The 57,527-nt window shown below is 68.1% G+C and carries 49 protein-coding genes and 1 tRNA gene (2 of these 50 only partly in view); 26 read left to right on the forward strand and 24 right to left on the reverse strand.

Features of this window, described 5'->3' with window-relative positions; genetic code table 11:
* The 9 genes in view from ilvD to leuB are tightly spaced (at most 31 nt apart) and all read left to right on the forward strand, a layout consistent with a single transcriptional unit that may run on beyond the window.
* Nucleotides 1-670 carry the 3' portion of a dihydroxy-acid dehydratase gene (gene ilvD / locus H556_RS0109575; protein WP_029673474.1) on the forward strand. It extends 1,073 nt beyond the left edge of the window, so only the last 670 of its 1,743 coding nucleotides appear in the window; its start codon lies beyond the left edge, outside the window; its stop codon occupies nt 668-670.
* 12 nt (nt 671-682) lie between these two features.
* Nucleotides 683-1,696, forward strand: a complete 1,014-nt coding sequence (gene ilvC / locus H556_RS0109580) for a ketol-acid reductoisomerase (protein WP_029673475.1) — start codon at nt 683-685, stop codon at nt 1,694-1,696.
* A gap of 31 nt (nt 1,697-1,727) precedes the next feature.
* A complete protein-coding gene (gene ilvG / locus H556_RS0109585; RefSeq protein WP_024354208.1) occupies nt 1,728-3,434 on the forward strand; it encodes an acetolactate synthase 2 catalytic subunit in 1,707 nt (568 codons plus the stop codon).
* Nucleotides 3,435-3,436: 2 nt separating this feature from the next.
* Nucleotides 3,437-3,700 (forward strand): ACT domain-containing protein, encoded by a 264-nt coding sequence (locus H556_RS0109590; RefSeq protein WP_024354209.1) that lies wholly within the window; start codon nt 3,437-3,439, stop codon nt 3,698-3,700.
* Nucleotides 3,700-4,938 carry a 2-isopropylmalate synthase gene (locus H556_RS0109595; RefSeq protein WP_024354210.1) on the forward strand — a complete coding sequence of 413 codons (1,239 nt, stop codon included), beginning with the start codon at nt 3,700-3,702 and terminating at the stop codon, nt 4,936-4,938. Before H556_RS0109590 ends, H556_RS0109595 begins: the two co-directional genes overlap by 1 nt.
* A complete protein-coding gene (locus tag H556_RS0109600) occupies nt 4,922-5,896 on the forward strand; it encodes a branched-chain amino acid transaminase (RefSeq protein WP_024354211.1) in 975 nt (324 codons plus the stop codon). The genes H556_RS0109595 and H556_RS0109600 overlap by 17 nt, the downstream gene beginning before the upstream one ends.
* Nucleotides 5,883-7,331: a 3-isopropylmalate dehydratase large subunit gene (leuC, locus tag H556_RS0109605; RefSeq protein ID WP_024354212.1), complete on the forward strand. Its 1,449-nt coding sequence runs from the start codon at nt 5,883-5,885 to the stop codon at nt 7,329-7,331. Before H556_RS0109600 ends, leuC begins: the two co-directional genes overlap by 14 nt.
* Complete coding sequence (leuD, locus tag H556_RS0109610) at nt 7,331-7,933, forward strand: 3-isopropylmalate dehydratase small subunit (protein WP_024354213.1); 603 nt, start codon at nt 7,331-7,333, stop codon at nt 7,931-7,933. Before leuC ends, leuD begins: the two co-directional genes overlap by 1 nt.
* Nucleotides 7,933-9,051: a 3-isopropylmalate dehydrogenase gene (gene leuB, locus H556_RS0109615; RefSeq protein WP_024354214.1), complete on the forward strand. Its 1,119-nt coding sequence runs from the start codon at nt 7,933-7,935 to the stop codon at nt 9,049-9,051. Before leuD ends, leuB begins: the two co-directional genes overlap by 1 nt.
* A gap of 56 nt (nt 9,052-9,107) precedes the next feature.
* Here leuB and H556_RS0109620 read toward each other — a convergent pair whose 3' ends face one another.
* Nucleotides 9,108-9,701 carry a TetR/AcrR family transcriptional regulator gene (locus H556_RS0109620; protein ID WP_024354215.1) on the reverse strand — a complete coding sequence of 198 codons (594 nt, stop codon included), beginning with the start codon at nt 9,699-9,701 and terminating at the stop codon, nt 9,108-9,110.
* A gap of 162 nt (nt 9,702-9,863) precedes the next feature.
* Between H556_RS0109620 and H556_RS0109625 the strand changes: the two genes are divergently transcribed.
* From H556_RS0109625 to H556_RS0109645, 5 genes are all read left to right on the forward strand, one after another.
* Nucleotides 9,864-11,051: an efflux RND transporter periplasmic adaptor subunit gene (locus H556_RS0109625; protein ID WP_024354216.1), complete on the forward strand. Its 1,188-nt coding sequence runs from the start codon at nt 9,864-9,866 to the stop codon at nt 11,049-11,051.
* Between the two features lie 30 nt (nt 11,052-11,081).
* Entirely contained in the window at nt 11,082-14,351 is a 3,270-nt protein-coding gene (locus H556_RS0109630) for an efflux RND transporter permease subunit (protein ID WP_024354217.1), read from the forward strand.
* A complete protein-coding gene (locus H556_RS0109635; RefSeq protein ID WP_024354218.1) occupies nt 14,352-15,791 on the forward strand; it encodes an efflux transporter outer membrane subunit in 1,440 nt (479 codons plus the stop codon). It abuts the gene before it with no gap.
* 188 nt (nt 15,792-15,979) lie between these two features.
* Nucleotides 15,980-17,149 (forward strand): glutamate 5-kinase, encoded by a 1,170-nt coding sequence (proB, locus tag H556_RS0109640; protein ID WP_024354219.1) that lies wholly within the window; start codon nt 15,980-15,982, stop codon nt 17,147-17,149.
* Nucleotides 17,146-18,408: a glutamate-5-semialdehyde dehydrogenase gene (locus H556_RS0109645; protein WP_024354220.1), complete on the forward strand. Its 1,263-nt coding sequence runs from the start codon at nt 17,146-17,148 to the stop codon at nt 18,406-18,408. The genes proB and H556_RS0109645 overlap by 4 nt, the downstream gene beginning before the upstream one ends.
* Nucleotides 18,409-18,580: 172 nt before the next feature.
* Here H556_RS0109645 and H556_RS0109650 read toward each other — a convergent pair whose 3' ends face one another.
* Nucleotides 18,581-21,025: a membrane-bound PQQ-dependent dehydrogenase, glucose/quinate/shikimate family gene (locus tag H556_RS0109650; RefSeq protein WP_024354221.1), complete on the reverse strand. Its 2,445-nt coding sequence runs from the start codon at nt 21,023-21,025 to the stop codon at nt 18,581-18,583.
* 192 nt (nt 21,026-21,217) lie between these two features.
* A complete protein-coding gene (locus tag H556_RS0109655; protein WP_051130257.1) occupies nt 21,218-21,823 on the reverse strand; it encodes a TetR/AcrR family transcriptional regulator in 606 nt (201 codons plus the stop codon).
* A gap of 484 nt (nt 21,824-22,307) precedes the next feature.
* On the opposite strand from H556_RS0109655, the gene H556_RS0109660 reads away from it, so the two are divergent.
* A complete protein-coding gene (locus H556_RS0109660; protein WP_024354223.1) occupies nt 22,308-24,434 on the forward strand; it encodes a M13 family metallopeptidase in 2,127 nt (708 codons plus the stop codon).
* A gap of 353 nt (nt 24,435-24,787) precedes the next feature.
* Here the strand turns inward: H556_RS0109660 and hisS are convergent, their stop codons facing one another.
* The 5 genes from hisS to H556_RS0109685 form a co-directional block, all read right to left on the reverse strand.
* Nucleotides 24,788-26,260, reverse strand: coding sequence for a histidine--tRNA ligase (gene hisS, locus H556_RS0109665; RefSeq protein ID WP_024354224.1), 1,473 nt, complete (start codon nt 26,258-26,260; stop codon nt 24,788-24,790).
* A 57-nt stretch (nt 26,261-26,317) separates the two neighbouring features.
* Entirely contained in the window at nt 26,318-27,538 is a 1,221-nt protein-coding gene (locus H556_RS0109670) for a DUF418 domain-containing protein (protein ID WP_024354225.1), read from the reverse strand.
* Nucleotides 27,539-27,600: 62 nt separating this feature from the next.
* Nucleotides 27,601-28,167, reverse strand: a complete 567-nt coding sequence (locus H556_RS0109675; RefSeq protein WP_024354226.1) for a hypothetical protein — start codon at nt 28,165-28,167, stop codon at nt 27,601-27,603.
* Nucleotides 28,167-29,045: a 3-hydroxybutyryl-CoA dehydrogenase gene (locus H556_RS0109680; protein ID WP_024354227.1), complete on the reverse strand. Its 879-nt coding sequence runs from the start codon at nt 29,043-29,045 to the stop codon at nt 28,167-28,169. The genes H556_RS0109675 and H556_RS0109680 overlap by 1 nt, the downstream gene beginning before the upstream one ends.
* A 149-nt stretch (nt 29,046-29,194) precedes the next feature.
* Nucleotides 29,195-29,500: a YggT family protein gene (locus H556_RS0109685; RefSeq protein ID WP_003168329.1), complete on the reverse strand. Its 306-nt coding sequence runs from the start codon at nt 29,498-29,500 to the stop codon at nt 29,195-29,197.
* Between the two features lie 122 nt (nt 29,501-29,622).
* On the opposite strand from H556_RS0109685, the gene H556_RS0109690 reads away from it, so the two are divergent.
* Nucleotides 29,623-29,698, forward strand: a tRNA-Ala gene (locus tag H556_RS0109690).
* A 104-nt stretch (nt 29,699-29,802) separates the two neighbouring features.
* Nucleotides 29,803-30,045 (forward strand): hypothetical protein, encoded by a 243-nt coding sequence (locus H556_RS0109695; RefSeq protein WP_024354228.1) that lies wholly within the window; start codon nt 29,803-29,805, stop codon nt 30,043-30,045.
* On the opposite strand, the gene H556_RS0109700 is transcribed toward H556_RS0109695, so the two are convergent.
* The 3 genes from H556_RS0109700 to H556_RS0109710 all read right to left on the reverse strand — a co-directional run bounded on the left by H556_RS0109700 (nt 30,042) and on the right by H556_RS0109710 (nt 35,367).
* Nucleotides 30,042-31,061 carry an NAD-dependent epimerase gene (locus H556_RS0109700; RefSeq protein WP_024354229.1) on the reverse strand — a complete coding sequence of 340 codons (1,020 nt, stop codon included), beginning with the start codon at nt 31,059-31,061 and terminating at the stop codon, nt 30,042-30,044. The two genes, H556_RS0109695 and H556_RS0109700, sit on opposite strands and share 4 nt — an antisense overlap.
* A 48-nt stretch (nt 31,062-31,109) precedes the next feature.
* Entirely contained in the window at nt 31,110-33,008 is a 1,899-nt protein-coding gene (locus H556_RS0109705) for a M20/M25/M40 family metallo-hydrolase (protein ID WP_024354230.1), read from the reverse strand.
* A 112-nt stretch (nt 33,009-33,120) separates the two neighbouring features.
* Complete coding sequence (locus H556_RS0109710; RefSeq protein ID WP_024354231.1) at nt 33,121-35,367, reverse strand: TonB-dependent receptor; 2,247 nt, start codon at nt 35,365-35,367, stop codon at nt 33,121-33,123.
* Between the two features lie 241 nt (nt 35,368-35,608).
* Here H556_RS0109710 and H556_RS0109715 point away from each other — a divergent pair, with 241 nt between their 5' ends.
* Nucleotides 35,609-37,012: a metallophosphoesterase gene (locus H556_RS0109715; protein WP_024354232.1), complete on the forward strand. Its 1,404-nt coding sequence runs from the start codon at nt 35,609-35,611 to the stop codon at nt 37,010-37,012.
* Between the two features lie 16 nt (nt 37,013-37,028).
* On the opposite strand, the gene H556_RS0109720 is transcribed toward H556_RS0109715, so the two are convergent.
* From H556_RS0109720 to chpT, 3 genes are all read right to left on the reverse strand, one after another.
* Entirely contained in the window at nt 37,029-37,841 is an 813-nt protein-coding gene (locus H556_RS0109720) for a CheR family methyltransferase (RefSeq protein ID WP_024354233.1), read from the reverse strand.
* Nucleotides 37,838-38,230 carry a response regulator gene (locus H556_RS0109725; RefSeq protein ID WP_029673484.1) on the reverse strand — a complete coding sequence of 131 codons (393 nt, stop codon included), beginning with the start codon at nt 38,228-38,230 and terminating at the stop codon, nt 37,838-37,840. The genes H556_RS0109720 and H556_RS0109725 overlap by 4 nt, the downstream gene beginning before the upstream one ends.
* Nucleotides 38,231-38,299: 69 nt before the next feature.
* On the reverse strand, nt 38,300-39,004 hold the full coding sequence (chpT, locus tag H556_RS0109730) for a histidine phosphotransferase ChpT (protein ID WP_024354235.1): 705 nt from the start codon (nt 39,002-39,004) through the stop codon (nt 38,300-38,302).
* 77 nt (nt 39,005-39,081) lie between these two features.
* Between chpT and cysQ the strand changes: the two genes are divergently transcribed.
* Nucleotides 39,082-39,891: a 3'(2'),5'-bisphosphate nucleotidase CysQ gene (gene cysQ / locus H556_RS0109735; RefSeq protein WP_024354236.1), complete on the forward strand. Its 810-nt coding sequence runs from the start codon at nt 39,082-39,084 to the stop codon at nt 39,889-39,891.
* Between the two features lie 6 nt (nt 39,892-39,897).
* Here cysQ and H556_RS0109740 read toward each other — a convergent pair whose 3' ends face one another.
* From H556_RS0109740 to map, 5 genes are read right to left on the reverse strand one after another with little or no spacing between them, the layout of a single operon-like run.
* Entirely contained in the window at nt 39,898-40,785 is an 888-nt protein-coding gene (locus tag H556_RS0109740) for an aldo/keto reductase (protein WP_024354237.1), read from the reverse strand.
* 3 nt (nt 40,786-40,788) lie between these two features.
* The gene (locus H556_RS0109745) at nt 40,789-41,031 is read right to left on the reverse strand and encodes a BolA family protein (protein WP_024354238.1); all 243 of its coding nucleotides are present in this window, start codon (nt 41,029-41,031) and stop codon (nt 40,789-40,791) included.
* Nucleotides 41,032-41,086: 55 nt separating this feature from the next.
* Complete coding sequence (locus H556_RS0109750) at nt 41,087-41,653, reverse strand: GNAT family N-acetyltransferase (RefSeq protein ID WP_024354239.1); 567 nt, start codon at nt 41,651-41,653, stop codon at nt 41,087-41,089.
* Nucleotides 41,650-42,393 (reverse strand): RadC family protein, encoded by a 744-nt coding sequence (gene radC / locus H556_RS0109755; RefSeq protein ID WP_024354240.1) that lies wholly within the window; start codon nt 42,391-42,393, stop codon nt 41,650-41,652. Before radC ends, H556_RS0109750 begins: the two co-directional genes overlap by 4 nt.
* 25 nt (nt 42,394-42,418) lie before the next feature.
* Entirely contained in the window at nt 42,419-43,240 is an 822-nt protein-coding gene (gene map / locus H556_RS0109760) for a type I methionyl aminopeptidase (RefSeq protein ID WP_024354241.1), read from the reverse strand.
* Nucleotides 43,241-43,391: 151 nt separating this feature from the next.
* Here map and H556_RS0109765 point away from each other — a divergent pair, with 151 nt between their 5' ends.
* Complete coding sequence (locus H556_RS0109765; RefSeq protein ID WP_024354242.1) at nt 43,392-44,162, forward strand: competence/damage-inducible protein A; 771 nt, start codon at nt 43,392-43,394, stop codon at nt 44,160-44,162.
* 184 nt (nt 44,163-44,346) lie between these two features.
* Nucleotides 44,347-45,648 (forward strand): OmpP1/FadL family transporter, encoded by a 1,302-nt coding sequence (locus H556_RS0109770; protein ID WP_024354243.1) that lies wholly within the window; start codon nt 44,347-44,349, stop codon nt 45,646-45,648.
* A gap of 80 nt (nt 45,649-45,728) precedes the next feature.
* Here the strand turns inward: H556_RS0109770 and H556_RS0109775 are convergent, their stop codons facing one another.
* From H556_RS0109775 to H556_RS0109785, 3 genes are all read right to left on the reverse strand, one after another.
* Nucleotides 45,729-47,207 carry a DEAD/DEAH box helicase gene (locus H556_RS0109775; RefSeq protein ID WP_024354244.1) on the reverse strand — a complete coding sequence of 493 codons (1,479 nt, stop codon included), beginning with the start codon at nt 47,205-47,207 and terminating at the stop codon, nt 45,729-45,731.
* Between the two features lie 295 nt (nt 47,208-47,502).
* Complete coding sequence (locus tag H556_RS0109780) at nt 47,503-48,153, reverse strand: DUF1345 domain-containing protein (protein WP_024354245.1); 651 nt, start codon at nt 48,151-48,153, stop codon at nt 47,503-47,505.
* 61 nt (nt 48,154-48,214) lie between these two features.
* Complete coding sequence (locus H556_RS0109785; RefSeq protein WP_024354246.1) at nt 48,215-49,330, reverse strand: aromatic ring-hydroxylating oxygenase subunit alpha; 1,116 nt, start codon at nt 49,328-49,330, stop codon at nt 48,215-48,217.
* Between the two features lie 99 nt (nt 49,331-49,429).
* Between H556_RS0109785 and H556_RS0109790 the strand changes: the two genes are divergently transcribed.
* Nucleotides 49,430-50,374, forward strand: a complete 945-nt coding sequence (locus tag H556_RS0109790; RefSeq protein ID WP_024354247.1) for an alpha/beta fold hydrolase — start codon at nt 49,430-49,432, stop codon at nt 50,372-50,374.
* 218 nt (nt 50,375-50,592) lie between these two features.
* On the forward strand, nt 50,593-52,665 hold the full coding sequence (locus H556_RS0109795; RefSeq protein ID WP_155802467.1) for a transglycosylase domain-containing protein: 2,073 nt from the start codon (nt 50,593-50,595) through the stop codon (nt 52,663-52,665).
* Nucleotides 52,666-52,763: 98 nt separating this feature from the next.
* Here the strand turns inward: H556_RS0109795 and H556_RS0109800 are convergent, their stop codons facing one another.
* The gene (locus H556_RS0109800; protein WP_024354249.1) at nt 52,764-53,318 is read right to left on the reverse strand and encodes an ActR/PrrA/RegA family redox response regulator transcription factor; all 555 of its coding nucleotides are present in this window, start codon (nt 53,316-53,318) and stop codon (nt 52,764-52,766) included.
* A 70-nt stretch (nt 53,319-53,388) separates the two neighbouring features.
* The gene (locus H556_RS0109805) at nt 53,389-54,888 is read right to left on the reverse strand and encodes an ActS/PrrB/RegB family redox-sensitive histidine kinase (RefSeq protein WP_024354250.1); all 1,500 of its coding nucleotides are present in this window, start codon (nt 54,886-54,888) and stop codon (nt 53,389-53,391) included.
* Nucleotides 54,889-54,991: 103 nt separating this feature from the next.
* Here H556_RS0109805 and H556_RS0109810 point away from each other — a divergent pair, with 103 nt between their 5' ends.
* From H556_RS0109810 to H556_RS0109820, 3 genes are all read left to right on the forward strand, one after another.
* Nucleotides 54,992-55,612 (forward strand): SCO family protein, encoded by a 621-nt coding sequence (locus H556_RS0109810; RefSeq protein ID WP_024354251.1) that lies wholly within the window; start codon nt 54,992-54,994, stop codon nt 55,610-55,612.
* A 97-nt stretch (nt 55,613-55,709) separates the two neighbouring features.
* Nucleotides 55,710-56,990 (forward strand): polyhydroxyalkanoate depolymerase, encoded by a 1,281-nt coding sequence (locus H556_RS0109815; protein WP_024354252.1) that lies wholly within the window; start codon nt 55,710-55,712, stop codon nt 56,988-56,990.
* On the forward strand, nt 56,956-57,527 hold the 5' portion of the coding sequence (locus H556_RS0109820; protein ID WP_024354253.1) for a M48 family metallopeptidase. Its footprint extends 142 nt past the window's final position; the window shows 572 of its 714 coding nt (coding positions 1-572); it begins with the start codon at nt 56,956-56,958; its stop codon lies off the right edge, out of view. Before H556_RS0109815 ends, H556_RS0109820 begins: the two co-directional genes overlap by 35 nt.

Raw genomic sequence — 57,527 nt, forward strand, 5'->3', positions numbered from 1 at the left:
CGAAGCGGGCGACGCCGAGGAGCAGCCCGGCCAGCAGGTCGTGACCAGCTTCGAGGCCCCGGTCATGGCGCGCGGCTCCTACGCCGTCATCTATGGCGATGTCGCGCCAGAGGGCGCCGTCATCAAGTTGACCGGCCATAAGGTCGATCGCTTTGAAGGCCCGGCCGCCGTATTCGACTGCGAGGAAGACGCCTTCCACGCGGTGCAGGACGGATCTGTCGGCGAAGGCGACGTCATCATCATCCGCTACGAAGGCCCCAAGGGCGGGCCCGGCATGCGCGAGATGCTGCAGGTCACCGCCGCCCTGAAGGGCCGCAAGGTCGAGAACGTCGCCCTGCTGACCGACGGCCGCTTCTCGGGCGCCTCCTACGGCTTCGTCGCCGGCCACGTCTCGCCCGAGGCGGCGGCGGGAGGCCCCATTGCTCTCATTCGCGATGGCGATCCGATCGTCATCGACGTCACCAACCGAAGGATCGATGTGCTCGTCGATCTGGAGGCGCGCCGGGCGGATTTCGCCCCCAACCGTATCCGCCCGGCGCAAGGCGTTTTCGCAAAGTACCGCGCCGCCGTCGCCTCCGCCTCGCAAGGGGCCGTGACCATTCCCAATCCGCCGCCGGCCCAGATCCCCGCCGATCTGGCCGCCCGCTCCACCGAAAACGCCGCTTCTTAAGGACCGCCTCTCATGGCCATCACCATCTACACCAATGAAGACATCAAGCCGGGCGCCATCACCGGCCAGCGCATCGCCGTCATCGGCTATGGCTCGCAGGGTCGCGCCCACGCCCAGAACCTGAAGGATTCGGGCCACGACGTGATCGTCGGCGTCCGTCACGGCGGCACGGGCTGGAAGCACGCGACCGAAGACGGCCTAGCCACGGCCGAGCCCGCCGAAGCGGTCAAGGGCGCCGACATCATCGCCATCCTGACGCCCGACATGATCCAGAACGAGATCTATCGCGACGTCATCGAGCCGAACGCCAAGCCGGGCTCGGCACTGCTGTTCGCCCACGGCTTCTCGATCATCTACGACCGCATCACGCCGCGCGACGACATGGACGTCATTCTGGTCGCGCCCAAGGGTCCGGGCGATCTGGTCCGTCGCGAGTTCGCCCGCGGCCGGGGCGTCCCCTCCCTGTTCGCCATCGAGAAGGACGCGACCGGCAAGGCGCGCGACCGCGCCATGGGCTACGCCAAGGGAATCGGCGGGGCGACCGGCGGCCTGCTTGAGACCTCGTTCCGCGAAGAGACGGAGACCGACCTGTTCGGCGAACAGGCCGTCCTGTGCGGCGGGGCCAAGGAGTTGGTGATCCAGGGCTTCAACACCCTGGTCGAGGCCGGCTACCAGCCCGAGATCGCCTATTTCGAATGCCTGCACGAGCTGAAGCTGATCGTGGACCTGTTCTACGAGGGCGGCATCTCCAAGATGCACCACTTCATCTCGGAAACGGCCAAATGGGGCGCCGTCGCCTCGGGTCCGCGCGTCATCACCGACGAGACCCGCGCCCGCATGAAGACCGTGCTGGACGAGATCCAGAGCGGCCAGTTCGCGCGTGAATGGATCGCCGAGAACGAGGCGGGCAAGCCGAAATACGAGGCCCTGCTGACTGAGGACCGCTCCAGCCAGATCGAACAGGTCGGCGCCCGTCTGCGCGACCGCATGGCCTGGCTGCAGACGGCCAAACAGGCCGCCGCCTGACCCTCTGTATATATAAAGAGAGACTGACCCGATGAGCGCCGCCGCGCCCGCCCTGAAAACACCCCCCGCCCCGGCCGTCATGACCGGCGCGCGCCTGCTTGTCTCCAGCCTGGAGCGGATGGGCGTAGAGGTGGTGTTCGGCTACCCCGGCGGCGCCATCATGCCGATCTACGACGCCTTGACCGGCTCGTCGCTGAAGCACATCCTGGTCCGTCACGAACAGGCCGCCGCCTTCGCCGCCGACGCCTATGCGCGCCTGAGCGGCCGGGTCGGGGTCTGCATGGCGACCTCGGGCCCCGGCGCCACCAATCTGATCACCGGCATCGCCAACGCCATGATGGATTCGGCGCCGATGGTCTGCATCACCGGCAATGTCCCCCAAGGGGTCATGGGCACCGACGCCTTCCAGGAGATCGACATCCTGGGCGTCACCCTGCCGATCGTGAAACACTCCATCCTGGTCCGTGACGCCGCCGAGATCCCGGCCGCCATCGAACAGGCTTTCCACATCGCCGCCTCGGGCCGCCCCGGCCCGGTGCTGGTCGACCTGCCCAAGGACGTGCAGTTCGCCGAAACGGTCGCCCCCTTCGGCTTCAACATTCCCAATGAAACGATTGAGGCCGACGCCGACGCCATCGCCGAGGCCGAGCGCTTCATCCGCGCCGCTGAACGCCCGCTGATCTACATCGGCGGCGGGGTGAAGATCGGCCGCGCGACCGAGGCCCTGCGCGCCTTCGCCGAGACCACCGGCATTCCCGCCGTCGCCACCCTGAACGCCCTGGGCACGGTGCCGACCGACGCGCCCGGCTTCCTGGGCATGCTGGGGATGCACGGAACGCGCGCGGCCAATGAGGCGGTTCAGGCGTCCGACCTGCTGATCGTCATGGGCGCCCGCTTCGACGACCGCGCCACCGGCAAGCTGGCCGAGTTCGCCCCCCACGCCCGCGTCGTCCACTTCGACGCCGACGCCTCGGAGATCGGCAAGCTGCGCGAGACCCACGTCGCCGTCGGCGGCGAGATTCGCCCGGCCATCGAGGCCCTGACGACGCGCATGGCGGCGGCTCCGCTGACCATCGACCCCTGGGTCATCCGCTGCGCCTCGGCGGCCGCGCGTCACGCCGCCCGCTATGACGCGCCGGGCGAAGGCGTCTACGCCCCGGCCCTGCTGAAGCAGCTGTCCGAAATGGCGGGCGACCGCTTCGTCGCCGCCTGCGATGTCGGCCAGCATCAGATGTGGGCCGCCCAGCACTGCCGCTTCGCCCGGCCGGAAGCCCACATCACCTCGGGCGGTCTGGGCGCGATGGGCTTCGGCCTGCCTGCCGGTCTGGGCGCCCAGATGGCCGACCCGGACGCCATCGTCGTCACCATCGCCGGCGACGGCGGCTTCATGATGAACGTTCAGGAGCTGGCCACCCTGCGCCGCTACGGCGTGCCGCTGAAGATCGTCCTGCTGGACAACTCATCGCTGGGTCTGGTGCGCCAGTGGCAGGAGCTGTTCTTCGCCGAGAACTATTCCGAGATCGACCTGTCCGACAATCCGGACTTCGTGAAGGTGGCCGAAGCCTTCGGCGTCGAGGCCTTCCGCATCGACCGCCGCGATCAGGTCGAGGCCGGTCTGGCCCGCCTGCTGGCCGCCAAGGGCGCCTGTCTGGCCCACGTCGTCATCGACCCCAAGGAAAACGTCTGGCCGCTGGTGCCGCCGGGCAAGAGCAACGCTGAAATGATGGAAGGCGCATGAGCATGAGCGACACCATTCACATCCAAATCGACCGGGCCGACGGCTCGCTTCAGCGTCTCATCGGCCTTGTGGAGCGCCGCGGTTTCCACATCGACGGCATGAGCATGGCCCCCGATTCTGAAGTGGAGGGCGCGATGCGCCGCATCGCCCTGACCGTTCGCGGGCGCGACGCCGCCCGCTCCATCGACACCCTGGGCCGCCAGATCGACCGCCTGATCGGCGTCGCGCGCATCCAGGCCCAAACCTTCCAGTCCGAGGCCGCGTAATGTCCCGAGTAGACCGAGTATCCAGAACCGCCGAGATTGCGGCCGATCCCAACCGGGTCATCATCTTCGACACCACCCTGCGCGACGGCGAACAGGCCCCCGGCTTCTCCATGTCGGCCGAAGCCAAGCTGAAGATGGCTCATGTCCTGCGCGACCTGGGCGTGGACGTGATCGAGGCCGGTTTCGCCGCCGCCTCGCCGGGCGACGAGGAGTGCATCCGTCGCGTCTGCGGCGAGATCGAGGGGCCGGTCTTCGCCTCGCTGTCGCGCGCCAACGAAAAGGACATCGACGCCTCCTTCCGCGCCCTGGCCCCAGCGCCGAAATCGCACCGTCGCTGCCACGTCTTTCTGGCCACCAGCCCGATTCACCGCTCGGCCAAGCTGCGCATGAGCACCAATGAGGTGCTGGCCACCATCTCGCGCACGGTGGAATACGCCGCCTCCCTGTTCGACGACGTGGAGTTCTCCGCCGAGGACGCCTTCCGCACCGAGCCGGAGTTCCTGGCCGAGGCCCTGATGGCCGCCGCCGACGCCGGCGCCCAGACGCTGAACGTGCCCGACACCGTCGGCTACGCCACGCCCGAGGAATCGCGCCAGCGCTTCGCCTATCTGGACGGGATCATCCGCCCGCGTCACGCCGACATCATTTTCTCGTCCCATGCCCACAACGACCTGGGCCTGGCGGTCGCCAACTCCCTGGCCGCCGTCGAAGGCGGCGCCCGTCAGATCGAAGGCGCCATCAACGGCATCGGGGAACGGGCGGGCAACGCCTCGGTCGAGGAAGTCATCATGGCCCTGCGCACCCGCGCGGACCGCTATGGCGTGACCATCGGCTCCGAGAGCCGCCACCTGGTGCGCGCCTCCGAGACCCTGCGCGAAGTGACCGAGACGGTCATCGCCCGCAACAAGGCCATCGTCGGCCTGAACGCCTTCGCCCACGAAGCGGGCATCCACCAGCACGGCATGATGGCCGACAGCCGCACCTACGAGATCATGCGCCCCGAGGACGTCGGGTTCGAGGGCAGCTATTTCGTGCTGGGCAAACACTCGGGCCGCCATGCCGTCGGCAAGCGCGCCGAGGCTCTGGGCCACGCTCTGGAAGGCCAGCGTCTGGCCGAAGTCTTCGCCGGCTTCAAGCGCCGCGCCGACGAGATCGGCGAGATCAACGACGCCGAACTGACCGCCATCATCGCCGCCACCGCCCCCCAACAGGACAAGACCTATGCAGCCGCTGGCTAAGAACATCTGGATCAACGGCGAACTGACGGCGTGGGAGAACGCCACCGTCCACGTCATGAGCCACGCCCTGCACTACGGCACCTCGGTGTTCGAGGGCATCCGCGTCTATGACACGCCGAACGGCCCGTGCGCCTTCCGCCTGACCGACCACATCCGCCGCCTGTTCGACAGCGCGCGCATCTACCACTTCCCCATGCCTTATAATGAGGACGAGCTGGTTCAAGCCTGCAAGGACGTGGTGCGCGCCGAGGGTCTGCGTTCGGCTTACCTGCGGCCATTGGCCTTCCTGGGCGAGTGCGGCATGGGCGTCAGCCCCTCGGCCGAGGCGATCCGCAGCGATGTGATGATCTCGGCCTTCGCCTGGGGCGCCTATCTGGGCGAAGAGGCGCTGGAGAAGGGCGTCGACGCCTGCATCTCCAGCTGGAACCGCGTGGCGCCGAACACCGTCCCGGCGGGCGCCAAGGCAGGCGGCAACTATCTGTCCTCCTATCTGATCGGGCGCGAGGCCCGCGTGCGCGGCTTCGGCGAGGGCATCGCCCTGGGCGCCGACGGCCTGCTGTCCGAAGGCGCAGGTGAGAACCTGTTCATCGTCAAGGACGGCGTGCTGATGACGCCTCCGGCCGCCGCGTCCATCCTGCAGGGCATCACCCGCGACAGCGTGATGAAGCTGGCGCGCGGCCTGGGCTATGAGGCGCGCGAACAGGTGCTGCCGCGCGAAGCCCTCTATGTCGCCGACGAGGTCTTCATGACCGGCACGGCGGCCGAGATCACCCCCGTCCGCTCCATCGACGGCATCATGACCCGCGCAGGCGGCCCCGGCCCGGTAACCAAGGCGGTCAACAAGGCCTTCCGCGGCCTGTTCGACGGCGCCACGCCCGACCGCTTCGGCTGGCTGGAGCCTATCGGCGAAGCCGAAAACGCCGCCCCGGCCAGGGAGCGCGCCCATGAGCCAGCCTAAGACCCTGTATCAGAAGGTGTGGGACCGGCACGTCGTCGTGCCGGAAACCGCCGAGACTCCGGGCGTCATGTATGTGGACCTGCACCTGGTCCACGAAGTCACCTCGCCTCAGGCCTTTTCCGAGATCGCGGCGCGCGGACTGAAGGTCCGCCGCCCCGACCGCACCTTCGCCACCCTGGACCACTCGACCCCCACCCTGCCCGCCGGGCCGGATGGCCAGTTGCCCTATGTCACCGAACAGGCACGCAAGCAGGTCGAGACGCTGGAGGTCAACTGCGCCCGCCACGGGATCGAACTGGCCGGCTGGGGCTCGGACCAGCGCGGCGTCGTCCACGTCATGGGACCGGAACTGGGCCTGACCCAGCCGGGCATGACCGTCGTCTGCGGCGACAGCCATACCGCCACCCACGGCGCCTTCGGAGCGCTGGCTTTCGGCATCGGCACCTCGGAAGTCGGTCACGTGCTGGCGACCCAGTGCCTGCTGCAACGCCGGGCCAAGGCCATGCGCGTGACGATCAACGGGCGCCTGCGCCCCGGCGTCTCCGGCAAGGACATGGCGTTGGCCGTCATCGCCGCCATCGGCTTCGGCGGCGGCACCGGCTACGTCATCGAATATGCAGGCGAGGCCGTGCGCGCGCTGGACATGGAAGGGCGCATGACCCTGTGCAACATGTCCATCGAGGCGGGCGCCCGCGCCGGCATGATCGCCCCCGACCAGACGACCATCGACTGGCTGCGCGGCCGCCGCCACGTCCCCGCCGACTATGAAGCCGCCGCCGCCGACTGGCTGGCTCTGGCCACTGATCCCGGCGCGGTCTTCGACAAGGAGGTCGCGCTGGACGGCGCCGCCATCCGCCCGATGGCCACCTGGGGCACCACCCCCGACGCCGGCGCCCCCGTCGGCGCGCCCGTGCCGCAGCCGCGCTCCGCCTCGGACCAGAAGGCCATCGACTACATGGGCTTCACCGCCGGAGAGGCGACCACCGGCCACAAGGTCGATGTCGTCTTCATCGGCAGTTGCACCAACGGCCGCCTGCCCGATCTGCGCGCCGCCGCCGATGTTCTGCGCGGCCGCAAGGTCCAGCCGGGCGTGCGGATGCTGGTGGTCCCGGGTTCGGAGGCCGTCCGCCGCGACGCCGAAGCCGAAGGCCTGGACAAGGTCTTCACCGAGGCGGGCGCCGAATGGCGCATCCCCGGCTGCTCCATGTGCATCGCCATGAACGGAGATTTCGTCGCGCCCGGTCAACTGGCCGTCTCGACCTCCAACCGCAATTTCGAGGGCCGTCAAGGCAAGGACGCCCGCACCATCCTGGCCAGCCCCGCCACGGCCGCCGCCAGCGCCGTGGCCGGGGTGCTGACCGACCCGCGCGTCTATCTGGAGGCCCCCGTCCTCAAGCAAGCGAGCGCCGCGCGGGAGGCGGTAGGAGCAGAATAATGTCTGAGCCCTTCAAGACCCTGACGTCGAAGACCCTGACCCTGAGCCAGGCCAACATCGACACCGACCAGATCATCCCCGCGCGCTTCCTGACCACCACCTCGCGCGAGGGTCTGGGCGCCCAGGCCTTCTATGACTGGCGCTATGAGGCCGATGGGTCGCCCAAGCCGGAATCGGTGCTGAACCGCATCGACCCGACCGAGCACCGCATCCTGCTGGCCGGTCCCAACTTCGCCTGCGGCTCCTCGCGCGAGCACGCGCCCTGGGCGCTGCTGGACTATGGCTTCCGGGCGGTGATCTCGACCGAGATCGCCGACATCTTCACCTCCAACGCCCTGAAGAACGGCTTTCTGCCCATCGTCGTCGATCAGGCCGTCTGGGACGATCTGGCCGCCCACCCGGAGCAGCCGGTGACCATCGACCTGGAGGCGGGCGAGATCCGGCGCGGCAACGTCCCCGCCGTGCCGTTCAAGGTCGAGTCCTTCGCCCGCCAGTGCCTGCTGGACGGCGTCGACGCCCTCGGCTGGCTTCAGGCCAAGCTGCCCTATGTCGCCTCCTACGAACGCCTGCGCCAAGACACCTATCAGCCGGAGACCGCCTGATGACCGCCCATGACACGCCCGCCGCCGCCCGCGCCTTCAATATCGTCGTCCTGCCCGGCGACGGCGTCGGGCCGGAGGTGACCCTGGCCGCCCAGCGAGTGCTGACCTGCATCGGCGACATCTACGGCCATCGGTTCGACTTCACCGAACACCTGATCGGCGGCGCCGCCATCGACGCGGTCGGCGAATCCTTGCCCGAAGAGACCAAGGCCGCCTGCATCGCCTCCGACGCCGTGCTGCTGGGCGCCGTCGGCGGGCCCAAGTGGGACGGCGCCCCGGTTCGTCCCGAACAGGGTCTGCTGGCCATCCGCAAGGCGATGGGCCTGTACGCCAACCTGCGTCCGTTGCAGGTCTCGCCGGTGCTGGCCCACCGCTCGCCGCTGAAGAAGGAGATCGTCGAGGGCGTCGATCTGATCGTCTTCCGCGAACTGACCAGCGGCGTCTATTTCGGCGAGCGCACCCGCACCGAAACCTCGGCCTCGGACCTGTGCGTCTATACGGTGGAGGAGATCGAGCGCGTCGCCCGGGCCGCCTTCCAGGCTGCCGAACAGCGCCGCGGAAAGGTCACCTCGGTCGACAAGGCCAACGTCATGGAGACCAGCCGCCTGTGGCGCGAGGTCGTGACGCGCATCCACGCCGAGGAGTATCCGCAGATCACCCTGGAGCACGCCCTGGTCGACTCCATGGCCATGCACCTGATCCGCAAGCCGCGCGACTATGACGTCATCCTGACCGAGAACATGTTCGGCGACATCCTGTCGGACGAGATTTCAGTGCTGGGCGGCTCCATCGGCCTGCTCCCTTCAGCCTCGCTGGGCGCCGACGGCCCCGGCCTGTTCGAACCGATCCACGGCTCGGCGCCGGACATCGCCGGACAGGACCTGGCCAACCCCGTCGGCATGGTGCTGTCGGCGGCCATGATGCTGCGTCACAGCTTCCAGTTGGAGGATGAGGCCGATTCCATCGAGGCGGCGGTCGCGGCCGTCCTGGCCTCGGGGGCCGTCACCGCCGATCTGGGCGGAGCGCTGGGCACGGTCTCGGCCACCCGCGCCATCGTCGACGCCATCCGGGCCATCCACTGGGCGGCGGCGCGCCATGTGCCGATGCACTGGGCCTGAGACTTTTAAGCAAGACAGCGATGGAGAGGCGGGCCCTTGGTCCGCCTCTTCTTAATTCAGCCGTCGATCAGGCCCTGAAGCGCGCGGGCCATGCGCTGGGCCAGAGACGCCTTCTGGGCCTCGTCCAGGCTTGAATAGCCGTCGGACAGTTCGCGGCCGATCGCCATGCCCATGATCAGGCCTGCCGCCATGCGCGCCCGCACCGGCGCGTCCTCGCCGCCGATCCACTGGGTCAGGGGCTCGAAGAAACGAGAGTTGGAGGTGCGCTGAACCACGTCCATCGCCTTGGTCGAACCGATCGAACGCAACAGGATCAACAGACCGCGCATCTTGGCGCCGCCGTCTTCATATTCGCATGGCGTCATGTCGCCATAGACGATCTCGCGCGCCAGGCGCTCGCCGAAATCCTCGCGCGAGCCGTCCATCAGATCGCGGCCGTTCTTGCAACTGTCCATGACCGCCACGAACAGATCTTCCTTCGAACCGAAGTAGCGGCTGATCAGGGCCGCATCGACGCCGACGTCGCGCGCCACGTCGCGCATGCCGACATCATCATAGCTTTCAGCGCAAAAGCGTTCGCGCGCCGCTTCCAGAATGGCCTGGCGGGTGGCGTTGGCGTTACGCGGCCGGGGAACGTCGCAAAGGACCAATTGGTCGCACTCCAATAAACCTTACGGGCTATATGGCCTTGTCATCAGGCGTTGACAAGCGTCGCCGACGTCGTCTTTAAGTCAGCCGGTGTTGACTGGACGCCTCCTCCCCAATGAGCGCACAGTCCTTTGGATAAAATGACTCCCAAGGAGATTGCGCCGATGCGCACGGTGAAGATCGCGGCCGCGTCCGTCATGATGGCGGCTGCCCTCTATGGCTGTTCCAAGGGACAGGAGGCGCCGGCCCAGGGCGCGCCTCCGGTCACGGTGGCGACGCCCCTGTCGCAACAGGTTGTCGACTGGGACGAGTTCACAGGGCGCTTCGAGGCGACCCGCTCCGTCGACGTGCGCGCCCGCGTGGGCGGCTACATCCAGTCGGTTCACTTCAAGGACGGCGACTTCGTACGCCAGGGCCAACTGCTGTTCACCCTGGATCCGCGCCCGGCCCAGGCCGCCCTGGCTTCGGCCCGCGCCCAGTTGGCCCAGGGCCAGGCCCAGTTGACTCTGGCCCGCACCGAACTAGCCCGCGCCGAAGGCCTGTTGGCCTCTCAGGCCGTGTCCCAGGCCGAAGTCGACGCCAAGCGCGGCGCTGTCCAGACCGCCGAGGCCAGCATGGCCGCCGCCAACGCCGCCATCCGCGCGCGTCAGCTGGACGTGGAATTCACCCGCGTCACCGCCCCCATCTCGGGCCGCGTGTCCGACCGTCGGGTCGATCCGGGCAACCTGATCGGCGGCGGTTCGTCCGCCGGCGACGTGCTGACCACCATCGTCTCATCGTCGCCGATCTACTTCGTCTTCGACGGCTCCGAAGCCCTGGCCCTGAAATATCAGCGCGACGCCCGCAACGGGTCGGCTCCGATCCGCATCCGCCTGCAGGACGAGACCGCCTATGACCGCACCGGCACGCTGGACTTCACCGACAACGCCATCGACGCGTCTTCGGGCACCATCCGCCTCCGCGCCGTGGTGCAGAACGCCGACGGCTTCCTGAAGCCGGGCATGTTCGGCCACGCCCAGCTGGCCGGCTCGGGCGGTTACGCCGCCATGCTGGTGCCGGACGCCGCCGTCGTCACCGATGGTCCGCGCAAGGTGGTCTATGTCGTCGCCAAGGACGGCACGGTCGGCGCCAAGCCGGTCCAGCTGGGACCGGTCGCCAACGGCCTGCGTGTCGTGCGCACGGGCCTGACGCCGGACGACCGCGTCATCATCAACGGCCTTCAGCGCGCCCGTCCGGGCCAGAAGGTCACCGCCCAGAACGGGACCATCAAGGCCGAGGAAGCCAAGGCCGACGCGCCTGTGACCACGGCCCCTGTCGCCTCGTCCGCCACCTTCGTCGCCAGCGCCGGCTGAGGAGGAGGCTCACGGGCCGGAACCTGATTCATGAACATCTCCCGCTTCTTCATCGACCGACCGATCTTCGCGATCGTGATCTCGGTCTTCATCACCCTGGTCGGCGCCTTCGCCATGCCGATGCTGCCGTTGGCGCAGTATCCGGACATCGCCCCGCCGACGATCAGCGTGACCGCCTCCTACGCCGGCGCCTCGGCTGAAACCCTGTCCGAAACGGTCGCCGCTCCGCTCGAACAGGAAATCAACGGCGTCGAGAACATGCTCTACATGACCTCGTCGTCCACATCGGACGGCCGGGTCAGCGTGACCGTGACCTTCCAGCCCGGCACCGACCTCGACACCGCCCAGGTGCTGGTTCAGAACCGGGTCGCCCTGGCCGAGCCGCGCCTGCCGGCGCAGGTCCGTCAGGTCGGCGTGGTCGTCAACAAGGAGTCGACCGGCTTCCTGATGCTGGCCTCGCTGACGTCCGACGATCCCGGCATCGACAGCGACTATCTGGGCAATCTGGCCCAGTCGACGATCCGCGACCGCCTGCTGCGGATCGACGGCGTCGGCGGCGTCCAGGTCTTCGGCGGCGGCAACTACGCCATGCGGATCTGGATCGATCCGGCCAAGGCCGCCGCGCGCGACCTGACCGCGCCCGAGATCATCGCCGCCCTGCAGGCCCAGAATGTTCAGGCCGCAGGCGGGTCGATCGGCCAGCCTCCCTTCCCGACCAACGCCGCCGCCTTCGAGCTGCCGGTTCAGGTCGAGGGCCGTCTGGCGGCGCCGGAAGAATTCGGCAAGGTGGTGCTCAAGACCGACGCTCAGGGCCGCGTGACCCGCGTCAGCGATATCGCCCGCGTCGAACTCGGCTCGGAAATCTACGGCGTCGAAGGCTATTTCAACGGCCAGCGCGGCGTCGGCGTCGCCATCATCCAGCAGCCCGGCTCCAACGCCCTGTCGACGGCCAACAAGGTCATCGCAGAGCTGGACGCCATCAAGGCCGACTTCCCGCCGGGCGTGAAATACGCCATCCCCTATAACCCGACGGAATACGTCGCCGCCTCGGTCTCGGCCGTTGAGCACGTGCTGATCGAAGCCGTCTTCCTGGTGATGATCGTCATCCTGGTCTTCCTGCAGACCTGGCGCGCGGCCATCATCCCGATCCTGGCCATCCCGGTCGCCCTGGTCGGCACCTTCGCGGTGCAGCTGGCCCTGGGCTATTCGATCAACTCCCTGTCGCTGTTCGCTCTGGTTCTGGCCGTCGGCATCGTCGTCGACGACGCCATCATCGTGGTCGAGAACGTTGAGCGCTACATCCGCGAGGGGCTGACGCCCAAAGAAGCGGCGTATCGGTCGATGCAGGAAGTGTCGGGCGCCCTGGTCGCCATCTCCCTGGTGCTGACCTCGGTGTTCGTGCCGACCGCCTTCGTGCCCGGCATCCCCGGCATCTTCTTCCGCCAGTTCGCGGTCACCATCGCCTCGGCGACGCTGATCTCCCTGCTGGTGTCGCTGACGCTGTCTCCCGCCCTGTCGGCCCTGCTGCTCAAGCCGCACAAGGACCACGACGAGAGCCGCAAGCCGGGCCTGATCGGCACGATCACCTATTACCTCGGCTGGGCGGGGGCCAAGTTCAACGAAGGCTTCGACTGGGTGTCGGACCGCTACGGCCGCATGACCGCCCGGCTGATCCGCATGGTCACGGTCATGCTGGTCATCTACGCCGCCCTGCTGGCCCTGACCGGCTGGCGCATGGCCGACACGCCCACCGGCTTCATCCCGGCCCAGGATCAGGGCATCCTGATCGGCGTCGTCCAGCTTCCGCCGGGCGCCTCGCTGGAACGCACCAAGGCGGCCATGAACAAGGCTGTCGAGATCGTCCGCAAGGCCGATGGCGTTCAGGAAGTCACCGCCTTCGCCGGTCTGGACGGCTCCAGCTTCTCCATGTCGTCCAACGCCGCGACCATGTTCATCAAGCTGAACGACTACGACCAGCGCACCACGCCCGCGCTGGAGGCCTCGGCCCTGGCCGGCGCGCTCAGCGGCGCGACCGGCGTCATCGAGGAAGCCAGCATCTTCATGCTGTCGCCCCCGCCCGTTCAGGGCCTGGGCACCGGCTCGGGCTTCAAGATGATGATCCAGGACCGTTCGGGTTCGGGCTTCAAGGCTCTGGAGGGCGCGACCTTCGCCATGATGGGCGCCGCCGCCCAGATGCCGGACGAGGTCCAGCAGGTGTTCAGCCTCTACAACACCGGCTCGCCGCGCATCGCCGCCAGCGTCGATCGCGACAAGGCCCTGCTGATGGGGGTCCAGCCGTCGACCGTGTTCAGCACCCTGGGCACCTACCTCGGCTCGACCTACGTCAACGACTTCAACTTCCTGGGCCGCACCTTCCGCGTCACCGCCCAGGCCGAGCCCGCCTATCGCGACGAACTGGCCGACATCGCCAACCTGAAGGTCCGTTCGGCCTCGGGCGGCATGGTGCCGATCGGTTCGGTGGCGACCCTGGCCGACGATTCCGGCCCGGCGCGCGTGGTCCGCTACAACCTGTTCCCGGCTTCGGAACTACAGGGTGAAGCGGCGCCGGGCGTGTCTACCGGCGACGCCATCGCCGCGATGGAGGAACTGGCCGCCAAGACCCTGCCCGAGGGCTTCGGCTACGAATGGACCGAACTGGCCCTCCAGGAGAAGGCGGCGGCCGGCGGCTCGACCATCATCTTCCTGATGGCGGTGGTGTTCGTCTTCCTGGTGCTGGCCGCCAACTATGAGGCCTTCACCCTGCCGCTGGCGGTCATCCTGATCGTGCCCATGTGTATCCTGGCGGCCATCCTGGGGGTGAACCTGCATGGTCTGGACAACAACATCCTGACCCAGGTCGGTCTGGTGGTCCTGATCGCGCTGGCGGCCAAGAACGCCATCCTGATCGTGGAGTTCGCCAAACAGGCCGAGGACAACGAAGGCCTCGACCGCTGGCAGGCCGCTGTTCAGGCCGCCCGTCAGCGCCTGCGCCCGATCCTGATGACCTCGTTCGCCTTCATCTTCGGCGTGCTGCCTCTGGCCATCGCCTCGGGCCCCGGCTCGGAGATGCAGAACGCCCTGGGCATCGCGGTCGTCTATGGAATGCTGGGGGTGACCTTCTTCGGTCTGATCTTCACCCCGGTCTTCTACGTCATCTGTCGCTGGGTGGCGGGCAAGCTGCCCAAGGCGCCGGGCAAGGAGCGCGAGCTCCCCACCAGCTTCGGCTCCACGCCGCACGACCCCTTTGACCCCGACGGCCCGGAACCGGCTCCCGCCGCTCCGCGCCAGGGAGATGCGTAAATGAACGGCAAACTCCGCACTCTGCTGACCGCCGCGGGGTCGGCCGCCCTGCTCGCCGCCTGCGCGGTGGGTCCCAAGGCGCCGCTCCCTACGATCCCGACCGAAGGCCAGGGCGCCTTCATCGGCTCGCAATCCGCCTCGGTTTCGACCGAGGCGGCCCGCGACGACTGGTGGCGGCTGTATCAGGACCCGACGCTGGACGGTCTGATCCAGCAGGCCCTGACCGAGAACAACGAGCTGGAGGCGGCCGCGGCCAATCTGCGCGCCGTCCGGGCCTCGCTGTCCGAAGCCCGCTCGGGCCGGTTCCCGACCACTACGACCTCGGCCGCCTATAACCGCAGCCGGGCCTCGACCGACACCGTACCCACGGCCAACGGCGCCAAGCTGCCGGAAGTCGATACCTACGATGTCGGTCTGGACGTGGCCTATGAGATCGACCTGTTCGGTCGGGTGGAATCCTCCATCCGCGCCGCGCGGGGCGACGTGGCCGCCGCCGCCGCCGCGCTTGAAGTCGTGCGGGTGACCGTCGCCGCCGAAACGGCCCGGGCCTACGCCGACACCTGCTCGGCCAACGCCCAGATCGCCGTGGCCGAGCGGACCATCGACCTGCAGACCCAGACCGTCGACCTGACCCAGCGCCTGCTGGACGGGGGCGCCGGCAACGGTCTGGACGTGGCCCGCGCCCGCGCCGCCCTGGAACAGACCCGCGCCAGCCTTCCGCCTCTGCGGGCGTCGCGCGACGGCGCCCTGTTCCGTCTGGCGACCCTGACCGGCCGCACCCCGGCCGAGGCCAGCGATGCGGCCCGCGCCTGCCAGTCGCCGCCGCAACTGTCGCAGCCGATCCCGGTCGGAGACGGCGCCGCCCTTCTGGCGCGTCGTCCCGACGTGCGTCAGGCGGAAGCCCGCCTGTCGGCCGCCGCCGCCCGCGTCAATGTCGCCACCGCCGGCCTTTATCCCAGCATCCGTCTGGGCGGGTCGCTGGGCTCGACGGCGCTCGACGCCTCGGATCTGGGCGAGAGCGCCAATATGCGCTTCAGCGTCGGCCCGCTGATCTCCTGGTCCTTCCCCAACGTCTGGGCGGCCCGGGCGCGGATCAAACAGGCGGGCGCCCAGTCGGACGCGGCCCTGGCGACCTTCGACCAGACCGTGCTGACGGCGCTGCAGGAGACCGAGACAGCGCTCAGCGCCTACGCCAACGAACTGGACCGCCGCACGGCCCTACGCACAGCACGGGATCAGGCGGCCACGGCGGCGCGCCTGTCGCGCCTGCGCTTCGACGCGGGCGCCGACAGCTTCCTGACGGTGCTGGACGCCGAGCGGACCCTGGCCGGCGCCGACGCCGCCCTGGCCGCCTCGGAAGCCCAGGTCACCACCTACCAGATCGGCCTGTTCAAGGCCCTGGCGGGCGGTTGGGAACAGGCTCCCGATCCCGAAGCCTGACCTTCAGCCTCAAGCTGAAACTGAGACGCCCGGCTGGTTCGCCCGCCGGGCGTTTTCTTTGGCGCTTCTTCTGACCGCTCATGCTCCAGAAGAATATTCTTCCGATTAGAGCTGAAAGCACACCATCGCACTGAACAATCATCGCCTTCAGCATGGCTCAAGCGATGATCTTGCGATAGGGAGGCTAGGTGACCGCCTCCGCCGCCCTCCCCCAAGCCCTTGAGGCCGCCGCCTCGCCTGCCGCCGCCTTGGCCCAGGCGCGCCGGGTGGTGGTCAAGATCGGTTCGTCCCTGCTGTTCGACGCCGATCGACGCGCCGTCGCCGCCGACTGGCTGGCCAGCCTGTCCGCGGACATCGCCGCATTGCGTCGACAGGGGCGCGAGGCGATCGTCGTTTCCTCCGGCGCCGTGGCTCTGGGGCGCGGACGGCTGAACCTGTTTACCAGCCGCCTTCAGGACAAACAGGCCGCCGCCGCCGTGGGCCAGTCCCTGCTGATGCACGCCTGGGAGGAGGCCCTGGCCCCCCACGGGCTGATGGCGGGACAGGTGCTGCTGACCCGCGACGACACCGAGCGGCGGCGCCGCTGGCTCAACGGCCGCGCGACGCTGGAGGCCCTGCTGGCCCACGGCGTCGTCCCTGTGGTCAATGAGAACGACACCGTCGCCACCGAAGAGATCCGCTACGGCGACAACGACCGCCTGGCCGCGCGCGCGGCGCAACTCGGCCGGGCCGACCTGCTGATCCTGCTGTCCGATGTGGACGGCCTCTACACCGCTGATCCGCGCCGCGATCCGGACGCCCGTCACCTGCCGCTGATCGAGCGTCTGACGCCTGAAGTGCTGTCGATGGCGTCAGGCGCCAACACACAGGCCGGGGTCGGCACGGGCGGCATGACGACCAAGCTGGCGGCGGCCCAGATCGCCGCCTCGGCCGGTTGCGCCACCGTCATCGCCTCGGGCCTGACCGACTACCCGTTGAGGGCGGTGCTGGACGGCGCCCGCGCCAGCCTGATCCTGGCGCCCGCCACGCCTCTGGCCGCGTGGAAACAGTGGATCGCGGGCAGCGTGGCGCCCGGCGGCGCCCTGACGCTGGATGCGGGGGCCGTCGCCGCCCTCCAGGCCGGGAAGAGCTTGCTGCCCTCGGGCGTCGTCGCCGTCAGCGGCGATTTCGGCAAGGGCGACAGCGTGCGCTTGACCGGGCCTGACGGCGCGCGACTGGGCGTCGGTCTGGCGTCCTATGCGGCCGATGAGATCGCCCTGATCCGCGGCCGCCATTCCGACGCGATCGAAAGCCTGCTGGGCTACCGAGGCCCCTCGGTCGTCATCCACCGCGACGATCTGGTTCTGGAGGACCGATGAGCGACCTCGACGCCGCCATGCTGGATATGGGCCGCCGCGCCCGCGCCGCCGCCGACGCCCTGCGCGCCACGACTCCGGACGCTCGGACCGACGCACTCCATCGGCTCGCCAGCGGCTTGCGCGCCGCCGAGGCCGACATCCTGTCCGCCAACGCCCGAGACGTGGCCCGCGCTCGCGACGGCGGCCTGTCCGAGGCTCTGATCGACCGTCTGGCCGTGAATCCCGCCCGCGTCGAGGGCATGGCCGTCGCCGTCGAGACCATCGCCGCCCAGCCCGATCCCGTCGGCGCCCAAATGGCCCGCTGGACCCCGCCCAACGGTCTGGACATCGCCCGCGTCCGCACCCCCATCGGCGTGCTGGCCGTCATCTATGAGAGCCGCCCGAACGTCACCGCCGACGCCGCCGCCCTGTGCCTGCGCTCGGGCAATGCCGCAATTCTGCGCTGCGGCTCGGACTGCCTCGACTCCTCGCGCGCCATCGCCGCCGTCGTCGCCCGCGCCGTAAGCGAAGCGGGCCTGCCCGCCGACGCCATCCAGCTCGTCCCTGTCCCCGACCGCGAGGCCGTCGGCGCCATCCTCTCAGGCCTGAACGGCGCCATCGACCTGATCATCCCGCGCGGCGGCAAAAGCCTGGTCGCCCGCGTCCAGTCAGAAGCCAAGGCGCCCGTGCTCGGCCACCTTGAGGGCCTGTGCCACACCTATCTGGACGCCGCCGCCGATCTGGACGTCGCCCGCCGCGTGACCCTGAACGCCAAGATGCGCCGCGTCTCAGTGTGCGGCGCGACCGAAACCCTGCTGGTCGACCGCGCGGCGGCCGAGCGCCTGCTGCCCGCTGTGGCCGCCGACCTGATCGCCGCCGGATGCGAATTGCGCGGCGACGCCGAAGCCTGCGCCCTGGTCCCCGGCATGGCCCAGGCTGTCGAGGCCGACTGGACCACCGAATACCTGGCCCCCATCCTGTCGGTGCGCGTGGTGGAAGGCGTGGACGGCGCAGTCGCGCACATCCGCGCTTACGGCTCGGGCCACACCGAGGCCATCGTCACCACCGACGAAAAGGCGGCGGAACGCTTCGCCGAGGGCGTAGAAAGCGCCATCGTCCTGATCAACGCCTCGACCCAGTTCGCCGACGGCGGAGAGTTCGGCTTCGGCGGCGAGATCGGCATCTCGACCTCAAAGCTGCATGCGCGCGGGCCAGTCGGGGCGGAGCAGCTGACCACCTACAAATATGTGGTGCGCGGCGAAGGCCAGACGCGGCCCTGACGCTCGCTGTCATCCCGGCCCAGCAGCGAAGCTGCGCCGAGCCCGGACCGCTACGCACTTAACGCCATAGTCTCGGGCGGTCCCGGATAGCGGCTCCGCCGCTTCCGGGATGACGCAGACTTAAACCGGGCCTCAAGCAGCCCGAAGGGCGATAGGCCCCCAAAAAGAGTGCTTATGCGCCCCTTTCAGGGAGCGCATAGGCGATCACATAATCCCCGCGCGGCGTCTCCATGAAGTGATGCCCGCCGGCCATGATGACCAGATACTGGCGCCCATTCTGCTCATAGATCATCGGATTGGCCTGACCGCCTGCCGGAAGCACGTCCGACCACACCGTCTTGCCGGTCTCGATGTCGATGGCCCGGATCAGATCGTCCGTCGCGGCGGCGATGAAGATCAGCCCGCCCGCCGTCACCGCCGAGCCGCCGTTGTTCGGCGTGCCGATCTCCAGCGGCAGCATGGAGGGGATGCCGAACGGTCCGTTCTTCCTCGCGGTGCCGAACGGACGATCCCACAGGGTGCGGCCGCTCTTCAGATCGATGGCTCGCATCCCGCCATAGGGGGGCTGTTTGCACAGCAGGCCGGTAAACTTGACCCGCCAGCCCGCATTGACGTCGATGGCGTAGGGTACGCCCATCTGGGGATCGCCCGCGCCCTCGGCCTTGGACTTCGACAGATTGCCGCCGCGGTTGGCCGCCTCCTTCTCGCGCTCGATGTAGCGGGGGTCGTCGCGCGGGAACCAGCCCAGACGGTCGGCCTCTGCACGAGGCACTAGGCGGTTGTGATTGGGCATGTCGTTGTAGTTGGCCACGATCACGCCGCGCGCCGGATCGACCGCCACCCCGCCCCAGTCCGAACCGCCATTATAGCCCGGGTACTGGATCCAGTAGCGGTCCGCCGTCGGCGGGGTGAAGTAGCCGTCATAGGCCGCCTGACGGAACTGGATGCGGCAGACCATCTGGTCGATCGGCGACATGCCCCACATGTCACGCTCGGTCAGGTCGGCCTTTCTCAGCGTGTGGAACAGGGAGAAGGGCTGGGTCGGGCTGCGCTGCGACGGCTCGACGCCGCCCTGCGGCACGCGGCGCTCCTCCACCTTGTGCAGCGGCTGGCCGGTGCGGCGGTCCAGAATGTAGAGATCGCCCTGTTTGGACGGCAGGATCACCGCCGGAACCATGGTCCCGTTGACCGGCATGTCGACCAGAGTCGCCTGCGAGCCGAGGTCATAGTCCCAGACGTCCTTGCGCACCGTCTGGAAATGCCAGCGCGGCTTGCCCGTGGTCACGTCCAGCGCGACCAGAGAGGTCGAATATTCATTCTCCGCCGGACGGCGCAGTCCGGAATAATAGTCCGCCGAGGAGTTGCCCATCGGCAGGAAAACCAGGCCGAGCGCCTCATCGGCTGTCGCCGTGGTCCACATGTTCGGCGTGCCGGGCGTATAGGTCTCGCCCTTGGGCGGCAGGGTCGTGATATCGGGACGCATCATGTCCCAGGCGAAGCGCAGTTCGCCCGTCATGGCGTCGAAGCCCTGAATGACGCCAGACGCGTTCCATCGCTTCTGCCCGTCCAGCACCTGATGGCCGGTCACCACCACCCCGCGCACGATCACCGGCGCCGAGGTGATCGACACCATGCCCGGATAGGGGTCGCCCATGCCGTGCTTGATGCTGACCTCGCCGTTGGTTCCGAACCCGGCGCAGGGCGCGCCCGTGCGGGCGTCCACGGCCACCAGGCGTCCGTCCAGCGTGCCCTCTATGATGCGCGTCGCGCAGGGCTGGGCCGCGTCGACATTGGGCGCGGCGTAATAGGTCACGCCGCGGCAGGCGGCGGTATAGGGAATCTGGTCGTCGGCGACCTTGGGGTCATAGGTCCACTTCTGCTTGCCCGTCGCCGCATCGACCGCGAACAGCCGGTTGCGGGCCGAGCATAGATACAGGGTGTCGCCGACCTTCAGCGGGGTCGTCTCGGCGCCCCAGCGCTCATCCGGCAGGTCGCCGGTGCGGAAGGTCCAGGCGCGCTGCAAGCCCTTCACATTGTCCTTGGTGATCTGGTTCAGCGGCGAATAGCGCTGGGCGCTGTCCGAACCGCCCCAGGCAGGCCAGTCCGCGCCGACCTTCAGCACCGCCGGGTCGCCCGCGCCGCCGCTCGCCGCGCCGGGCACGGGGCTCAACACCCTGGCCTTGTTGGCCTGAGCCACCACCACGCCGGAAATCAGGCCGAAGACGACGATGGCCGCCAGTCCGCTGAGCACCAGTCGACCGCCGCCTCCGTCGCGCTTCAGCACCGGAAGGCTGAAGACCACGGCGATCAGCAGCACCAGCGGCGCCACGACGCGCGGCACCAGGGCCCAGCCGTTCAACCCGACCTCCCACAGCGCCCAGACGACGGTGCCGATGAAGATGGCGACATAGAGCCAGGCGCCCAGGGGTCTGAGCAGGGCCAGAAGTCCGCCCGACACGATCATCAACAGGCCGACGATCAGATAATAGGCCGATCCGCCCAGCATGATCAGCTGGCCCCCGCCTATGGTCAGCGTCAGTCCGATCAGGGCGATGACAATGCCCAGAAGCCTTACCAGGACGCTTCCGAATCCGCGTCCACGCTCGATGGATGGCATCTCGCCCCTCCTGTTCCCGCAGCTTGGCCTTGAAAGGACGCAACACGCGAACAGCCGCGACGTTCCGTCGCGCCGACAGGAAGATGAGGGCGCGCCCGACGCCGTCGTTGGCGCGCCTGTCAGTCCACGGATGCAAAAAGGGCCGCTCGCCCGAAGCAAGCGGCCCTTAAAGAGGATCAGAAAGCGTTGGGCTTACTGGCGCGCCATCTGGCTGGACAGGATCAGGTCCAGCTGCTTGCGCATGTGGGGGGTCAATTCCTCAACGCCCCAGCCGTCATAGGCGGCGTAGCGGAAGTTGGAGATGAAGGTGTCCCAGATCATGCGCGGCAGCAGGGTCTGGTCGATGTCCTGGCGCAGCTCGCCTTCACCCACGGCCGCCTGAAGCAGGTCCTGAATCCACAGAACCAGCGGACCGACGAAGGCGCGCGAGCGCTGATCGGCGTCTTCCGGCTGGAACCAGGAGCGCGCGACCATCGCCTGCATCAGCGGCAGATGCCCCAGCGAGCGATGATAACCGGCCGTCAGAGCGGCGGTCAGGCGATCCGTGACGCGGCCTTCAACGCCCGCAGCGCCGGTCCGCATGTCGTTCAGCAGGCCTTCCATTTCCTCGGAGAAGACCGTCTCGAACAGTTCGGCCTTATCCTGGAAGTTGGCGAAGACCGCGCCGGTCGACATTCCGGCGCCCTTGGCGATGTCGCGGATCGTCGCCGCGTCATAGCCGCGCTCGGCGAAGAGGGTCCGCGCCGCATCCAGCACCTTGAGGCGCGTACGAACCTTCGCCGCCTGGCGGCGATTCATCCGCGGAGGCGCAACGTTTTCGACGGTTTCAGCAAGAGAGGGGGAGGGCACGCGCATAGACAGGTGGCTCTGGGCTTAAATGGGCGGCGCGCTCGCCAATCCAGACCGCGTCGTTCGACCCGGCCCGAACTTTGAAGACGACGGGCGCCCCTGAAACTAAGGGCGAACTTTCATCACCGAACAATGACCAAAATGGGTCGCGGCTGGCAAAAATCTCTGCCCTGCCCTCGCCGGGCAATCAAGAACACTACGCAATTATACGAATAGCCGCGGCGCGATGTTACAATGACGGGCCTCATCCCAGCGAGACTTTACTCTTACAGACCTCTACTGGAGCGTCGGCAAGTGTCCGCCCCCCGCCGCTGCGGTCCCTCCTTCGCCACGCCCCTCGCTCTCTGGATGAATTTTTTTTAAGACAGGGCTCCGCGCTTCCGGCCTAGGGTTCGCGCCCGAGGCCCCAGGGGCTGAAAACGAGGAAACATCCATGAAGAAACTGCTTGTCGGCGTAGCCGCTGTCGCCCTTCTGGCGCCCGCCGCCGCCCTGGCGGGCGATGGTCACGACCATGCCTGCATCGACGACGCCTGCACCGTCTTCGAACTGTTCCAGACTCCGGACGCCTCAGGCGGCGCTTCGGGCTGGCAGGGAACCGAAGCGCCCAAATACGGGACCTGGGGCTTCGACCTGACGGGCCGCGACACCTCGGTGAAGCCGGGCGACAGCTTCTTCCGCTACGCCAACGGCGCCGCCTTCGACAAGCTGACCATCCCGTCGGACCGCACCTCCTACGGCTCCTTCGCCCTGCTGCGCGAACTGTCCGACAACCGGATGAAGGAACTGGTGCAAGGCCTGGCGGGCCGCTCTGACCTGACGGCTGGCTCCGACGAGCAGAAGATCGCCGACGCCTACCGTTCCTATATGGACGAGGCGCGCATCGAGGCGCTGGACGCCCAGCCGCTGCAGCCGTTCCTGGCCGCCATCCGCGCCGCCGACACCCATGAGAAGATCGCCGCCTATATGGGCCAGACCCAGGGCCGCGTCGGGTCGTCTCTCTTCGGCACCGGCATCACGATCGACCAGAAGAACCCGACCCGGTACGTCGTGGCTACGGGCCAGTCGGGCCTGGGGCTGCCCAACCGCGACTATTATCTGGACGCCCGCTTCGCCGATAAGAAGGAGAAGTATCAGGCCTATGTCGAGCGAATGCTGACCAATATCGGCTGGAACGATCCCGCCGGTTCGGCCGCCGCCATCGTCGCCCTTGAGGACCAGATCGCCGAAGCCCACTGGACCCCGGTGGAAAGCCGCGACCGCGACAAGACCTATAATGAATACTCGATCCAGACCCTGGCCGCCGACGCGCCGGGCTTCGACTGGAACGGCTATTTCAACGCCGCCGGTCTGGGCTCGATCGACCGCCTGATCGTGCGCCAGAACACGGCTATGCCCAAGATCGCCGCCGTCTTCGCCCAGACGCCGGTCGCGACCCTGCAGGCCTGGCAGGCCTTCCACACCACCGACGATGCGGCGGGCGCCCTGTCCAAGCGCTTCTCCGACGCCCAGTGGGAATTCCGTTCGCGCGACCTGTCGGGCCAGCCCGAACAGCGCAGCCGTGAAAAGCGCGCCATCAGCTTCGCCGAGGGCGCCCTGGGCGAGGCGGCGGGCCGTCTGTACGTCGCCGAATACTTCCCGGCCGAATCCAAGGCCAAGATGGAAGAACTGGTCGCCAATCTGCGCACCGCCCTGTCGCACCGCATCGACAACCTGACGTGGATGGGCGCCGAGACCAAGGCGGCGGCTCAGGAGAAGCTGCAGAAATTCACCGTCAAGATCGGCTACCCGAACAAGTGGCGCGACTATTCGGCGCTGGAGATCAAGGCCGACGACCTGTTCGGCAACAGCCAGCGCATGGGTCAGTTCCAGTGGAACTACCGTCTGTCGCGCCTCGACCAGCCGGTCGACAAGGACGAGTGGGGCATGACCCCGCAGACGGTGAACGCCTATTATAACTCGGCCAATAACGAGATCGTCTTCCCCGCGGCGATCCTGCAGCCGCCCTTCTTCGATCCGGACGCGGACCCGGCCGTCAACTACGGCGGCATCGGCGGCGTGATCGGCCACGAGATCGGCCACGGCTTCGACGATCAGGGCTCCAAGTCCGACGGCGACGGCGTGCTGCGCAACTGGTGGACCGAAGAGGACAAGGCCAACTTCAAGGCCCTGACCACCCGCCTGGGCGCCCAGTATGATGAGTTCGAGCCCCTGCCCGGCTTCCACGTCAACGGCGGCCTGACGATGGGCGAGAACATCGGCGACGCCGCCGGCACGGCGGTGGGCCTGGAGGCCTATCACCTGTCGCTGAACGGCCAGCCGGCGCCGGTTATCGACGGCGTGACGGGCGACCAGCGCTTCTTCTACGGCTGGGCGCAGGTCTGGCAGTCGAAGTACCGCGAGGACGCGCTGAAGAACCAGATCGCCACCGATCCGCACAGCCCGGCCGAGTTCCGCGTCATCGGCCCCGTGCGCAATATCGACGCCTGGTACGAGGCCTTCGGCGTCAAGCCGGGCGACAAATACTACCTGACCCCAGAAGATCGCGTCCGCATCTGGTAAGGACGCCGCCTGCTGAATGAAGAGGGCCGGAGCCGCGACGCTCCGGCCCTTTTTTCATGGACGCCGCACCGCAGCGCACACATTCTCGAACACTCTTCGATAGTCGTTGAGCTTCAGGCATGAAAAAGCCCGCTGCGGGGGATACATCGCAGCGGGCCTTCACGCTCTCTCAGGAGCGGACGTTTCCTCCCCGAAACGCCTTCAAGATGTCGCTGCGGCTCGCCGCTGCGCCTCTTGAGTGAGACCAAATGACGCCATTGGCCGGGGCGCGTCAACCAAGCGAGCGCCGAAAGCCTACGCTTTTATGACTAAACGCTGATAAGTCACGACGTCGTCATGGATATTATCGAAGGTTATTCGATAATGGAGCGCACCACGGCCACCAGTTGATCGCGCGCCACGGTCTGCTGTCCGGGACGTTCCGCCTTCCAGGCGTCGTTGTCCGCGATGGCGGCGGCGCGGGCGCGTCCCGCATCCAGATCCTTGATCGTCACCTGACCGGCGGCGATCTCGTCCCCGCCCAGGATGACGGCGGCCGGCGCCCCGCGACGGTCGGCGTACTTCATCTGCGCCTTCATGCCCGCCCGGCCCAGATAGAGCTCAGCGGCGATGCCCGCCGCGCGCAGTTCGGACACGGCGTCCAGATAGTGCTGCATGTCGTCCTCGGAGAAGACGATGGCCACCACCGGCCCGCGCGTCGCGTCCTCGGCGCCGCGTCCGGCCGCGCGCAGGGCCGAGGCCAGGCGCGACACGCCAAAGGAGAAGCCCGTCGCCGGGGTCGACTGGCCGGTGAAGCGCGACACAAGATCGTCATAGCGCCCGCCGCCGCCGATCGAGCCGAAGCGCACGGCCCGGCCCTTTTCGTCCTTGGTGTCCAGCAGCAACTCGGCCTCGAACACCGCGCCGGTGTAGTATTCCAACCCGCGCACGATGGTCGGATCGAAGCGCACGTCGTCCTGCGAAACGCCCATGGCGGTCAGGGCGCGGTCGATGGCGGCCAGTTCCTTGAGCGCCTCTTCGCCCGCGGCGCCCAGGGCCGCGCCCGATACGGCGTCCAGCACGCCAGCACGGCTGAGACCCGGCGCCTCGGCCGAGGCCAGGAAGGCTTCGATCGCGCCGATCACCGAGGCAGGCAGGTTGGCGCCCTTGGTATAGTCGCCGGATTCGTCCAGACGGCCCTCGCCCAGCAGCAGGCGCACGCCCTCGACGCCCAGGCGGTCGTATTTGTCCACTGCGCGCAGGGCGGTCAGCCGCTGCATCGGATCCGTGATCCCGCCCGCATCGAACAGGCCGTCGAACAGCTTGCGGTTGGAGACGCGGATCACCGCCTGCCCGGCCGCCAGCCCCGCCGCGCGCAGGCCCTCGCAGCCCATGGCGATGATCTCGGCGTCAGCCTCCGGCCGGTCCGAGCCGACAGTGTCGGCGTCGCACTGCCAGAACTCGCGGAAGCGGCCCGGCCCCGGCTTCTCATTACGCCACACCGGCCCATAAGCGTAGCGGCGGAACGGCTTGGGCAAGATCTCCCAGTTCTGGGCGGCGAAACGGGCCAACGGCGCCGTGTGGTCGTAGCGCAGAGCCATCCACTGATCGTCATCGTCCTGAAGCGCGAAGACGCCCTCGTTCGGACGGTCGGCGTCCGGCAGGAACTTGCCCAGAGCGTCGGCGTATTCGAACGCCGGAGTCTCCAGCGCCTCGAAGCCCCAGCGCTCATAGACTTCGGACACGCGCGCGACGATGCGGCGCTCGGCGGTCAGGTCGCGGCCGCGACGGTCGGCGAACCCGCGGGGAGCGCGGGCTTCGGGGCGGTTGGAGGCTTCGTCGGTCATGGGGCGGCGATTAAGCCATCAGTTCCGCCGCCGCAACTCACAGTCCGCGCGACGCTCTCAGGCCGTGCGGCGCAGCGGCAGATCGCGCCCATAGCTGAGGCGCCGCCACAGCCACTCGAACGGCCCCATGGTGAACTTCGACAGCCACAGCGGCGACCAGATCAGTTGCAGCGCCCAGACGCCGACGACGATGGCCCACTGCATCGGATAGTCGACCTGGCCGAACAGGCGCGGTCCCCACGGCATGTAGAAGATCGTCGTCATGATCAGGGTCTGGGTCAGATAGTTGGTGAAGGCCATTCGTCCCACCGGCGCCAGCAGCTTGCGCAGCCAGCCCACGCCGCGCGTCGTCGCCAGGATCAGCACCGACGCATAGCCCAGGGTGATGATCAGCGGATAGGAACCGACCGCCATCGCCCAACCGCCGGTCGCCTCGACCTCGGCCCCAGCCTGAATCTCCAGCCATTCCAGCACGCCCAGCAGGGCCAGCACCACAGCCCCGCCCGCCATCAACAGTCCATAGACGCGCATCGACATCCGGCCGTGGAAGAACCCCGCCTTGAACAGGCCCAGCCCCAGCATCATCAGCGGAACCGTCGAAAACACATACATCAGCAGGCTCATGCCCTGGCTGATCGCCCACGCCTTCAGATTCTCCAGCGCTGCGCCGGCCCAGCCGCTCTGATAGGCGGCGATGGACGCGGCCACCGCTCCGTCAGAAGCCCCGCCGCTGCTCATCGCCTCGGGGAAATGCGCCGTCAGCAGCATCAGCCCGGCCTGCAGGGTCGCCAGGGCGACGGTCGCCCCCGCTCCGATCCAGATCAGCCGCCTGGCCGGCATCGACCGCATCATCATCACAAACAGGCCCGACCAGGCGTAGAGCAACAGGATGTCGCCGTACCAGAAGGCCGCGCCGTGGATCAGGCCGAACAGGGCCAGGAACAGCAGGCGGCGACGCAGGACGCGCCCCTTCGCCTCATCGCCCCGCTCGCCGCCGACCAGGAAGATCGAGACGCCGAACAGCATGGAGAACAGGGTGACGAATTTCTGGCGGAAGAAGACGGCGATGATCCATTGCGCCACGCCCGACGCATCCGGCCCCGCCGGAAAGGGCGACTGGCCGCTGGTCATCTCAATCGCCATCATCGGCAAGGCGAAGGCGGCCGCATTGACCGCCAGAATGCCCAGCACCGCGGCGCCGCGCAGCACGTCCAGCGTGACGATCCGCTGGTCCGCCGCCACCGGCTTCGGCTGGGTCATCTCGACCTGGTCCCTCATGCTCGCCCCTATCCCTGCGTGAAGAGTTCGAGGCTTAGGCGGGACCGCCGCCGCAGTTCACGTTAAATTCCGGTAACGTCCCGCTCCTGCAGCACGCCCATGCGGTTCTTGACGACAGGCGCCGGGACAAAACCCAGCCAGGCGACGCACAGGCCGCCCCACAGCGCATAGCTGACGCCCACCATGACGGCCAAAGGCAGTCCCGCCACGCCATAGATCAACAGCGCCGTCTCGATCGCCCCCAACCCCTGAACCAGGCTCTGCGACGCAGCGCCCGCCAGGGTCGCCATGATCACAGCCATGATCGCCTGCATCGCCGCCGCCAGCAGGCCGCCGAACACGGTGAAGCGGCAGACCACCCCCAACCGCGTCGATGGACGGCCCGTCCTGGCGTGGCTGTTCAGCAGCAGCCACAGCCCGACCGGCGCCGCGATCAGTCCGACCGCCAGCATCACCAGCCGCCAGTCCGTGTCTACGCCCGACCACCAGTTCTCGGGCGGCCAGATGAACAGGGTCAGGATCGCCGGAGGCCAGGCCGCCGCCGCCAGGGCGGCCGGAACCAGGGCGCCCGCGCCGCGCCGCGGCGCCACGCGCTTCAGGCCCGGCAGGGAGGGAAGGGCGCCGGCCATCAGCGGGTCGGAACCGGCGTCTCGCCGGAATAGTCGTAGAAGCCGCGCCCGCTCTTCTTGCCCAGCCAGCCGGCCTCGACATATTTCACCAGCAGCGGACAGGGCCGGTATTTGCTGTCGGCCAGCCCTTCGTACAGCACGTTCATGATGGCCAGGGCCACGTCCAGCCCCATGAAGTCCGCCAGCTCCAGCGGCCCCATCGGGTGGTTGGCGCCCAGCTTCAGCGCCTTGTCGATCGAGGCCACGTCGCCGACGCCCTCGTACAGCACATAGACCGCCTCATTCATCATCGGCACCAGGATGCGGTTGACGATGAAGGCCGGAAAGTCCTCGGACTCGGTCGTGATCTTGCCGAGGCTCTCGGCGAAGGCGACCGCCGTCTCGAAGGTCGAGGCCGAGGTGGCGATGCCGCGCACCAGTTCGACCAGCTTCATCGTCGGCGCCGGCTTCATGAAGTGCAGGCCGATGAAACGCTCGGGCCGATCCGTCACCGAGGCCAGGCGGGTGATGGAGATCGACGAGGTATTGGACGCCAGCAGCGTATCCGGACCCAGCAGCGGCGTCAGCTCGGTGAAGACGCCCTTCTTGACGGCCTCTTCCTCGGACGCGGCCTCGATGACCAGATCGGCCTTGGCCGCCTCGGCCAGGGTCGCCACGGCGCTGATGCGCTGAAGGGCGGCCTGGGCCTCCGCCTCGGTCGACAGGCCGCGCGTCGCGCGCCGCGCCAGGCTGGCCGCGATCTCGCCCAAGGCCAGAGTCACCCGGCCCGGTGCAATGTCGTACAGCTTCACCTCATAGCCGCCGGCGGCCACCACCTGAGCGATGCCCGAACCCATTTGCCCGGCGCCGATGACGGCGACTGTCCTGATGGTAGTCATGAATTACGCATTGTATACGGTCCGCCAGTGACCTGTCGTCGGCACCTTAGGAGCCCGTTCGCGCCGCGCAAGGGCGGAAATGGGCGCCGGACGCCGAATCCCCGTTCCCGTGGCCCCGGTTCAACGACGTCCCCGCCTCAACTTCAGCCTCAGCCCAGCGACATGATCAGCATCGGCGCGACCGTCCGGTTGAACAACACGCTCAGGAACTGCAACGCCAGCAGGGCGATGATCGGCGTGATGTCGATGCCGCCCAGCGGCGGCACCACCCGCTGGATCGGCCCCAGGATCGGACGCGTCACCGTATCCAGCACATAGGCGATCTGGCCGACGAGGCGGTTGCGCGGATTGACCACGTCGAAGGCGAACAGCCAGCTCAGGATCGCCGAGGCGATGATGCACCAGATCATCAGGGTGACGACGGCGTTCACCAGCCAGACAAGGGCGAAACCCATGAGAAACTCCTGCTACGTTCACGCCGCTTCTAGCGGCCCGGCCGCCGATCGCCAAGGATTCGTGCGCGGCCCGTTGACACGCCCCCCTGGACGCTTCTATGTCCCGCGCCTGCCTGTCGGTCGGGGCCGTAGCTCAGTTGGTAGAGCGCGTCGTTCGCAATGACGAGGTCAGGGGTTCGACTCCCCTCGGCTCCACCAGGCACCGACCCAATGGATGGCGAATATAGCCGACGCCCAGTGGTTGACGGCGCTGCGGCAACCCAGTGGAAAACCGGGCGTTCTTCATGGCCATAGGACGCGCCATGACCTTTACCCAGCTCGACCCGCCTCTTCCGATCCACGTTCAGGACAAGGGGGCCGGCTACGCCTTCGCCGTTATCGATTATGGCCAGGAGCATAATCTGATCTGGGTCACCGCCATCAATGAGAGCGGCGAGATTTGGTGTGCGCCCAACCCAAAGGTCAGGATGATGGCCAACTGGACCATGGGACGTCGCAAGCCCGAAACCGCCGGCTCGAACTGCGCACCTGGCGGCCAGGGTTAGTTTTCGCGGTAGAAGTTGCAGTACCAGTCGACGAAGCGGGCGACGCCCTCCTCCACCGGGGTCGAGGGGGTATAGTCGAGGGCGGCCAGGGTGTCGGTCACGTCCGCCTCGGTGTCGGCCACGTCGCCGTCCTGCATGGGCATAAGGTTCAGCTTGGCCTTGCGGCCCAGCTTGGTCTCTAGAACCTCGATATAGCGCATCAGCGGCACCGGGCGGCCCGCGCCCAGGTTCAGGATGCGCCAGGGAGCGACGCCGCTGGTGGCCGGGTTGGGCGCGGTCGCGTCCCATGTCTGGTCGATGGCGGCCGGACGGTCGAGGGCGGCCACCACGCTGGTGACAATGTCGTCGACATAGGTGAAGTCGCGGCTCATCCGCCCCTCGCCATAGACGTCAATCGGCTCGTCTTTCAGGATAGCGCGGGTGAATTTGAACAGGGCCATGTCCGGCCGCCCCCAAGGGCCATAGACGGTGAAGAACCGCAGCCCCGTCGCCGGAAAGCCGAACAGGTGGGCGTAGGAATGGGCCATGGCCTCATTGGCCAGCTTGGTCGCCGCATAGACGGTCAGCGGATGATCCGCGGGCTGTCGCACCGAGAAGGGCAGGGCGCGGTTGGCGCCGAACACCGAACTGGTCGAGGCGAAGACCAGATTGGCGGCCCCGACCGCGCGGCAACCTTCTAGAATGCTGAGGAAGCCGACGACGTTGGAATCGACATAGGTCTCGGGCGCTTCCAAGCTGTAGCGGACGCCCGCCTGGGCGGCGAGATGGACCACCCGGCGCGGCTGGTGCTCGGCGAACAGGGCGGCGACGCCGTCGCGGTCGGCCAGATCCAGCGTGTGATGGCGGTAGTGCGAATAGGCCTGAAGCTGGGCCAGCCGGGCCTGCTTCAGCGTCGGGTCATAATAGGCGTTGAGGTTGTCCAGCCCGATAACGCGTTCGCCCCGCTCCAGCAGACGCCGGGCGGTATGGAAGCCGATGAAGCCGGCGGAGCCGGTGACCAGGACGGGATCGCTCATGATCGGCTGCGATAAACGGTCGCGCGGTCGGACGCCAGCGTCGGCGCCTTAAGGCAGCGCTTCAGCCACGGCGGGCGCGGGAGCCAGAAGCTGGGCCGAAACATTCAGTCCTACGCCTGCGATCATGCAAGCCGCGGCTGCGAACAGCATCAGACGCGCCCTTCTTGTCTCCGGCGCCAAAGGCCGGGCGAACAGCAGGACCAACAGGGCGACCAGGGCCAGGGCGCCCGGCAGGTCCATCCCCACGCCCAGGAAGACGAAGTGGCCGATCCCCGCCAGCCAGGCCCCGCCCAGCACTGTCGTGACCGCCGGCGGCAGGAGGCCGAGCGGCCGCGTCAGACTGGGGTCGATCATCGCCGCCAGCGCCGCCGCCGTCGCCGCTAGCAACACCGGCCAGACGAACAGCAGGGCCGCCTCGGGCGCCGCCCCCTGCAGGGCGCAGCCAAAGACGAAGACCAGAGCGATGAGACCCAGCCAGCCGCCCCAGGCCGACCGCTCGTCCTGGGGCCGTTCTTGGCCCGGCCATAGCGACAGGCCGACCGCGACGACGCCCAGCCCCAGCAGCACGGGGCTGAACCCGCCGATGATCAGGACCACGGCGGTCAAGACGGCGAGCGCCCCGCCCGTCACGCGCGGCCGCGTCCGGCGCGCGCCTGTCAGAAGAAGCAGCGCTAGAGCGACAATCGCCAAGACCGCCCCCGCCTCCATCCACGGCAGGCGGCGCAGCAGGGTGTAATAGACGTCGGGCGAGGCGGCGCGGCTCGACATCGGCCCGGCGAGCAGGCGCGTCGCCTGCAGCAGGATGACGCCGCCGGTCAGGAACCACAGCCCGTCCAGCGCGCCCAAACCGACCTGCTTCGCCGTCAGCCCTGCGCCTCGCCGCGCCCGCCAGGCCGCAAAACCGCCCAAGGCCGCAGCAAGAGCCAGCAAGACCCAGCCCGTCGCCTGCTTATGTGCGATCATCCAGCGGCCGAAGACGTCGGCATAGACCAGGTTCTCGCCCTTGGACGGCAGGCTGGACGCGCGCAGCAAGGCGTCGGCCGCCTCCAGCGCCTGAGAACCGAGGTGCTGCACCGCGCCCTGATCGAGATTGGCGGGCGTGGCGTTTGCGGCGTGATACTGGTCAGGGCGGCCGATGAAGGCCAGGTTCAGCCCGCCGATCCCCCGGTCCTTGGGCACGGTGAAGTCGGTGCCGTTGGGCATCCGCTCATACATGAAGGCGGCGATGGAGGTGGCGGTGGTCCCCCCGTCGGCTTTCGCCGCCGCACGGCGGAACAGTTGGACCGTCGGCCCCGCCTCGCGCCCGGTCTCGAACATGGCGGCGCGGCCGCCGCCGCCTCGCGCCTCAAGATTGACCACCGCCCCGATGCGATCACGCAAGGGATGGCCGCCGAAGAAGACCCGCGCCCCGTCCAGGCCCAGTTCCTCCGCATCGGTCAGCAGGACGACGAGGTCGCGCTCGGCCGGGCCGCGCGCCTGGATCGCCCGCACCGCCTCCAGAATGGCGGAGACCCCGGCCGAATCGTCGGCCGCGCCGGGCGAGCCGACCACAGTGTCGTAATGGGCCATCAGCATGACGGCGGGCTGCTCGCGATCCTTGCCCGGCAGGACGCCGATCAGATTGACCGCCTGATTGTCCGCCGCACCGGGATCGCCGCCTGCGCGCTCCAGCCGCTTGACCGAGGCGGGCGACAGCGGTCCCGCCTGCTCGCTGACCTGAAGCCCCAGCTGCGTCAGGCGGTCGTTCAGATAGGCGCGGACCCGCGCATGTTCCGGCGAGCCGACCGGGTGCGGGGCGCGGGCGATCTGTTGGATGTCGATCATCGCCCGCCCGGCCGAGAAGGCGACGGCGGGCGCGTCCGCCGGTCGGGGCTTCGGCGTCTGAGTGGTCCACACCGCCAGCAAGAAGGCGAGCGTCAGCGATCCGAACAGCAGGGCCAGCCGCATGAGAGATCCTCCCCGATCCGAGCGGCAGTAGGACCAAGCGAACGCCGGATGGCAAGAGGGCGGCGACGGGTCTCCCCGCCGCCGCCCTCAAGTTTGGTCAGCCGGTGAAGGCTTAGAAGCGCTTCGACAGCTCCACGCCGTACATGCGCGGCTCGTTGACGAAGGCCGTCAGGTTGTTGAAGTCGATGGCGCCGATGACATTGGCCTCGTCCGTGATGTTGCGGACATAGACGGCCGCCTCCAGACCCCGGTTCAGGTCGCGCCAGCCTGCGCGCAGGCCGCCTTCGAAGTTGGCAGCCTGACGGAACTCGACCGCCTCATAGAGGAAGAGGTTGAAGTCCTTCTGCATCACCCAGTCGGTCGAGGCGAACAGTTCCTGATCGTCGCCGATCGGGCGGACGTAGGACAGGGTCAGGTTGGCCGAATACTCCGGCGCCTGCGGGAAGGGATTGCCGTCGATGTTGGCGCGATCCGTGCCGCCGACATTCACCATGGGGTCGGTGATGGTGCACAGGTGGTTGCCGCAGATGGCGACCAGCAGGTCCTTGTCCTTGATCTCGGTGTGGTTCCACGCCACGCCGCCCGCCAGGGTGAAGCCCGCGCCCAGATAGACGTCGCCGTCGATCTCCAGACCGTACCCCTGACCCTTGTCGGCGTTGATCAGGCGGTTGGAATTGTCGATGCCGCCGATGGCCGTGAACTGCATGTCCTTGACGTCATACAGATAGGCCGTGGCGTTCAGACGGGCGCGGCCGTCCCACAGGCGGGCCTTGAAGCCGGTCTCATAGGACATGACCGTTTCCGAATCCGCCGTGGTCAGCACCGGCAGGTTGCGGCCCTGGATCGACGGACCGCGATAGCCGCTGGCCACGCGGGCGAACAGGTTCAGGCTGTCGTTGACCTCATACAGGGCGCTGACGTCCCAGCTGACCTGCTCGTCGCCGACCGAGACCTGGCCTTCTGCATTGGCGGGCGTGCCGACCACGATGCGGCCGTGATAGTCGCGGCTGTCGTCGGTATAGCGCAGGCCGCCGGTCAGCTTCAGAGCGTCCGTGACCTGATAGTTGGCCTGACCGAAGACCGACCAGGAGTCCGACTTCTGCACGATGTCGGTGACCTTGGTCGGCATGATCCCGCCGACGCCGTCGAACGTGCCCGACACCAGGTTGATGCGCTCGTCCCAATAGAAGGCGCCGACCTGCCAGCCCAGACGGCCCGCGCCGTTCGAGGTCAGGCGCAGCTCATAGGTATTCTGCAGCAGGTCGCTGGACAGGGTGCCCGACTCGACCGGGAACGGGGTCTTGTAACCCGCGCCCGCCGGGGCGCCGGCCGAGACGCCGCCGTCGATGTCGCCGTCGCCCTGGGACCAGCCCTGGAAGGAGCCGACCACGCCGGTCAGGGTCGCCGGGCCGAAATCATAGGCGACCTGCAGCGACTGGGAGGTGGTCTGCTGCTTCTGGAAGTTGTTGCGGCCGCCGTCATACCAGACCGTCTCGCGGTCGAAGTTGTCGTTCAGCTTGTTCGAGCCCTTGGTCAGGACGTTGGCGCGGTTCATCGTGCCGGTGCCCACATAGTCGCGCGCCTGCAGGGTCAGCAGGGTCGACAGGCGGTCGGTCGGGGTCCAGGCGACATGGATGCGGCCCGCCACATCGTCGAAATTGCCCAGGTCCTTGCCGTCCTTCTTGGCGAAGGGGGCGTCATAGGCGTTGTTGATATAGTCGTCGCGGTGGTTCCACAGGGCCGCGACGCGGACCGACAGCGTATCCGAGGCCGGCAGGGTCACAGCCGCCTCGGCCCGGGTCGAGCCGTAGTTGCCGTAGGTGATCGAGCCGAAGCCGGTGAAATCATCGCCCGGCTTGGTGGTGTCGATCTTGATCACGCCCGCCGGGGTGTTGCGGCCGAACAGGGTGCCCTGCGGTCCGCGCAGCACTTCCAGCTGCTTCACGTCGAACAGGGGGAAGCCCTTCAGGTAGACGCTTTCCAGAACCAGTTCGTCCATCACCATCGACACCGGCTGAGAGGCGGTGAAGTCGAAGTCCACATTGCCCAGGCCGCGGATATAGAAGCGCGGGGCGTAGCGGCCGTTGGAGCTTTCGACCTGCAGGCTGGGCACCCGGCCCGACAGTTGCAGGATGTCGCCGCCGCCGGCGTTCACGGCGTTCAGCGTCTCGGTGTTCATGGCGGTGACGGCGAAGGGCACGTCGCGGATGCTTTCGCTACGGCGCTGGGCGGTGACGACGATGTCGCCGACAGCGGCGGCCTGCTCAGCCTGAGCATCGGACGATTGGGCCAAAGCTGGTGTGGAAAGCAGCAGAGCCAGGCCGCTGGCGGAGGCGGCGAGAACTGAGAGACGCGTCATCGAGATATCCCCTTCTTGATGATCTTGGGCGGGTTAATTCGCCGCAGCCCCTAGGCCCGAAGCCCAACTGTTTCCAGCCCAGAAGCGCCGCCCCGCATGAACCTTTCGCGACAGAGCCACAGGCCAAAGGAAACCGGCGTTCGATTCATTCCCGACCAGGTTGCGACATTGTGCGCCGCAGCAGGACATGCAAAGCAGATCGGCTGCGCCCGAACCTCGCTGAACGCCGCAGGAGACGCTCATGCCCCCCGTCGCCCCCTCCCGCCGACGTTTCCTCGCGGGCGCCGCCGCCCTGCCCCTGATCTGTGCAACGCCCGCGTTCGGCCGCGATGAGTCCGCCTCGGTTATCGGCCGCGCGCGCGCCCGAGTTTTGGCCCGCGTTCTGGCCCGCGTTCTGGCCATGTCCGACCTGCATTCGGCCTATGAGCGCAGCGCCCAGGTACTGGCCGCCCTGCGCGCCGAGGTGCGCAGCCAGCCGGTTCCGCACCTGATCGCTCTGGACGGCGACATCTTCGAGCATGGCAATGTCGTCTCGGTGCGGTCGCAGGGCGCGATCGACTGGGCCTTTCTGACCGCCCTGCCCTCCATCGCGCCGACGGTGGTCAATCTGGGCAACCATGACAACGATCTGACGCCTGACCTGCACGACGTGGTCGCGAGAATGCGCGGGCTGGGGATCAGCGTCATCAGCAACATCATCGACGCGCGCACCGGTCAGCCCTACGCCCCCGCCGCAACCGAGATCGCCTTGGGCCAGCGACACCTGCGCATCATCGGATTCGGCACGAATTCGCTGAACACCTATCCCAAGGACAGCCGCGACTGGCTGTCGATCCCCGACCCGACCGACTGGGCGCGCGCCCACCTGCCGCCGCTGCTGGACGGCGCAGACCTGACGCTGGTGATGAGCCACGCCGGCGTGGCGGGCGACCGGGGGATGCTGTCCGCCCTTCCCGACGGCGCCCTGATGATCGGCGGACACAACCATCTGCTGTTTCAGGAGCCGCTGGGCCGCGGCCTCTACGCCCACACCGGATCGTGGAACAACGCCTATACGGCGGCCGACTATCTCAGCGATGGAAGCGTTCGGGCCCAGTCACGCAGCATTACCCTGAACGGTCCCGCCGACCCGGCTCTGGCCGCCCTTATCCGCACGACGCTGGAGCAGCATCTGACCGTGCAGGAACGCGCCGTCCTGGGGACCAGTCCCGCCGCCCTGTCGCTGGGCGACACCGGCCGCGCCGTGGCCGCCGCCTTCGCCCGTTTCGCCGGAGCCCAGGCGGGCTTCATCGGCCATACGACGCTGGGGACGGGCCTGCCCGCCGGGCCGGTCAGCCGCTACGCCTTCGACGCCGTCGTGCGGTTCGACGGCAAGCTGATGGCCGCCGAGGTTCCGGCCGCGCGCCTCAGCGAACTGACCGCCCTGGCCAATCAGGACCGCGTCATGCCCTTCGCGCGACGCACCGGCGACTTCGTCTACGGCGCGGTTCAGGGCGACGAGAAGCGCGATACGATCCGCATCGTCACCACCGACTGGTGCGCCCTGAACCAGCAGGAGTATTTCGGTGTCGCCGATCTGGATTTCACCGAGGTTCCCGGCCCCGGCGTCAAGGCCGTCGCGGCGCAGGGCCTGTTGCAGGCCTGAACGTCATACTTGAACGTCAGGCCGCCCGACGATAGGCCGAGGGCGACTTCACATAGAGGCCGCGCCGTCCCGCCACGGGTCTGAAGGCGATGCTGTCGCCGTCGGGGCGCTCGTCCATGCCCAGGAACAGGCAGCCGTCATCAACCAGCCGCCGCTCCAGCCCGTCCAGCAGACGAGGCCGTCGTTCAGGCGTCATGTCGCCGAGCACATGACGGCAGAAGATGATGTCGAAACGCCCCTCGTCGCGCGGCTCGTCCAGCAGATTGGCGCGTTTGAAGGTAATGGCTGCGCGCAGTTCCGGCAGCGCCCGCCACTGATCATCGACCTGCTCGAACCAGCGCAGCATGGTCCGCGCCGACAGCCCCCGCTGAATCTCGAAGGAGCTGTAGAGGCCCGACAAGGCCTTCTCGATCGCCTGACGCGACAGATCCGTGGCCAGCACCTCGACCCGCGCACCGGCCTCAAGGGCGGCGATGGCCAGCGAATAGGCTTCCTGACCCGAACCGGCGCCCGCCGACCAGATCCGCACCGGCCCGCCGCGCGCCGCCGTCAGGGCGGGCAAGAGCTCGCGCTCCAGCACTTCAAAGGTCGCCCGGTCGCGCCGGAACCAGGTCTCGCCGTTCAGCAGGGCCTCGATCACCCCCCAGCCGAGCGACGCCACCGGGCGGCTCCACAGGCTGGCCAGCATGGCCTCGACGTTGTGATAGCCTTCACGGCGCGCGACCGGCCCCAGCCGATGTTCGGCCAGTTGCATCCGCTCTCGCGACAGGCGGTATCCCGCGCGCGAGGCCAGCAGAGCTTGAAGACGTTCAAAATCCTCCGGCGTCATGACGGCGACTGAATCGCTCCCACTTCGGCGAGCTTGGACTGCAGGATGTCGCCGTCGAACGGCTTCATAACATATTCGTCCGCCCCGGCGGACAGGGCTTCGGCGATGCGGTCGGCGCGCGTCTCGACCGAGCAGAACAGCACCTTGGGATCGCGCCCGTCGGGCAGGGCGCGCAGGCGGCCCAGAAAGGTCATCCCGTCCATGATCGGCATCTGCCAGTCCAACAGCACCACGTCCGGCATGGCGCCGACGCAGACCTCCAGCGCCTCGGCGCCGTCAGCCGCCTCCTGCACCTCAAAGGCGAGGTCTTCGAGGATGCGACGGGCCACCTTGCGGATGATCCGGCTGTCATCGACGATCAGACAGGTCTTGGGGTCCACGGGACTCATTCTCGCGAAAAGCGAATAACGACGATATTCACGTCAGAATGGTCTGACGCCGGTTAACGGAAGGTTGGCTCAGTCCGCCAGAGGCAGGCGGACGATCAAGGCGACGCGGCCGTCCTCGACCGTGGTCTCCAGCCGCCCTCCGGCGTCGCAGGCCGTCAGCCACAGCCAGTAGGGCTGAATCCACTGCCCGGCCAGACCCTCCGTCAGACGTTCGCCCTTCAGTCCGGTCAGGGCCTCTGCCTTGAGCCGCGCCCGCGCGCCTTCGGCCGAGCCGATCAGGATCAGCTGGCCGCCTTCGCGCCGCACGGCGACCGTGGCCGCTCCGCCCATCGGCAGGGCGCCGACCGTCAGATAGGCCAGGTTCAGCAGGGCGCGCGCCTGAAGCTTGGTAAAGGTCTCCTCGCCGACGCGCCAATCCAGCGTCGCCCGCCCGCCATCGGTCAGGCCGGTCAGCAGGCCGTGCAGTTCAGTGCCGGAAAACTGTTCGCTGGAGGTGGCCGCGCCAAAGGCCACGCGGGCGAAATGGACCAGGGCCACCATCTTGGCCGCGCTCTGCCGGATCAGCCCCAGCGCATCATCGCGCATGTCCTGAGCGCTCGGGTCGTCCAACAGGTCCAGCCCCGACATGACCGCGCCCGCCGGGCTGATGAAGTCATGGCACAGCTTGGCGGCGATGAAGGCGGCCAGTTCGGCCCCATCGACAGGCAGACTGGCGACAGGCAGGTCGGCGATGGAAGGCGATGAAGTCAGGTCGGACACGGCGTTCGGCGGCATGGTTTGCAAAAGGTTAAGGCCAAGGTGGCCTGATTTGCCGGTTCTTGAAACCGGCCGCATGGGTTATCGGGTGCGGCATGACCGTCCCCGCCTCCCCCTCCGCCTTCGCCGAACTTGAAGACGACCTCGTCTCGGGACGGCTGACCGAAGCCCTGGCCGACATCGCCGAAGAGGCGGCCCAGCTGATCCTGCCCTACTGGCGCGCCGGGACGACGGCCGAGATCAAGGCCGATGACAGCCCCGTCACCGCCGCCGACCGCGCCGCCGAGGCGCTGATCCTTGAACGTCTGACCGCCCGCTGGCCCCAGGTTCAGGCTGTCGCCGAAGAGGCCGCCGCCGCCGACGGCCTGCCCCCCTCGGTCGGCGAGTGGTTCTGGCTGATCGATCCGCTGGACGGCACCAAGGGCTTCATCCAGGGCCGCGAGAGCTACACCGTCAACATCGCCTTGGTGCGAGCCGACGCCCCGGTCGCGGGCGTGGTGACGGCGCCCGCCCTGGCCCTGACCTGGCGCTCGGTCGCGCGGGGCGAAGGGGCCCAGCGCCGCGCCTTTGGAGAAGCCTGGAAACCGGCGCGGGTGCGCGAACGCCCGCAGGACGCAACCGCCCTGGTCAGCCATAGCATCAGCGACGAGGACGCCGAGCGCCTGGCCGGACGCAACGGCTGCCGTCTGTGGCAGGGCATGGATTCCTCGTTGAAATTCTGCCTGATCGCCGAGGGTCGCTACGACGCCTATCCCCGCACCGGCCCGACCTGCGAATGGGACACCGCTGCGGGTCAGGCGGTGCTGGAGGCGGCCGGCGGCCGCGTCCTGGCCGAGGACGGCCGCCCTCTGGCCTATGGCAAGCCCGGCTTCCTGAACGGCCCCTTCTCGGCCATCGGCGCCTGAAGCGCCTCAGACCTGGGCGTCGACGCGGGCCATCTCGATCTGAGCCGACAGACCTGCGGGCAGGTCGCGCTCCGGCGTCGCCGCCAGCGCCTCCAGCTCCGCGCGGTCGCGCGGGCGGATCAGGGCGCTGGACACGCCCGGATCGGTCAGGGCGTAGGCCAGGCAGATAGCCTCGGCGGTCCAGCCCCGCGTCTGATGCAGGAAGGCGAAGGAGCCGCGCTGCGCTTCTTCCGCCGGTCCCCGCCCGCCCAGGCCGAACAGGCCGCGCTTTCTGGGCGCCCCGGCTTCCGCCGCCTTGCGTTCGGTCGACAGGCTGTCGGGAAAATAACCGTAGACGAACAGGTTCATCTGCCGCTCCAGCGCGGCCCGCATCCGGGCGCGCACCCGCCATTCGATATTGGCGTGGAAGGGGGTGAACAGGGCGTCGAACGCCCCGGTCGAAACATAGAGGTCGCTCACCTCTTCATCGCCCGCCACGCCCAGCATCCGCACATGGCCCGCCTTGCGGATCGTCTTCAGCGCCGTCAGCGCGGCCTGCGGCAGTTCATTCTCGCCCGGCCGGTCCAGCACGGCCAGATCGAACCAACCCAGCCCCGAGGCGTGCAGCCCCTGCTCGATCTCTCGCCCCAGGCTGATCGGCGAAAAATCGCGCCCGGCGCCCAGGTTCACGCTGGCGATGATCAGACGCCGCTCGACATGGCCCAGGGCCTCGCCCGCCGCCTGCAACAGCGCCGGGTCGACGCTGTCGAAATGGTAGGCGTTGATGCCCGCCTCCAGGCCCGCGAAGATCATCTGACGCACATGCGCCGCGCCGCGCGCCGTCACATCCGCCCCCAGGCATAAAGTCAGGTTGGAGACGGCCGCCCCCGATGTTCCGAAGGGGCGATAGCGCATCGATCAGCCCGCCTCGGCCGGGGCGGAGGTCTCCAGCGCCAGGGCGTGCAGTTCGCCGCCCATCTTGCCCTTCAGGGCGGCGTAGACCAGTTGGTGCTGACGCACCCGGTTCAGACCGCGAAACGCCTCTGACACGATGCGGGCGCGATAGTGGTCGCCGTCGCCGGCCAGATCCTCGATGGCGATGTCCGCGTCGGGGAAAGCCTCGGTCAGATGGGCGCGAAGATCGTCGGCGGACATGGGCATGATGAAAGCACTCCGGAAGGCGACGGGCCGGCGAACCGGCCCGAGAATGTAAAGCTTACCCGGCCCCGCCGGTCCTGTCAGCCGCCCCTCCGACCGCCTCGACCAGCCCGCCTTTGGGCCGCTCGAACAGGGTGACGACCGAGCCCTTGTAGTCGGCATGACCATAGGGGCGGTAGCCGACCCGTTCGGCCAGTCGGATGGAGGCAGCGTTGTCGGGCGAGATCATGCAGACGGTGCGCGGCTCCGATCTGTGCTGGTCGGTCCAGCCCAGCGCCGCCTGCAGGGCCTCGCGCGCCATGCTGCGCCCCTGAAAGGCCGGCGCCACGCCCCAGCCCAGCTCCGGCGCGTCGAACGGCGGCGCCATGTCGCGACGATAGTCCAACACGCCGACGCTGCCGACATAGGCTCCCGTCGCCGTCTCGCGGATCGACCAGTTGCCGTAGCCCTTGACCTGCCAGTGGCCGACATCGCGCAGCAGGCGGAACCAGACCTCCTCCTCCGACAGGCCGCGCCCCATGATGTGGCGGGTGAAGCCGGCGTCGGCCCACAGGGCGGTCAGGTCATCCATGTCGCCCACGGCGACGGGCGTCAGCGTCAAACGCTCGGTCGAAAGAACGGTCACATCAGTCCCAGTTGCTTAAAGCTGGCCACGCCTTCGCGGCCGACGATCAGATGGTCATGGACGGTAAGGCTGAGGGCGCGGGCCGCCTCGATCACCTGTTTGGTCATGTCGATGTCCGCCCGGCTGGGCGTCGGATCGCCCGAGGGGTGGTTGTGGACGATGATCATGGCGCTGGCCGACAGCTCCAGCGCCCGACGCACCACCTCGCGCGGATAGACAGGGGCGTGATCGACCGTGCCCCGGTTCTGGATTTCGTCGAGGATCAGCTGGTTCTTCTTGTCGAGATAGAGGACGCGGAACTGCTCGCGCGGTTCGTGCTGCAGCGACAGCCGCACATAGGCAAGCAACGCCGTCCATGACGAGATGACGGTGCGCCGGTTCGCCTCCTCCTTGGCCACCCGGCGGGAGACCTCATGCAGGGCCGCCAGGTCCAGCGCCGTCTCGGCGCCCACCCCCTTGGCCCGACCGCGCGAGTCCTCGGCCTTGACCGTCATCAGATCCTCAACCGAGGCCGCCAGCACCGCCGCCAACGAGCCGAACCGGGTCAGCAGGGCCTTGGCCACCGGCTTGACGTCGCCCTGCGGCTGACTGCGGAACAGGAACAGCTCCAGCAGCTCATAGTCCGGCAGATGATGAATGCCCGCCGTGCGTGCGCGTTCGCGCAGCCGCTCGCGATGCCCGGCGTGGTGCGGCCTGGCCTTCGGTGGTTCCGGCGATTTTTCTGGCGGTTGATCGAGCATCAGCCCCCCCCGAGGGGAGACTAGCTCAGAATTTCGGGCGGAACAGGCCCTTGGGCGAGGCGGTGAAGATTTCCAGCCCGTCCTCGGTCACGCCGATCGAGTGTTCGCATTGCGACGACAGCGATTTATCGCGGGTCACGGCGGTCCAGCCGTCCGACAGCACCTTCACCGCAGGCTTGCCCAGGTTCACCATCGGCTCGACCGTGAAGAACATGCCCGGCTTCAGCACCGCGCCCTCGCCGCGACGGCCGTAGTGCAGAACGTTGGGGCTGTCGTGGAAGACCCGGCCGATGCCGTGGCCGCAGAAGTCGCGCACCACGCTCATGCGCTGGGCCTCGACGAACTTCTGGATGGCGTAGCCGATGTCGCCGAAGGTGTTCCCCGGCTTGATCTGGGCCAGACCCAGGTCCAGCGACTCATAGGTGACGTCGATCAACCGCTTGGCGCGGGCGTTGATCTCGCCGACCGGATACATGCGGCTCGAATCGCCGTGCCAACCGTCGACAATGACCGTGTGGTCGATGTTGACGATGTCGCCTTCCTTCAGGACCTTGTCGCCGGGAATGCCGTGGCAGACGACGTGGTTGATCGAGGTGCAGACCGTCTTGGTATAGCCCTTGTAGCCCAGGCAGGCGGGCGTGCCGCCGTTGTCCAGGGTGAACTCGCGCACCAGATCGTCCAGCTCGCCCGTGGTCACGCCCGGCTTCACGTGCTCGCCGATCATGTCCAGCGCCTCGGCGACCAGACGGCCCGCCTTGCGCATGCCCTCGAACCCTTCCGCGTCATAGATGCGAATCTCGTGGCTGCGGACGAAGACGTCGGTTTCCAGGTCAGGGGTCTCGTACATGCTCGGCTTTCGGGGAGGCGCGCGCTCCGCAATCAGGCGGATCGGGCGAAGAAACGACTTTCAGAACTTCAGATGGTCAGACTAGCACAAAACCTCAAGCCCGTCAGGGTTCGCCGCTGACGCAAGGGCCCTCGTTTCCTATCTAGGCGCCATGTCCCAGCCCCAGCCCTCTCCCACCGCCGCCGTCCTGATCATCGGCGACGAAATCCTGTCGGGCCGCACCCGCGACACCAATCTGAACACCCTGGCCCGCTTCCTGGCGCCGCTGAGGGTCGACCTGATGGAGGCGCGGGTGGTCGGCGACCGTCAGGACCAGATCGTCGCGGCCCTGAACGCCCTGCGCGCAGCACACGACTATGTCTTCACCACCGGCGGCATCGGCCCGACCCATGACGACATCACCGCCGATGCGGTCGGCGCCGCCTTCGGCGTGCCGGTGAATGAACACCCTGAGGCGCTCGCCATCCTCGAGCGCCGCTATGCGCCCGGAGAGTTCAACGCCGCCCGGCGCCGCATGGCCCGCGTGCCCGAAGGCGGCGTCCTGATCGCCAATCCCGTCAGCGACGCGCCGGGCTTTCAGGTCGACAATGTCTTCGTCATGGCGGGCGTGCCCAAGATCATGGAGGCCATGCTGGACGACGTGGCCCCGCGCCTGAAGACCGGCGCCCCGGTGCACAGCCGCGCCCTTCGCGTCACCGGTGTCGGCGAGGGCGCCGTGGCCGACATCCTGCGCGCCGCCGCCGAGGCGCGCCCCCACCTGTCCTTCGGCTCCTATCCCTTCGGCTTCAGCAGCGGACATACCGCCGACGAGGTCGGAACCCAGCTGGTGATCCGAGGTCGAGATCAAGCTGAAGTTGACGCAGCGGAACATGATTTATCTGCCGAACTGCGTTCTTCGGGCATCATAATTGCCGCTACGTAACCTCACCAAGGTGTGAAATTGCGCGCCTTTTGCGCCACGCTTTTGCCGGGAAGCCGTCCGACACCAGCCTTGGACGCAACGCTTTCATGACACGGACGCTGTGGTGAACAGCGTGGCGGCTCTCCCCGAACCAAGGCCGTCCGCCTTTTTTCAATGGTCGGCCCACGACATAGGTGAAGCGTAAATGACCCCCAGGAACATGGCCCGCCTCGGCGGCCTGGCTCTGACCACCGTCCTGATGACGGGCGTGGCGGCCCCGGCCTTCGCAGGCTCCTTCTATCTGCAGGAACAGTCCGTGCGCGGCGCCGGACGCGCCTTCTCCGGCGAGGCCGCCGATCGCGGCGTCGGCTCGCTGTGGTGGAACCCCGCCTCGATCGCCCGCAGCGGTCGCGAACTCTCCCTCGGCCTGCACGCCATCAAGATCGATTCCGAGGTGCGCAACACCGGCTCTTACGTCACCTATCCGGGCGGCGTGGACGTGCCGGTGGTCAACCCGCGCAACACCGAGGTCGACCCGATCGAAAGCGGCCTGGTGCCGAACTTCGCCTTCGCCACACCGATCGGCGATCGCTTCGCACTGGGTGTCTCGGTGGCGGCCCCGTACAACTTCACCACCAAGTACGAGCAGGGCTCCTTCGCCCGCTATGACGCCCTGACCTCGGAGCTGCGCTCGGGCGACGCCAGCCTGACCCTGGCCTATCAGGTCAACGACTGGCTGGACGTCGGCGCCGGGCTGAACGCGCAATACGTCAAGGCCAAGCTGACCTCGGCCATGCCGTCGGTCTCGCCCCTGCTGCCGGACGGCTCCTCCTCGCTGGAAGGCGACGGCTGGGACTTCGGCTGGAACGTCGGGGCCCAGGTCCACAAGGGCCCCTGGGACTTCGGCCTGTCCTACCGCTCCAAGATCGAGCACGAACTGGACGGCGACGTGGCCATCGTCCTGACCGGCCCGCTGGCGCCCAACAGCGTCACGACCAGCGGTACGGCCAGCTTCAACACGCCGTGGTTCGCCTCGGCCTCGGTGCGTTACGCCGTCAACGACAAGCTGACGCTGAACGCCCAGGTCAACCGCATCGGCTGGTCCGAGTTCCAGGCCATCACCGTCGAGTATCCGAACGGCGGCGACGTCATCCATCAGAACTACAAGGACGTCACCACCGGCGCCATCGGCCTGGACTACGCCATCAGCGACAAGACCACCCTGCGCGCCGGCGTCGGCTACGACCCGACCCCGACCCGCGACAGCCTGCGCACGGCCCGCATCCCCGACGCCGACCGCTGGCTGTTCTCGGTCGGCGGCTCGACCAAGGTGACCGAGGGCGTCACCTTCGACGCGGGCCTGACCTACATCGCCTTCAGCGACTCGACGATCCACGACGACCGCGCCTTCTACGCCGGCACCCCGGCAGCCGTGACCTCGCACCTGCGCGGCGAGGCCGAAGGCTCGGCCCTGGTGGCCTCGATCGGCGCCCGCTGGGCCTTCTGATCCTCGCCTGACGGCGGATATGGAAACGGCGGCTCCCGCAAAGGAGCCGCCGTTTTTTCATTCTGCATTGATCGTAGCGATCAAGCCTGGGCGCTATGGCCCTTGCCGCCGTTCGACGGGCGGCGACGGCGCGGACGACGCTGCAGTTCGCCGACCGGCTTGGGCTCGGCCGCAGGGGCGGCGCGCACCGACGACCGGGCGCGGTCGCCCGCCATCGGATCATAGGCGACCGCCGGGCGTTCGGCCGCAGGCGCGCCGTTGCGGCCACGACGCTGGCGGTGCGGCTGACCGCCGCCCTCCTGCTTGACGCCTTCGCGATGCGGGTTGCGCCCGCCGCGGCCACGTCCGCCCCGGCCCTCGCCGTCCGAGCGGCCTTCACGTTCGGGCAGGGTCGCCTTCTTGGCCACGCCCGCCGACATGATGGAGGCGTCCAGCTGGGCCAGGGCCTTATCGTTGCGGCGGTCGATCGCGGGAATCTTCTGGCGCGTAACCTTCTCGATATCCTTCAGCAGCTTCATCTCGTCGCCGGCGACGAAGCTGATGGCGGTGCCGTCCTTGCCCGCGCGGGCCGTGCGGCCGATGCGGTGGACATAGGCTTCCGGCACATAAGGCAGCTCGAAGTTCACCACGTGGGTGACCTTGTCCACGTCGATGCCGCGTGCGGCGATGTCGGTGGCGACCAGAACGCGCAGCTTGCCGTTCTTGAAGGCTTCAAGCGCGCGCTCGCGTTGCGGCTGGCTCTTGTTGCCGTGGATAGCCCCGGCCTCGACGCCGCCGGCCTCCAGATAGGCTGCGACCTTGTCGGCGCCGTGCTTGGTCTTGGTGAAGACCAGGCAGCGCGTATAGGCGGGGTCCGAGAACAGCTCGGTCAGCAGGGCGCGCTTCTTGCCCTGTTCGACCCAGATCACCGACTGTTTGATTCGCTCGACCGTGGTGGCCTGCGGCGTGACCTGCACCTTGACCGGGTCCTTCAGCAGTTCGCCCGCCAGCTTGCCGATCTCCGACGGCATGGTGGCCGAGAAGAACAGGTTCTGGCGCTTGGCCGGGATGCGGCTGACGATCTGGCGGATCGGCTTGATGAAGCCCAGGTCCAGCATCTGGTCGGCCTCGTCCAGGACGAAGATTTCCGTCTGCGACAGGTCCAGCGTCTTCTGCTGGATGTGGTCCAGAAGGCGGCCCGGCGCGGCGACCAGGACGTCCAGACCCTGTTGCAGGGCGCGTTCCTGCGGGCCGTATTTCACGCCGCCGAAGATGACGGCTACGCGGAAGCCCAGGTGGGCGCCGTATTGCTTGAAGCTGTCGGCGATCTGGGTCGCCAGTTCGCGCGTCGGGCTCAGGATCAGGGCGCGAGTGGTGCGCGGCTTGGGCGCCACGCGGTTTTCGGCCAGGCGGTGCAGGATGGGCAGGGCGAAGGCCGCGGTCTTGCCGGTGCCGGTCTGGGCGATGCCCAGCAGGTCCTTGCCCTTCATCACGTCGGGGATGGACTTGGCCTGGATCGGCGTCGGCTTCTCATAGCCGGTCGCGGCTAGGGCGGTCAGAAGAGCCTTGTTCAGGCCCATGGATTCAAAAGTAAGAGTGTCGCTCACGTCTGTCTTTCACGAACGGCGGCGCGCGCGTCTGGACGAACCAGACCTTCACAAAAGGGCGCACGTCGCCTGCCCGAAATCGGGCGGGGAACGGGCGCCGCCCCGCGTGTATGGACGACGTATGAAATCGAATGATCCGGCCGCTCGACAGACAGGCCTTCCGGTCAGGGAAGCCCAAACACGCGCTGGAACGCGCCGGTCACCGCATTGTGCGATGCAGCGCAGATGGGCCTCAATAGCGGCCAAGTCAAGGCGAACGCGGCGAAAGCTACAACAGATTGACCGCCAGATTGACGGCCAGGGCCAGGATCACCGTGTTGAACAGCCAGGCCACGATGCTGTGGACGGTGGCGATGCGGCGCAGGCGCTGGCTGGAGATCTGCACGTCGGCCGTCTGGTTCGCCACGCCGATGATCAGGGCGAAGTGCAGGAAGTCCCAATAGTCGGCGTCTTCCTCTCCCGGAAACATCAGGCCCTGTCGGTCGCCATCGTCGGCTTCGGCGGGCGCATAGAATTCATGCGCGTAATGCAGGGTGAAAATGGTCTGCACGAACAGCCAGCTCAGGGCGATGGTGGCCACGGTCAGAACCGCCGCCGTCGCCGTCGGCTTGCCGCCCGACGCCGCCATGAAGACGATGACGAAGACGCTGGCCCCCGCCGCCAACAGGCTGAGCGGCAGCACCGCCCCGCCTGCCTGATCCAGCTCCGCCGCCCGCGCGCGAATCTCCGCCACCGATCGGGTTCGGCTCAGCCGCACGAAGGTCAGCAGCAGAAAGGCCGCCACGCCCGCGTCCCAGGCGACCGCCAGCCGCACCGGCCAGCCCCATGCTACGGGCGAAACGGCGCTCGCGGCCGCCATTACCGCCAACCCCAACCACAGGGCGAAATGCAGACGAAAGAGGCGCGCGACCGATTTCATGACGGCATGATTGCGCCGTTCCGCACGGAACGGCCAGAGCTGCGCCGCCGGACTTCAGCCGTCAGCTCTTCCAGCGCAGCACCGTCTCCTTGATCGGATTGACGAAGGCGCGGCCCTCGGCGCGGCTTTTCAGCCATTCGCGCTTCAGCTGCTGATACCATTTGGCCTGTTTGTCGGCGTCGTCGATCCAGATCAGGGCCGGGTCGTATTTCAGCCCCTCGTTCTGCAGGTTCACCATGCCGCCGTCCTGCTTCAGGAAGGCGACGACCCCCATGCGCAGGAAGGGCTTGGCGATGCCGAACACCCAGTGGTCGGACCAGAAGATCTGAGTGATGCGGGTCTTGATCTCGCTCACCGGCGTCAGGCAGGTCAGGGCCAGCACCTGCTTGGAGCCGACCTGGATATGCTCCCAGCGATAGCCCGGCAGGCGGAAGGTGATTTCGGTCGCAGGCGCCCCGCCCAGCACCTTGTAGAGGCGGCTGTTCGAGGACGGCGCATGGCGCACCATCGCCCAGCCGAAGTCGACCGGAGCGAAGGTCTTGGCCTTCTCGTGCATCGAATGTTCGGAGCGCCACCACCACTGCTGGTGGACGTAAGGGCCATGCGCGGGGTCCATCAGGCCGACGACAGCGTGATCAATATGGCTGTCGAAATCCATCGCCTCGACCAGACGCGGCTGGCCGACGGCGCCGGGAAACTGCGGCGGTTCCTGATCCGGCTCGGACGGATTGCGCGCGTCGGCCGCCATCCAGACGAAGACCATGCCCTGGCTCTCGCGCACCGGATAGGACCGCACCTTGATGCGGTTGGCCTCGAACGCCTGATCCTCGACCAGCGACGGGATGGCCGCGCACACCCCATCGGGCCGGAAGCGCCAGCCGTGATAGGGGCATTCGATCGTCTCGCCCTCGCCCGGCTTCTCGACCAGCCGCCCGGCCGACAGCGGCGCGGCGCGGTGAGGGCAGATGTCGCGCATCCCATAGACCTCGCCCGCGCGGGTTCGCCCGATCAGAACCGGCTCGCCCATGATCTCATAGCGCTTCAGGCTGGCGACCGGCACGTCGCGCGCCAGGGCGACGAAATACCAGGCGTCGGTGATGAAGCCCTTGCCGAAAGCAGTGGGCGGAGCTTTCGCTTCGGGGGCAGTAGAGGGTGCGGGCGCGGCGTCTGCGGTCATGGCCGCCTTGTAGCAGCAGGGACGGTCAGGCGTCCAAAGGCCATTCCCTTCCTCAGCCGATGAATTAATCTGTCTCAAATTCTCTTTGGGAGAGACGCCTTGATCCGCACCGCCTCCACCGTGTTTTTGGCCGCCGCCCTGTTGCTGACCGCCGCCCCCGCCCTGGCTCAGGACGGCCACGTCAACCACGCAGCCCACAGCGCGCAGCACGCCGCCTTCGCCTCCGACCGCCTCAACGTGGTGGTCGACGGGCCCGAGGGCGCGCCCGACCTGATCCTGATCCCCGGCCTGTCGTCCTCGCCCGCCGTCTGGCAGGGAACGGTCGATCACCTGAACGGGCGCTATCGCATCCACCGCATCCACGTCGCCGGTTTCGCGGGTGCCGCGGCTCAAGCCAATGCGCAGGGCGACGCGCCCCAGCCGGTCGGCGCCCCCGTGGCCGAGGAAATCGCCCGCTACATCCGCGAGCAGCATCTGAACAGGCCGGCCGTCGTCGGCCACTCCATGGGCGGGACCATGGGCATGATGCTGGCCGCCCGTCACCCCGACCTGGTCGGCCGGCTGATGGTCGTGGACATGATCCCCTTCATGGGCGCCATGTTCGGCGCGCCCGGTGCGACGGCCGAGAGCGTGACCCCCGTCGCTGATCAGATCTGGACCGCTCAGTCGACCAGCCCGCGGGAAGCCTACGTCGCCCAGGCCACCCCCGCCATCAACGGCATGATCAACACCGAGAGCCGCCGCGAAGAGGCGCTGGAAGACATGCGCAACAGCGACCAGAAGGTCTCGGCCGCCGCCTTCCGCGAACTGGTCACGACCGACTTGCGACCCGAACTGGCCAAGATCACCGCCCCGACCGAGGTGCTCTACGTCAAGTTCAACGACGCCCGCATGACCGACGCGATCACCGACGCCATCTATCAGATGTCGTTCGCGACCCTGCCCGGCGCCAGGTTGAAACGCATCGACGACAGCGCCCACTTCATCATGTTCGACCAGCCGGAAGCCTTCTACGGCGAACTGGACGCCTTCCTGGCGCGCTAAGCCATTCTTTCGGCGAAAAGGACGCACACGCTGCCGCGATCGAAAACGGGGGCGTTTTCGCGGGCGACGGGAACGGCTAGAGCGAAATCGGTTTGGTTGGACGCTCGTCCAACCAAACTCAGATATTCGCTCCAGCTAATTCTGGACCATTGTTCTGGGTTCAGTCGATTCCGACTGAACCGAAAATGGTCTAGGGTCCACGTCGCTGGCATAAAGGGATGTTCATGGCGCGCAACGACCGCGGACCCGACCGGAACGAGCAGGGAGGCGCAAAGCCGCGTCGAACCGTCATGGGCCGCCTGTTCTACTGGGGCGCGGTGCTGGCCGTCTGGGGCCTGATCTTCGCCGTGGTCTTCCTGGCCGTCTTCGCGCGCGACCTGCCGGACACCTCCAGCCTGTATGAAGTCGATCGCCAGCCCTCGATCACCTATCTGGATCGCTCCGGCGCCCTGATCGCGGTGCGCGGCACCCAGATGGCGCCGCCAGTCGATCTGGACGCCCTGCCCGACTACGTCCCCGCCGCCTTCGTGGCCATCGAGGACCGCCGCTTCTATCACCACCCCGGCTTCGATCCGATCGGCATGAGCCGGGCCATGGCCTCGAACCTGAGGGCCGGGCGCGTGGTCCAGGGCGGCTCGACCATCACCCAGCAGCTGGCCAAGAACCTGTTCCTGACGCCCGATCAGAACATGAAGCGCAAGGTGCAGGAACTGATCCTCGCCGTCTGGCTGGAGATGAAGTTCTCCAAGAAGGAGATCCTCGCCCTCTACCTGAACCGGGTCTATTTTGGCGCCGGCGCCTACGGCATCGAATCCGCTTCCCAGCGTTACTTCGACAAGAGCGCCGACAAGCTGACGGTCGGCGAGGCCGCCCTGCTGGCGGGCCTTCTGAAGGCGCCTTCACGCTATTCGCCGGTTTCCGAGAGCGAGCGCGCTGCTGCCCGCGCCAACGTCGTGCTGAACGAAATGGTCGAGGTCGGCGCCATCACTCCGGCCCAGCGCGAGGCCGCCGTGGCCGAGCCGGTGCGGGTGTCCAAAACCCTGGCCAGCCAGCACGCCCAATACTTCATCGACTGGCTGGACAAGCAGATCCGCGGCCTGGTCGGCGAACCGACCGAGGACATGGTCGTCGAGACGACGCTTGACCTGACCCTTCAGACCGACGCCGAGCGCGCCGTCCGCCGCATCCTGGATCGCGACAAGGGCAAGGGCGTCGAACAGGCCGCGCTTGTCGCCCTGGACGGCGACGGCCGGGTGCGCGCCATGATCGGCGGCGCCTCATACGGCGACAGCCAGTTCAACCGCGCGGTGGATGCGCGGCGCCAGTCCGGCTCGGCCTGGAAGCCCTTCGTCTATCTGGCCGCGGTCGAGGCGGGCTATACGCCCGAGACGCCGGTGATCGACCAGCCCGTGACCATCGGCGGCTGGTCGCCGCGCAACTATTCAGGCCGCTTCTCCGGCCAGATGACCCTGGCTCAGGCTGTGGCCCAGTCAACCAATACGGTGGCCGCCTATGTGGCCGATCAGGTCGGACGCGACAGCGTGGCCCGCGCCGCCAAGCGTCTGGGGATCACCAGCGAGATCGGCCTGCAGCCCTCCATGGCGTTGGGCGCCGTCGAGGTCAGCCCGCTGGAGATGGCCCAGGCCTACGACGCCTTCGCCAACGGCGGCCGCCGCGTTGACGCCTATGGCATCAGCCGCATCCGCACCCCGTCCGGCCGCGTCATCTACACCCACGGCCCGTCGGAAGGCGGCCAGGCCATCAACAATCCGCCGCTCTATTACATGAACCAGATGCTGCGCGGCGTCGTCACCTCGGGCAGCGGCCGTTCGGCGGCGATCGGCGGGCGCGACATCGCCGGCAAGACCGGCACCACCTCGGATTACAAGGACGCCTGGTTCGTCGGCTATACGGGCGGCTTCGTCGCCGCCGTCTGGGTCGGCAAGGACGACAACAAGCCGATGGCCCGCATCACCGGGGGCTCGTCCCCGGCCGCCATCTGGCGCGGTTTCATGGAGGCGGCCCTGCCGCGTCTGGCCGTCCAGCCCATCCCCAACGGCCCCCCTCTGCCGGAAGGCTGGACTGCGCCCGATCCCGTCGGCGACCTGATGGGCCAGGTCGAAGACCCCTACGCCACGGCCACGCCGTATGACGCAGCGCCGCCCGTGATCATCGACGGCCAGGCCCCGCAACCGGCCCAGCCGCAACAGCCCCCGGCGACGCGCCCCGCTCGGCCGCAGACGCCCCCTGCGCCGCAGCAGGAACGGCGCCCGGACTCGTTATTCTTCTGAATGGGTGTCGGCCACCTTCTCCCCTTGTGGGGAGAAGGAAAGGCGGCGCGCTCAAGCCGCGAGCGACCGCGTCGCGAGCATAGCGCGCAAAAAGCAGCCTATCGCGGGGCGCGCTTGGCCAGGATGCGTTGCAGGGTGCGGCGGTGCATGCCCAGACGGCGCGCCGTCTCGGACACGTTGTGGTCGCACAGCTCATAGACGCGCTGGATATGCTCCCAGCGCACCCGATCGGCCGACATGGGGTTTTCAGGCGGCTCAGGCGCCTCGCCGGTCGACAGCAGCGCCTTGACCACGTCGTCGGCGTCGGCCGGCTTCTGCAGATAGTCGACCGCGCCCGCCTTGACCGCCGCCACGGCCGTGGCGATGGCGCCGTAGCCGGTCAGCATGACGATGCGGGCGTCTTCGCGCCGCTCGCGGATCATCTCGACCACCTTCAGGCCGTTGCCGTCTTCTAGCCGCATGTCCAGCACCGCGAAGGCCGGGACCGACTGGCGCAGGGCCTCGTTGGCCTCGGCTACGGAACCGGCGACGGTGACGGCGAACCCGCGCGTTTCCAGCGCCCGGCCCAGCCGGGTGCGCAACGCCTGATCGTCGTCCAGCAGCAGCAGGGACTTGTCGTTGAGGGCGGCGATCTGGGTCTCGAGTTCGGACATGAAATTCTCCTGCCGTTTCAGGTCGTGCGTCAGCGACGCAGGGTCAAGAGCCAAGCTCGCAACTGCGACATCAGGTTCCGTCGCCGTCCATCGCCGAGGCGGTGACTTCCAGCGCCTGACGCGCCCAGCGTACGGAAACGAGAGCGCCGCCCGGCTGGCCCTTGGCGGGCGAGCCCGCGCCGACCGAGACCTTGGCGCCCGTCCGTTCCAGCAGGGTGCGGGCGATGAAGAAGCCCAGCCCCATGCCGCCCTGGCTGGGCGCGATGGGGGCGGTGACCGGTGGCGGCGGCGCGCGTCGTCCCCGCCGTGCGGGGCTGGACGCCGAGGCGATCTGGGCCGCCAGGGCGCGGCGGGCCTTGGCCTGCGGGCGGCTGGTCACATAGGGCTCGCCCAAACGCGGCAGGATTTCAGAGGCGAAGCCGGGGCCGTCGTCGACGATGTCGATCTCGATCCATCCGGCGTCGACCACGGCGGTCAACTGCACTCGCGCCGTGGCGAAGTCGGCCGCGTTCTCGACCAGTGTGGACAGGCCGTGGACGATCTCGGGCAGGCGACGCACGCGCGGCGCGGCCTGTCCCGGCGGGACCTTCAGGCTGATGTCGAAGTCCAGATCAAAGCCGCGATGCGGCTGGGCCACCTCTTCCAGCAGGGTCTTCAGATCGATGTCGGCGAACAGGGCGTCGCCTTCCTCGGGCTGGGCCGACAGTTGCTTCAGAATGGCGCGGCAGCGCTCGGCCTGTTGCAGGATCAGGCCCGCGTCCTCGGCGGCGGGGCTGTCGGGAGCGGCCTCGCGCAACATCTCCTTGGCGACGACCTGTATGGTGGCCAGCGGCGTGCCCAGCTCATGAGCGGCGGCGGCGGCCAGACCGCCCAGGGCCGCCAGCCTCTGCTCGCGTTGCAGCACGTCCTGCGTCGTCGCCAGGGCCAGTTCCAGTTTGTCGGCGTCGGCGGCCACCTTCCAGGCGTAGCCGGCGGTGAACAGCACCCCCGTCACCAGCGCCAGCCCCAGCCCCAGACGATAGAGGCCCGGCAGTTCCAGATGCTCATGCAGGCGCCACGGCAGGGGCAGGGACCAGGAGAACAGGAAGCCCACGGCGATCAGCGCCATCACGCCCAGAATGACGGCCTGCCGCGCAGGCAGGGCCGCCGCTGCGATCGTCACCGGCGCGACCAGCAGCAGGCAGAAGGGGTTGGCCAATCCCCCCGTCAGGGCCAGCAGGGTCGCCAGCTGCAGGATGTCGAAGCCCAGCTGGGCGGCGGTTCGCGGCCCGTCCGGCAGGCTGCCGTCGATACGCCGCGCCCGCGCCATGGTGGCCAGGTTCATCGCCACGCCCGCGCCGATCACCGTCAGGCACTCCCATAACGGCAAGGGAAAGTGCAGGGCGAAATAGGCGGTCAGGATGGCGCAGGTCTGGCCGATCACCGCCAGCCAGCGCAGCACGATCAGGGTGCGCAGCGACAGACCGCGCCCTCGCCGGGGCAGTTCGGGCAGACCGGCCAGCTCGCCGCCCGCCTGGGCCAGGAGATGCGGGGGGGCGTGCGGCGGTATGGGGGCTTCTGTCTGGCTCACCCCTCTTCTATAGACCGGGCGAAGGGCGGCTGCACGGCGCCCTGTGTCGCGCCATGTGTCGCGCTCGCCCGATAATCCGCTTCGTTCCCCTCAAGGAGAGGCCATGCCCCGCCGTCCCGTCATCCTGTTCGCCGCCGCCTGCGCGGTCATCGCCCTGGCGCTGGGCCTGATCACCATGGTGGTGGTCGGCGGTCGTCAACAAGCGGCGCAGACAACGGATGCGGCGACCGGCCAGCCCCTGGTCGGCGGCCCCTTCACCCTAACCAATCAGGACGGGCAGGTGGTCACCGAAAAGATTCTTGAGGGCAAATGGAGCCTGGTCTTCTTCGGCTTCACCTATTGCCCCGACTACTGCCCGACCACGCTTGGCGTGCTGAACGCCGTGCAGGAGCGGATGGGCGACAAGGCCAAAAACCTGCAGATCGTCTTCATCAGCATCGACCCCGAGCGCGACACGCCGCAGATGCTGAAGGACTATCTGTCGTCAGACGGCTTCCCCGACGGCGTCATCGGCCTGACCGGCACGCCGGAACAGGTGGCCCAGGTCGCCAAGGAATACCGCGCCTTCTATCAGAAGGTCGGCGAGGGCGAGGGCTACACCATGAACCATGGCCTGACCGTCTATCTGATGGGGCCGGACGGCAGGTTCCGCAGCGCCGTCGCCCACGATCTGGGGCCCAGCCGCACCGTGGCCCTGATCGAGAACGCGATGGAGAAGGGCTGATCACCTTTGCCTGAACGCGGCGCGGCCGGTCTTTTTTGCACCGCATCATCCTGTATGATCGGCGTTCCGCATCGGCGGGGGCCGCAGTCGGGGTTTCATGCTCTACGCTTTTCACGAGCTCGCCTATCATTCGGCGGCTCCGTTCCGGATCGGGGCCCAGATGGCCCGCCAGTTCTGGACCTCTCCGCTCAATCCGGCGTCGGACACGGCGATCGGCCGCACCGCCTATGCCGCCGCCGAGGTGTTCGAGAGCCTGACGCGCCGCTACGGCAAGCCTGACTGGGGCCTTGAGACGATCGAGATCGACGGCAAGCCCGTCCGCACCACCGAACAGGTGGTGTGGTCCTCGCCCTGGTGCCGGCTGGTGCGCTTCGCCCGCAACATCGGCGACCTGAAGCGCGCGGGGCGACCGGCCGCCGCGCCCGCCGTGGTGATCGTGGCGCCGCTGTCGGGCCACTACGCCACCCTGCTGCGCGGCACGGTCGAGACCTTCCTTCAGGACCACGACGTCTATGTCACCGACTGGGCCAACGCCCGTCAGGTGCCGATGCTGGAAGGCCGCTTCGACTTCAGCGACTACATCGACCATGTGCGCGACATGCTGGCCGCCGTCGGGCCGCGCGCCCATGTCGTCGGCGTCTGCCAGCCGGGGCCGCCGGTGCTGGCCGCCTGCGCCGTGATGGCCGCCGAGGACGACCCGAACCGCCCCGCCTCCATGACCTTCATGGGCTCGCCCATCGACGCCCGCCTGTCCCCGACGGTGACGAACCAGCTGGCCGAGGAAAAGCCCTTCACCTGGTTCAAGTCGAACATGATCCACACTGTGCCCCTGCCTTATCCGGGCGTCGGGCGGCGGGTCTATCCGGGCTTCGTCCAGCTCTACAGCTTCATGTCGATGAATGAAGACAAGCACGTCGACGCCCATCGCCGCTATTTCGAGGATCTGGTGGCGGGCGATGGCGACGGCGTGGAAAAGCACGAGCAGTTCTACGACGAGTATCTGTCGGTGCTGGACCTGACCGAAGAGTTCTATCTCCAGACCATCGACATCGTCTTCCAGCAGCATCTGCTGCCGCGCGGCCTGCTTGAGCATCGCGGCCAGACGGTGGATCTGACGGCCATCACCGACATCGGCCTGGCCACCATCGAGGGCGAGATGGACGACATCTCCGGCGTCGGCCAGACCCAGGCCGCACACGGCCTGACGCCGAACATCCCCGACGACCGGCGCCTGCTCTACGTCCAGCCCAAGGTCGGCCACTACGGCGTGTTCAACGGCCGCCGGTTCCGCGAGGAGATCTATCCCCGCGTGCGCGATTTCATCGCCCAAAACGAAGCGATCAGTGTCGTACCGGAACGGTCAGCGTCTGCCGCTTGAGGGCGGCGGCGCCCTGCGACTGTCGGTCAATCCGCGCGCGCGGCGGCTGTCGATCCGCATCGACGCCCGCGCCGGCGAGGCCGTGGCCGTGGCCCCCAGCGAGCGGCGCCTTGGCGAGGTCGTGGCCTTCGCCCGCACCAAGGCCGGATGGATCGCCGAACGCCTGGCCGCACGCCTTGATGCGCAGCCGTTCGAGCCGGGCGCCGTCGTGACCTGGCTGGGCCGCACCGTGCGGCTGGAAGCCAGCGGCGGCGCAGGCGCAGCGCGCCTGATCGACACGCCCGAGGGGCCTGTGCTGCGTTCCGGCGGCGAGGGCGAGGCCTTTTCCCGCCGCATCGAGAACTGGTTCCGCCGCGCCGCGCGCGACTTCCTGACCGAGCGCACGCTGGTCCACCTGAAGACCCTCGGGCAGGCGCCGGTGAAGGTGTCGATCGTCGATACGCGCTCGCGCTGGGGCTCCTGCAGCCCGCACAACCGCTCGATCCGCTATTCCTGGCGCGTCGTCATGGCCCCGCCCGCGGTGGCCGACTACCTGGC

It is taken from the genome of Brevundimonas naejangsanensis DSM 23858, from assembly GCF_000421705.1.
Taxonomy (GTDB): domain Bacteria; phylum Pseudomonadota; class Alphaproteobacteria; order Caulobacterales; family Caulobacteraceae; genus Brevundimonas; species Brevundimonas naejangsanensis.

Coding starts and splice junctions, on each gene's coding strand:
- H556_RS0109780 (WP_024354245.1), bottom strand. CDS start 48,153: ATGAAATCGGTCGCGCGCCTCTTTCGTCTGCATTTCGCCCTGTGGTTG.
- leuC (WP_024354212.1), top strand. CDS start 5,883: ATGAGCCAGCCTAAGACCCTGTATCAGAAGGTGTGGGACCGGCACGTC.
- cysQ (WP_024354236.1), top strand. CDS start 39,082: ATGACCGTCCCCGCCTCCCCCTCCGCCTTCGCCGAACTTGAAGACGAC.
- hisS (WP_024354224.1), bottom strand. CDS start 26,260: ATGACCGACGAAGCCTCCAACCGCCCCGAAGCCCGCGCTCCCCGCGGG.
- H556_RS0109705 (WP_024354230.1), bottom strand. CDS start 33,008: ATGCGGCTGGCCCTGCTGTTCGGATCGCTGACGCTCGCCTTCTTGCTG.
- H556_RS0109655 (WP_051130257.1), bottom strand. CDS start 21,823: ATGAATCGCCGCCAGGCGGCGAAGGTTCGTACGCGCCTCAAGGTGCTG.
- map (WP_024354241.1), bottom strand. CDS start 43,240: ATGTACGAGACCCCTGACCTGGAAACCGACGTCTTCGTCCGCAGCCAC.
- H556_RS0109625 (WP_024354216.1), top strand. CDS start 9,864: ATGCGCACGGTGAAGATCGCGGCCGCGTCCGTCATGATGGCGGCTGCC.
- ilvG (WP_024354208.1), top strand. CDS start 1,728: ATGAGCGCCGCCGCGCCCGCCCTGAAAACACCCCCCGCCCCGGCCGTC.
- ilvC (WP_029673475.1), top strand. CDS start 683: ATGGCCATCACCATCTACACCAATGAAGACATCAAGCCGGGCGCCATC.
- H556_RS0109710 (WP_024354231.1), bottom strand. CDS start 35,367: ATGACGCGTCTCTCAGTTCTCGCCGCCTCCGCCAGCGGCCTGGCTCTG.
- H556_RS0109595 (WP_024354210.1), top strand. CDS start 3,700: ATGTCCCGAGTAGACCGAGTATCCAGAACCGCCGAGATTGCGGCCGAT.
- H556_RS0109590 (WP_024354209.1), top strand. CDS start 3,437: ATGAGCGACACCATTCACATCCAAATCGACCGGGCCGACGGCTCGCTT.
- H556_RS0109785 (WP_024354246.1), bottom strand. CDS start 49,330: ATGACCGCAGACGCCGCGCCCGCACCCTCTACTGCCCCCGAAGCGAAA.
- H556_RS0109765 (WP_024354242.1), top strand. CDS start 43,392: ATGTCCCAGCCCCAGCCCTCTCCCACCGCCGCCGTCCTGATCATCGGC.
- H556_RS0109795 (WP_155802467.1), top strand. CDS start 50,593: ATGTTCATGGCGCGCAACGACCGCGGACCCGACCGGAACGAGCAGGGA.
- H556_RS0109700 (WP_024354229.1), bottom strand. CDS start 31,061: ATGAGCGATCCCGTCCTGGTCACCGGCTCCGCCGGCTTCATCGGCTTC.
- H556_RS0109695 (WP_024354228.1), top strand. CDS start 29,803: ATGACCTTTACCCAGCTCGACCCGCCTCTTCCGATCCACGTTCAGGAC.
- H556_RS0109635 (WP_024354218.1), top strand. CDS start 14,352: ATGAACGGCAAACTCCGCACTCTGCTGACCGCCGCGGGGTCGGCCGCC.
- H556_RS0109660 (WP_024354223.1), top strand. CDS start 22,308: ATGAAGAAACTGCTTGTCGGCGTAGCCGCTGTCGCCCTTCTGGCGCCC.
- H556_RS0109775 (WP_024354244.1), bottom strand. CDS start 47,207: ATGGGCCTGAACAAGGCTCTTCTGACCGCCCTAGCCGCGACCGGCTAT.
- chpT (WP_024354235.1), bottom strand. CDS start 39,004: ATGCCGCCGAACGCCGTGTCCGACCTGACTTCATCGCCTTCCATCGCC.
- H556_RS0109815 (WP_024354252.1), top strand. CDS start 55,710: ATGCTCTACGCTTTTCACGAGCTCGCCTATCATTCGGCGGCTCCGTTC.
- H556_RS0109745 (WP_024354238.1), bottom strand. CDS start 41,031: ATGCCCATGTCCGCCGACGATCTTCGCGCCCATCTGACCGAGGCTTTC.
- leuB (WP_024354214.1), top strand. CDS start 7,933: ATGACCGCCCATGACACGCCCGCCGCCGCCCGCGCCTTCAATATCGTC.
- H556_RS0109725 (WP_029673484.1), bottom strand. CDS start 38,230: ATGAGTCCCGTGGACCCCAAGACCTGTCTGATCGTCGATGACAGCCGG.
- H556_RS0109770 (WP_024354243.1), top strand. CDS start 44,347: ATGACCCCCAGGAACATGGCCCGCCTCGGCGGCCTGGCTCTGACCACC.
- H556_RS0109800 (WP_024354249.1), bottom strand. CDS start 53,318: ATGTCCGAACTCGAGACCCAGATCGCCGCCCTCAACGACAAGTCCCTG.
- H556_RS0109740 (WP_024354237.1), bottom strand. CDS start 40,785: ATGCGCTATCGCCCCTTCGGAACATCGGGGGCGGCCGTCTCCAACCTG.
- H556_RS0109600 (WP_024354211.1), top strand. CDS start 4,922: ATGCAGCCGCTGGCTAAGAACATCTGGATCAACGGCGAACTGACGGCG.
- radC (WP_024354240.1), bottom strand. CDS start 42,393: ATGCTCGATCAACCGCCAGAAAAATCGCCGGAACCACCGAAGGCCAGG.
- H556_RS0109685 (WP_003168329.1), bottom strand. CDS start 29,500: ATGGGTTTCGCCCTTGTCTGGCTGGTGAACGCCGTCGTCACCCTGATG.
- leuD (WP_024354213.1), top strand. CDS start 7,331: ATGTCTGAGCCCTTCAAGACCCTGACGTCGAAGACCCTGACCCTGAGC.
- H556_RS0109675 (WP_024354226.1), bottom strand. CDS start 28,167: ATGGCCGGCGCCCTTCCCTCCCTGCCGGGCCTGAAGCGCGTGGCGCCG.
- H556_RS0109680 (WP_024354227.1), bottom strand. CDS start 29,045: ATGACTACCATCAGGACAGTCGCCGTCATCGGCGCCGGGCAAATGGGT.
- H556_RS0109630 (WP_024354217.1), top strand. CDS start 11,082: ATGAACATCTCCCGCTTCTTCATCGACCGACCGATCTTCGCGATCGTG.
- H556_RS0109645 (WP_024354220.1), top strand. CDS start 17,146: ATGAGCGACCTCGACGCCGCCATGCTGGATATGGGCCGCCGCGCCCGC.
- H556_RS0109810 (WP_024354251.1), top strand. CDS start 54,992: ATGCCCCGCCGTCCCGTCATCCTGTTCGCCGCCGCCTGCGCGGTCATC.
- H556_RS0109670 (WP_024354225.1), bottom strand. CDS start 27,538: ATGAGGGACCAGGTCGAGATGACCCAGCCGAAGCCGGTGGCGGCGGAC.
- H556_RS0109720 (WP_024354233.1), bottom strand. CDS start 37,841: ATGACGCCGGAGGATTTTGAACGTCTTCAAGCTCTGCTGGCCTCGCGC.
- H556_RS0109650 (WP_024354221.1), bottom strand. CDS start 21,025: ATGCCATCCATCGAGCGTGGACGCGGATTCGGAAGCGTCCTGGTAAGG.
- H556_RS0109715 (WP_024354232.1), top strand. CDS start 35,609: ATGCCCCCCGTCGCCCCCTCCCGCCGACGTTTCCTCGCGGGCGCCGCC.